The following is a 51,784-nucleotide window of genomic DNA, read 5'->3' as shown; positions in this document are numbered from 1 at the left end:
CCCCCATTACGGACTTTCACCGATTAGTACGTGCCCATGCTGGGCACACAACAAATAGAGACAAGCATTTATGCAGATACTTATCTCTATGCTATATGATTATTATTTTATAATGGTTAAAATTTAGTTAAAGTTTTTATATTCAAATCAATGTATTTTATCTAATAACCTTCATTGATTCATCAATTATCATGTCTATAAGTTTTTCAAATGATATATTAAGTCCTGCTGCACTCTTAGGAATTAAACTGTTAGGAGTCATTCCTGGTAGAGTATTAACTTCTAAAATATATGGAACTTTATCTTCAGTTACTATCATATCAACTCTTGAATAAACTTCACATTTTAATGCTTTGTATGTTGCTAAAGCCATTTTTTCTACTTCTTCATGTAATTCTTTTGGAAGTTCTGTTACAAATTCATCTGATCCTCCATCTGCATATTTTGCAGTGAAATCAAAAAATTCAGCTTTTGGCTTTATTGCTACAACTGGTAACATCTTATCAACGAATACAGGACAAGTTATTTCATCACCTTTTATAAATTTTTCTATAATAACTTCGCTGTCCCATTTAAACCCTTCTGTCACAGCATCTTTTATATCTTTTTCTTCTTTTATTATAAATGTAGCAACACTTGATCCTCCATGAGTTGGTTTTACTACTACTGGATATCCCATTTTTTCTATTTCTTCATAATTTATTTTATCATTTCTTCTTAGATTTATCCAAGGTGCTGTTCTTATATTAGCAGCTTTTAATATACATTTACTTATGTCCTTATCCATGCACATAGAGCTACTTAATGGACCACAGCCTGAGTATGGTATTCCAAGTGTTTGAAGAACTGATTGAACCGTTCCATCTTCTCCAAATTGACCATGTAATGCTAAAAGTGCAAAATCAATTCCTTTAACTTTATTTATTATATCTTCTTTTTCATCAATAACTATAGAAACCACTTCATATTTATCTTTATTTATACTATGAACTATTGATTTACCACTTTTTAAAGATATTTCCCTTTCTGATGAAATACCACCCATTATTACTCCAACTTTCATAAGTTACCTCCAATATTTTAGTTCAATATTATTTTGTATATTAATAATAGTCTATTAATTTTAATATATCTTATAATTATATATTAATAAATTTTTTGCAAAAATTAAAGAACCACTAATAATAACCTTTAAATTACTAGTGGTTCTAACTATCTGCTATTTAATGGCTCTGTTTTAAATATGTGTTGATATATGCAATAGATAAAATGGTATTCAATATATCAACACTTTACTGAAACTAAGACTATTTTTTATCGTCATATTTACATATGTTATTTAATGGACATTCCTTACATTTAGGATTTCTAGAAATGCAACATCTTCTTCCATGAAATATTAGCAAATGATGAGTTAACGACCACTCACTTTTAGGTAACTCTTTTTGTAACTGCATTTCAACTTCTAATACATTTTCAGAATTTGCAAGATCTAATCTATTTGACACTCTAAAAACATGAGTATCTACAGCTATTGATGGCACTCCAAAAGCGTTTGATAAAACTACATTTGCTGTCTTTCTGCCTGCTCCTGCAAGCGAAGTTATTCCTTCCATGGTTCCTGGAACTTCCCCATTAAATTTTTCTTTTAATTGTCTAAACATAAGTATTAAATTTTTAGACTTGTTACGATATAACCCTATTTGTTTTATTCTTTGCTCTAATTCTTCATTTGTTATAATTAAAAAGGAATCTAAGTCAGGGTAATCTTTAAATAAAGTTTGCGTAACTTCATTAACCTTTTTATCAGTAGTCTGTGCTGATAAAATCGTAGCCACTAACAGTTGAAAAGGTGTTTCATAATTTAATTCACATTTAGCATCTGGGTAAGTTTCTTTTAGAATATCTAAAATCTTTTGTGTCCTTACTTTCATATTATTTACAATCTCCTCTTATTTATAAACTCCCCTGTATTCTTCAGGTAATAAGTTCGCTATACTCTTCATTAATATATGGAGACATCTATCATCATATTCATGTTTATCTTCATTTTCATTTTTCTTTGGAAGTTCTATTTTTTGTCCTACATTTATGCTAACATCAGCATTTTGCCATTTTTCTCCTCCCATATCTCCACTTTTACTTATAGGAAGAAGCTTTTCTGTTCCACACATTCCAATAGGAATTATTTCTGCTTTTGACATTCTAGCCATTAATAATATTCCTTTTTTACCTTCAATCATAGCGCCAGTCCTACTTCTAGTTCCTTCTGGGAAAATTAAAATATCATTTCCAGCTCTGAGAGTCTTAACAATTCTTGTTATAGCATCTTTATCTGGTGAATTAGGCTTTATAGGAATGTTTTTTATAACTTTTGTTCCTAATCTTGTTATAAGATCATCACTTAACTTAGCACCTGCAATAAAATATGGATCACTTTTTTCTCTTAATATTCGATCTAACACTAATCCATCTGCGTTACTTAAATGATTACATATAAAAATTCTAGGTTTTTTAGCTTTATCTATATTTTCAATTCCTTTTAAGGTTATATTTGCATATTTTTTTATATAATTCGCAATTTTCATTTTACCAAAATTCACAAGAAAACTTTCTGGTAACATTTCTAATATTTTTACTATAGTTGGTGATAGCATATTTCTCACTCCTGCTCTAATCTCTATATCTCTTTATATATAATAATTATATTCTAGTTTTTTGGAAAAGTCTATTTATATACTCATTTAAATATGGTGATTCAAACTTTTGATTTTGGTCTAAATTATTGCTTTTTAAATACATTTTACTTCTAATCAAAGCATTTCTTTTCAAGATATTTTTCCCTCTCCATCCACAAGATGTATTCTTAAAACTTTCCTTAAATTGTCCATTTCCCATATTAATAATAAATTCTTCATTATTATTAATCATAAAATCAAAAGGCAGAAATTCTGGTATTTTAGATAATTCTTTATCTATATTATAAGGGCATACCAATTGACATGTATCACATCCAAACATTCTTCCCTGCAATTTTTCTATTTCCCAATTCTCTAAATCTTTTTTTTGAGTAATATAAGATAAACATATATTGCAATTTTTTTTATTAGAATTAATAGCTTTAGTTGGACATGCTACGTAGCATTCTTTGCATTCACCACATTCCTTAAATAAATTCATATCTTCAAATGTACCTTTATCTTCATCATAAATCTCTAAATCAGTTATTATCTCACCTAAGAAAATATATGAACCATATTTCTTATTTATAAGTAAATTATTTTTTCCAATAAATCCAACTCCACCTAAATAAGCTATATATCTTTCAGGTAACGAATTGCTATCAACAAAACTTTTGGCTTTTCCACCATGAGATTCTATTATTTCGCAAATAATTTTTAAGTATTTATTTACTACATAGTGATAATCCATACCCTTTGTGTATACAGAAAAACCATTATTATTATTTGATTCAGAAGTCAAATAAGGGAAAGCTATAGAAATTATAGTTTTCCCCTCTTTTAAATATTGAATTGGATTTATTCTTTTCTCTATATCATCCTCTTCAAATTCATTTTGCAAATTTAAATCTTTTCTATCTTTATAAAAGTTCTTTAGTTCATCAAACCTTCTACACTTTATAAAACCTATTGAGTCTATTCCTAAAGAAGAACAGGTTTTAATTATTTGATCTTTTACTCCCATCATCATATATTCCTCTAAATTATCATTTCATTATAAATTTTTTTCTTTATTCCTTTTAAATCTTCTATTTCAATTATAGAAGCCTTAGTTCTAACAATGTTTCTAGCAGAAACCCCTACTGTTGTTGCCCCTTGTGGAACATCATGCAATACAACTGCATTAGAACCTATTTTAGCATTGTCTCCAATATTAATTGGACCTAAAACTTTTGCACCTGCCCCTATAAGAACATTATTTCCTACTGTTGGATGTCTCTTACCTTTATCTTTACCAGTACCACCAAGAGTTACTCCATGATATAAAATAACATCATTACCAATTTCAGCAGTTTCTCCAATAACAACTCCCATCCCATGATCTATAAATAGCCCTCTTCCTATGGTTGCACCTGGATGAATTTCTATTCCTGTAAGAAAACGTGATAATTGAGAAATAAATCTAGCTAAAAAGAAAAACTTGTGCTTATATAAAAAATGTGAAATTCTATAAGCTATAAGAGCATGAATACATGGATATAAAAGTAATACTTCCACCTTACTTTTAGCAGCCGGATCATTTATTAAAACCCTTTCTAAATCATAATTTAAATTTTTAAACACAATTCCATTCTCCTTCTTCAATAAAATTCAATAGAATTTAATTTTAGTTTATATTTTAATATAATTTTGATATATACAATAGGTAAAGTGGTATTGTAACTTAACTATAGTCATTTTAGCATTCATAAGTTTAATTACTCAGTACACCTTTACTTATGCATATATCAAAACATCACCTAACTTTATTAATCATATATTCCCATTGATATATATTTTTCTCCTCCATCTGGTGCAATTGCTAATACTTTTTTTCCTTTTCCTAATTTTTTTGCTATTTCAATAGCTCCATATATGGAAGCTCCAGCTGATATTCCTACTAAAACACCTTCTGTTTGTGCAACATCCTTAGTAATTTTTAATGCATCTTCGTCTTTTACCTTTAAAATTTCATCTATATATTTTTCTTCATATATTCCTGGTATAAATCCCGCTCCTATACCCTGTATTTTGTGAGCCCCTGGTTTTCCTCCACTTAATACTGGTGATGAAAATGGCTCTACTGCCACTGCTTTTATTTCAGCATTTTTATTCTTTAAATTTTTTGATATTCCAACTAATGTTCCACCAGTTCCAACCCCAGCAACAATAGCATCTAAATCCGGTATATCTTTATAAATTTCTTCTGCAGTTGTTTCATAGTGTTTTTCTGGATTAGCTATATTCTCAAATTGTTGAGGAATAAAGTATTCATCTCCAACACCAATTTCTAATGCTTTTTCAATAGCACCTTTCATGCCTTTACTTCCATCTGTTAATATTAATTCTGCCCCATACGCCTTAATTAAATCTCTTCTTTCTTTACTCATTGTTTCAGGCATAACTATTATAACTTTATATCCTTTTAATTTGCCTATTAAAGCAAGTGCTATACCTGTATTTCCACTTGTAGGTTCAACTATGATTGATCCTTTTTTTAATAGACCTTCTTTTTCTGCTTTTTCTATCATACCAAGTGCTGCTCTATCTTTTACACTTCCACCTGGATTAAATTTCTCTAATTTAACATAAACCTCTGCCATATTATCACCATTAACTAAATTATTTAATTTTAAAATTGGTGTTTTTCCTATTAATTCTAATATTCCATTATAAATCATTTTTTCTCCCCCTTAGCATTCATTTTTAGTAATTTACATATTGTCTAATTTTTTTGATATAAGATTTCTAATTATTTTATACCCAGAAATCTTATTATTTTTTTCATTTTATATAAAATAAAAAACTCCATCTCTTATAAAAATATAGAGACGAAGTTATATCCGCGGTTCCACTCTAATTGAATTAAATAAATTTAATTCCTCTTGAAATTTAGCACAAATTTATGCATCATCACTATAACGGGTGATTCCGAAAAATCTTAATATAAACATTTAAAATGCTTAATTCAGATTTCAACTCCAAAGTGCACTTCACATAAATTCTTGATGAAAAAATTCCAGCTTTCTTTTTTCTCTCTGTAAACTTTCCTTTATGCTACTTTACTTTTTCACAGTTTTTAATTCTGAGTAAATTGATATGCTTTTATAGTTTCATTATATGTTATTTCAAAAAAAAGTCAATATAATTTCAAAAAATAATTTAATTTTTCTTTTTCCAAAAAGGGAATAAAAATTCATCTATTAAATCATGGATTATCACTATTCCAACTAGTCTATCTTCATCATCAACTACTGGTACTGTAACCAAATCATATTTAGCCGCTGCTTCTATTGCTTCATTTATTTCATCATCATGTTTTACACGTGAAACAGTTTCATCCATTATATCTTTTATTTTTTTAGTACTATCATTTATTATTAAATCTCTTAATGAAATCATACCTTCAATTTTGTCTTCTTCATTTGTTATATATATATAATACATGACTTCTTCATCAGGTTGCATTTCTTTAAGTATATCTAGTGCATCAGAAATTGTTATATCTAAATTTAATGATATAAACTCTTTACTCATGATACTACCAACAGTTTCATCTTCATATTCTAATAATTCTTTAACTTCTTTTGCATCTTCTTTTTCTAGATTTATTAATATTTTTTCTCTTTCCTCTTCATCTAAATCATCTAAAAGGTCAGCTATTTCATCATTAGCCATATTTTCTAATACTTCAGCTGCTTTAGTTTCTGATAAATCCTTAATTATACTACCTTTATATTCTGGATCTATTTCTTCTAATGTATCTGCAGCTAGATCCTCATCTAATGATTCAAATATTTGCTTTCTAGATCTTGCATCTAAATCTTCTAATATATCTGCAAGATCAGCTGGATGTAATGTTGATAATTTTTGATATGGTACTACTAACTTTAAATTATTATCAACCATTTCTAATGATTCAACATCTTCCCACATTAAAACTTTGTCTTCATAATCTTTGCCTAAAATTTTATATAAACATTTAGCAATTCCTGCAACATTCAATCTTCTGTATCTTGCAAGTGGCCCTGTTTCAACTGCCACAACTCTATATTCCCCTGCTATTTCAGCAATTCTTAAATCATTAACACGTACTACTTGTTTGCCATTTATATCTACTATTTTTTTGTCTAATAAATTTTTTGAAAGAAGATAAGTATAAGTCATTGGAAGTATTTCTTTGCTTCCTCTTGTTCTTATCTTTACATCTCCATTATCATCTAAAAATTCTATATATCTAAACTCATAATGAAATGTAATTCCATCCTTCCTAAGTTTGTAGCCTATAACTCTTGGATATCCCTCTTCTGTTGTTACATAAACATCTCTTAATTCTCCTAGAGCATCCCCAAATTCATCGTAAATATTTTTAAATAAAATACTTGTATATAAAAATACTGATAATTTCTTCATGAAAGATTCCTCCTCTATGTTTTCAGAAAGAACTTTCATTGCATTTAAATAGATGAACAGCTCTTCCTAAATATATTAAGTTGTAATTTTAAATTATTAATAATCTGAGGTCCAGCCTCCATCTTTTACACCACCTTATAATCTACAGTATAATTTGAGTTATCCTTAGCTTCTTTAATAATATAATTTTCTAAAGAATAAAAAATTCAAATTACGTCATCATCTTGTTTATTTCTACTAATTATTATATTACATAGATGCAAAAAGGCAACAAATTTTTTTCTGCCAAAGCCCCTTATATTACAATGTTACCGTTGTTCTGAAATGTATGATTATTATTTATTTAAAACTTGCGACTATTTTACTAAAATAATAATTATTGTTATTTGTAAAGTAATCTTGCGTATGTTAATATAAACTGAGTTATTATTCATAGGTTAAATGTGTCTTAACCCTTGATAAATGCTTGTTAAATACTATTAATGAAATTAACATATACTTGAAAATAGTATATGTTTTATAAATTGAGTATGTTTTTATCATATGTTGATATATACAATAGTAAATTGGCATTGTAATTGTAATATTCCTAAGTTCAATTATCTGTTCAGCTTTACTTATACATTTATCAATATATTACCAAAATATACACTTAAGTTATTTATACACCTTAGTAATATGAATTTAAATTAATATATGAATTGGAGTTAATTAATATATGAAACTTTGTAAAGAATTTTTACCTATATGTAAAGAAGATTTAGTAAAAAGAAGTATTGAACAATTAGATTTTATAATTGTAACCGGAGATGCCTATGTTGATCATCCATCTTTTGGTACTGCTATAATTGGAAGAACTCTTGAATCTGAGGGTTTTACAGTTGGAATTATTGCACAACCTGATTGGAATGATTGTGAGGACTTTAAAAAATTAGGACGACCTAAGTATGGATTTTTAGTTAATTCAGGCAATATAGATTCTATGGTTAACCATTATACTGCTGCAAAAAAACGTAGAAGCGAAGATTTATATTCTCCAGGTGGTAAATCAGGACATAGGCCTGACAGAGCTGTAATTGTTTATTGTAATAGAATAAGAGAAGCTTTTAAAGATGTAGCAATTGCAATTGGTGGCATAGAAGCAAGTCTTAGAAGATTTGCTCATTATGATTATTGGGATAATAAAGTAAGAAGAGGTATTCTTCTAGATTCTAAAGCAGATTTATTGATGTATGGTATGGGAGAAAAAACAGTAGTTCAAATTGCTGATTTATTAAGATATGGCGCCAATATAAAAAATATCACTAATGTTCGAGGTACATGTTACTTAACTAATGATATATCGCATATTGAAAACCCAGTTATTGTTCCATCATATGAAGAAGTAGTAAGTGATAAAAATGCTTATTCAGAAGCTTATAAATTAGAATATTATGAACAAGATTCAATTATTGGTAAAACAGTAATACAAAAATACGGTGATCGATATCTAGTTCAAAATCCACCTCAAGAAAACTTAACACAAGAGGAAATGGATATTACATATAATTTACCTTATACAAGAACTTACCATCCAATGTATGAAGCTGATGGTGGAATACCTGCAATCCAAGAAGTTAGATTTTCAATAACAAGTCATAGAGGATGTTTTGGTTCATGCTCATTTTGTGCATTAACATTCCATCAAGGAAGAGTAATTCAAAATAGAAGCCAAAATTCTATAGTTGATGAAGCAAAATTATTAACTACTTTTCCTGATTTTAAAGGATATATTCATGATATTGGTGGTCCAACTGCTGATTTTAGACATAGAGCCTGTAAAAAACAAGAAGTACACGGAACGTGTAAAACTAAACAATGTATGTTTCCAGCGCCTTGTAAAAATTTAAAGATTGATCATACTGAATATCTTTCTTTATTAAAAAAAGTTAGACAATTACCTGGTATAAAAAAAGTATTTATTCGTTCAGGTATTAGATATGATTACTTAATTCACGATAAAAACGATTCTTTCTTTAAAGAATTGTGTGAACATCATATAAGTGGTCAATTAAAAGTAGCTCCAGAACATGTTGTTCCAAAAGTGTTAAATCAAATGGGAAAACCAACAAGAGAAGTATATGATAGATTTGTTGATAAATATTTTAATATAAACAAAAAATTAAATAAGAAACAATTCCTTGTACCTTATTTAATGTCTTCTCACCCTGGTTCTGATTTAAATGCAGCAATAGAGCTTGCACAATACGTTAAAGAAATGGGATATACACCAGAACAAGTACAAGATTTTTATCCTACTCCTGGAAGCTTATCAACTACTATGTACTATACTGGATTTAATCCTCTTACTGGAGAAGAAGTTTATGTTCCAAAAACTCAAGAAGAAAAAGAAATGCAAAGAGCTTTAATTCAATTTTCTATACCTAAAAATCATAAAAAAGTAAAAAAGGCCTTAATTACAGCACATAGAGAAGATTTAATTGGTAATGGTAAAGAGTGTTTAATTGGTTTTACACCAGCTAAACTTGGATATCAAGGCAAAAATAATAGAAATAAATCATCTAATAACAATACAGACAATAATTCAAATAAGAATAATAATGGAGCTTCTAATAGAACTAGTAACAAAAAGTCCACTTCTAAATCTAGTTCAAACGGTAAAAATATAGAAAGCGCCAATAATTCTTTAAATAAAAAATCTAAAAGTAATTTTAAACCTAAAACTTCTAATAGAAGAAAATAGATTAAATTTATTAATAAGAAAAACAGTCACAATAATTATTTATTGAGGCTGTTTTTAATACTACGCTTAACTATTAAATTTATCATAAACTACTATTCCTTTTTCAATAATAATATTATACCGACATTATCTTATACCATTCCTATTTTTTGTAATATTATTCCAATATATTGTATTAAATTATCATCTGCATCTATTTTCTTCAAAATACAATAAAAATCCTCAAACTCATTTATTATAGGTTGCTCATACATTGAGTAAATACATATCCTTCATAATTTTTTAGGATTTCATTTATTAATTAATCATAACTCATATTTATATCTTGAAAAGATCTTGTCCTTTTTTAATGTCAAGTAATGAGCTAGTAGATGCACCTTCTAACTCTAAATAATATATTCCATTAATATTAGTTGTTATTAAAATTGACAAAAATAAAAAACACCTAAGATGATTAAATCCTAAGTGTTTCTAAAATATATTAATGACTTTTTTTCATCCTAAGAGCATCTACTTCTTTTTCTGTTAATCCAGTTTTTTCTGATATTGTTTTATTATCTAGAATATCTAGTAAATTTTTTGCTATTTCTAATTTTCCTTGCTTAATTCCTTCTTCTCTACCTTCTTCTTTTCCTTTTTGTGTATAATGTAATTTTCTTATTTCATCAACAGTCATTTTCAATACCCCTCCTTTTTTCTTTTTATAATTGTTATATTTCTTTTCTATTTCTGAACTTTGAATTAAAAATAAATACTCTAAAAAATCTACCAATGCTTTTATTTGCTCATTGTTCTTTACTTTATCATAGTTTACTAATTCTTCTGCTAATTTTATTTTTGCTTCATAAATATCTTCGTCTTTTTGTTTTTTATTAATAACTATCCAATTCCTATATTGCATACTTCACTATATATTGTTCTAGTTAAAAGGCCACAAACATTAATGTTGAAATTCTCAACTATAATTTCAAATATAATTATTATTTTAGAGTTTCTTTAATCTCCTGTAATTCTACTACAAAAATTTAAAGATTCATATATTCAATAATGATATACTATTTTTATATTCTTACTTTCTCAAATAACAATATTTTAACTTTTCTTCTATTTCTTTAGGTAGTTGAATTATTGATGTTATATATTTTATTAAATTTTCAAATTCAAACAATAACAAAATATAATTATAGAATACTATTACCGCATTAGAAAATGTACGTCCGCTTACAATGTTAATTTTTTCATTATTTACTCCACAATAATTAATATCATAAAAACCATTAACACTTTCAAGGATAATAGCCCCTCTTTTTAAGTTACCTAAACTGAAAAATTTTTTATTAAATTCTTTTTCTAAAATCTGTATAATTATATCTGAATTATCTTCATTACATTTACTAAGTTCACGCCTAATTAATGTGTTTCCCTTAGGATGTTCAAATATTTTTTTACTTAAAATATATACTCCACAAATTGCTGTATTATAATTTTCAAATTCACAAATTTCAAAACCCTCTCCTCGTTGCACCTCATACAAAGTCCAAGTATTAATATGATTTTTTATTTTAATATAAGTTTCTTGATTCACTCCATAATTAGTTAAATGATAAACTTCTATTCCTAGTTGTTCTTCTTTTACCACATATTCTTTGCCTAATATACTCTTTAATTTCTCTATCATTTTATCAAACCTTCCTTAACTAAATCAGTTACATCTTCAATTAAACCTTTATCTATTAATTCATCTATTGTATAAAGTTTTCCATTTTGATGATATTTAATATACTGTTTTGCTCCCCCTGAACTTCCAAACCATGGTGCTGCCTTACCAGATGTAACCTCAAAATCTTTTATCGTTCTATAATAATAATGGTTTGCAGTTTCACTATGAGGTGCTAATGCTCTTATTTTATAAGCATCTGTTGCTGGTGCAAAAAAATTACCAGTAGATTCACCATATCGGTCTAATAATATACTTGAATCCAATGTTTCATATCCTGTAAATTCTTCAATAAACCCATTATTTTTTGGCCAATTAATATTTCCTGTAGCTTGATTATAATATAAATCATTATTATAGACATCCTTATACTTTAAATATAGCTCATCCTTTGGTGGCCATCCCCATTTAGATAACTTTAATCTCTCATAATTACTAATATTAATGCTAAGAAAGAAAAACTCCAACCGATACCTCATTAGCATCCATTAGAGTTTTTCTATTAGCTTGAATTAGCCATCAAAAGAAGTTTTTGCTGAATCCGCTATGTTTCCTATAGCAACTAACATTAGAACCCTCTTTTGATAACTATTTGCAGTTTTTAGAGTATGTTTTTCCTGTGGTAGTCTCCAAACTTACTACAGAATTATTATTATTCAGTTAATTTTCTTTCATTAATTATTACTTTTACTATATTTATAACTATTTAATTTTTATGAAGTTAATTAATACAAACTTCTGTATACACTTTTAACTTACTTTTTCTTTCTCAATTCATCTAAACTTTTTTTCCTCATTGGTTGAAATTCTATCCTATTATACTCTTCTTTTTCTGCTTTAAATTGTATTCCATTATCATCTTTATATGCCTTAGTATGAATGAAAAAATTGCGTTTAATTTCTTTTGGTATACCATCAGGAAAAGCTAAACAACAATCCCCTTTACTATGAATACAAAAGAAACATTGAGACACATTTTCTTGCTTAACCCCTTTATCTAAAGCCCATCTTTCTATTACTGATGCTGGTTTATCACTCATTATTTACTTACCTCCATTATTACGTATTTATATCCATCTTCTTTCTATGCTTTTACAATTTTATATGTCAAACCTCTTTCTAAAAGAATTTCACTTTCATCTATTCCAGAACTTATAGCATTTATATTAGCCCTATTCGTATTAGATACTTTTACATACGCAAATATGCCTTCATCATCATGTAACATTGCAAAATTATCTGCAGTTGATGGTTTTAAACTTGTAGATCCATACCCACCATCTATATAATTCAATTTCATTGTTTATTTTTCCTTTTAATATAGCATTATCTAGATTTTTTATTGTTTCTCTTTAATATAGTATTTACTCCTAATCCTCATAAAACCATGTCTCTTTTATTTCACTTTCATCTTCTACTAAATGAAAATTTTCAACCCATTTATTTTTCCTAGAAATATGACCTATTAGCAATCCACTAAATCCTGTCTCCAAAAATATATCTTGTACTATAGTATTATTTATACATACACACAACTGCAATGCCTCACAAATTACTTTGTCCTGTTTTATTACAACATTAATTCCTCCTAATTTCTTTATGTAATAATCATACACTGGATAGTCAAAAACAAAATCATTAATACTGCCTCTACATATCTTTTCATCTAAATCTACTAAATATTCTATTTTGTCAACAATTGTAACTTCAATTTTTGAATCACCATCAACACTTTTTAATTTTATATACCCTTTTTCCATTTCTATAAATATATAAGTAGAATCCATTACAAATTCTTCAATATCTTCACTATCATCAATAACTCCATATCTCCACAAATGCCTTATTGTACCCCTAAACAAAGATTTAAATTCATTTAATATATTCATACATGTCCTCCTAATAAAATATTTAATCCACTATACATAATATTTTAAATTAAGTATTACTTATTTATCATAAATGTATCAATCGTTTTTGCTAAACCAGTGTCGCTATCTTCTAACAAAGTAACCCATTCACCATCAGTTTTTGTAGCAACAACAAGTCCTTCTCCTTTATATATATTCCAAACAGGTCTATTTTGAATACCAGTACTTTGACCTACATATTTAAATGTTCCATTATTGATAAGTTCAGATATATCATTCAAAAATTCTGGCCCATTTGCTTTTAATTTTGAATACTTTTTTCCTGTGATATTTTCTAATAATTTTCTATATCTTTGAAAATGATTTTTAAAATTAGGCCCTGCTGTTACTTTAGGATTACTTATCCCCTGGTATGATAAGCTCATACAGATTAAATAATAGTCATTTCAAAAACTCTAATTATTATTCTTAATGATCTCTTGAGTAATTTATTCTATTTTTATTGTTTAATCCCTCTAATTTTGAGACCATATTCCCGTATAGATAGAGGTTTACTTACGTCCCCTTGAGGCATCTTTTAACCTCGTCACTAAGACTGTTACCTTATCTCTGCGAGATATTGCGTATAAGCTGGATATTGATTATATTATTATAATTCATCGTATATCTAACCAGGATGTAACTTGCATTGCACTGAGGATTCTATATAAATATTTAAAGGAGATGTTTTTAATGTATATTGTTGGTATTGATATTGGTAAAAACAATCATGAGGCTACTATAATTAATGAAACTAGCATTATCATCGGTAAGTCTATTAAATTTACTAATTCTCATAGCGGAGCTAATAAACTTATTAAACAAATTAATAAATTAATGTTTTGTCGCTTTCTTTAACTTTGAATATTTTCTTATTTTTAAATTTCTATTATTTTATACTTTTTTCATAATCCTCTAAATGCATTTTGAACTTCTGTACTAGTTCATTTATCATTCTTATTTACTCCTTTCAATATTTTAGACATAGAAAAAAGGCTAACGCCTTTTGTATCAGCATTAACCTTCATTAATTTTTACTTTTTACATCTTACTTCATTATGATAATTATGCAGTATGTCTTTTATATCTGATTTAGTAAATTATATTGAAATACTACTTTTTATAAAACTTCATGCATGTTCACAAATTTTGTAGTTACTTTAAGCAATATTATGCACTTAGAATATTTTTATTCTTGTAATTTTCTAATAAAATCCTCAAATATTTTTCGTGTAGCTATACCGCATTTGGGAAGTATTTTTTCAACTCGTTGCATGATTGTTTTATCCCTTGATATTATCCCTATATTATTTGAATTAGCGATACATCTTAAAGAATCAATGCATGTTTCAAATAACTCATCATTATCTATACTAGAAAGTAAAATCAAACTTTTTATTATGACTGCATCATTAATATCACTATCAGCACAATAAGCAAATCTAATTTGCCATTCCATAGATTTTGAAAGAATGTTATCTAATAACTTTTCACAATCATATTCATTAAATCCCGCTAAAATCTCTCTAGCAATTCCAAAGCCCTCATCATACCAGTAATCATCTGTAAAGTAACCTGATAAATATTCGTCTAATTCTTCATACATATTAATTTCCCCTAAATAATAATAAATTTTCTTTTAATAGATACCTTCTATGAATAAGTATTCCTCTAATTTTTCAAGTGTTATTGAAATGCTGCTAGAAGTCCAGATGCTTCTCTACCTGTCGGTTAACCACTAGTTACAATATTTCCTTCTAAATAATCTTCTACAAGCTTTATCTTAACTTGTGGTAATATATTAGATTTTCTTCTCATAATAAAATGCTCCCTCTATAGTTACAGTTTTATTATTTTAACTGTCTACTATAAATGGAGCATATCATTTCAACATCTATTGGATTTATCAGTGATTTAAATTTTTCTTTTTCTACACGCTAGCTACAGAATTATTATTTTACATTTAATATTACTCTATACTTATTGTTTATTATTAATACTTTTATTTAATTTATAAGTTATATAATTCTTATATTTTATTTTGTAGTTAGTTTAAATAGTATTTTGCAGTTAATTTATATTTCCACTACTCATCATCTTTACTATTCAAGTATCTATCTATTATTTCTTTATGATTTTCATTAGTAGGTTCAATACCTAGAACTTCATACTCCCATATTATTTGTCTTTCTCCTGATAAAAATGGAGATTTTAATATATCATCATAATTAAATTTAATATTAAATTTTCCACTGCTATCTAATAAAAAAGTAAGATTAGTCCATTGCTTATCATTATTTTCTTTATATTCTACATGCAAACCAACAACTAACTTCACTAATTCTCTTAATAATTGACGATATATTTTTTTATCAACATTGTAAGTCTTAGGAATATCATGTCCATACACTATATGGCTGCTAGTCATAGAATCAAAATAGAAATATACTTCTCTAGAATCCTCCAAAACTTCTCCATATAAATATATTTTACTCCATTCATCTGGTATTAGTTCATTTAATTTGTTAGCAATTTCTCCATAAATAATTCCCATCTTCTTTGTTTCCATTATACTAACCTCCTACTTGATTTAATATTTCTATAAATTTAGTCTTCATTCCTTCTATTCTATATTCTACATCAAAACTTACTGGTCTTGAATTTCCTGGCTCATATATTGATTCAATTTTAACATAGACACTTTTAGGTGGATTTTCTTTTAATGCATTAGCCCACTCCGTCTCCATATTGTACCATTTCCCACCTGCTCTATTAATTTGAGAATTCATAGGTACTAGATTATCTATCTTTCCTGAGCCTAAAAATTGTGAACCAATTAAATGACCACCATCATCGTCTGGAAGTCTGTAATCACCACCTACAGTTCTTTGTGCATACAAACTTCTTTTACCATCTCCAAGCTTTAATGTTCCTTCTACTTCTTCTATGGCTCCCGAACTATTAGTTTTATATTTATATCCTTCCTTTGTAGTATATTCAACATCAGGTTTTAGTACTTTTTTACCATTCACTCTAGTATATTGATTTCCATGTTTTACTTCTTCAACAGTTTTACCTGCCGCCTTAGTTTCATTCCCTTGAACTTTATTTTCTATATCTTTACCTTTATTATTTGAACTACTTTCTTTCTCATAATCTTTCTTATTAGCAGCATTATTATTTTTATCTGTTTCTTTAATACTTCCATTATTTGAACCTTTTGAAAAATTATAAACTCCAAGCCCTAGTTCTGCTCCACCAATCCCAGTTCTTACTGCTACACCTATATCAGCTATTTTAACAGAGGTAGATGTAGATATAGCTAATGTACCTTTTGTACTAAAGAACTAAAATATAATTCATTGATTTTTTTCTTATCTAAATCCAATATCAATATAACATCTTGCTTTTGTTTATCAGAAATAACAAATTAATATCTACATTTTTTATCCGCTTATTTCATATACCTATTTATATTTTTTGTTTTCAAATTCTATCTAGGTCATAAGTTTATCACATTTAGGTCATATTAAACCGTTGATACTACCGGTTTTGGTCGCAAGTGCATACTTTCAATCTAATTTTATTTTACTATTTATTGTTGAATATTTTTTCTATAACTGAATTGCACTCAAACTTAGACCTATACACCCAACCCATTGATTTTACTAAGTTTTCTGTGTCCAAATCACACCCAATCTGCATCCATATTGTGTCCATGTTAACTATTAGAAAAAAAACTCCAACCGATACCTCATTAGCATCCATTAGAGTTTTTCTATTAGCTTGAATTAGCCATCAAAAGAAGTTTTTGCTGAATAATGCTATGTTTCCTATGGCAACCAGCATTAAAACCCCCTTTTGATAGCTATTTGCAGTTTTTAGAGTATGTTTTTCATGTTGTAGTCTGTAAACTTACTACAGAATTATCATTATGCAGTTAGATTAATATCAAAAATGCATAATATTTAATTTATTAACCATTAAAATTATAGAATTTTTATTCCATAGTTTTTAATATTTATTTTATTTTCAATCTGCATAGCTTCCCATAGTCCTTCTTTTAAGGACTCACCTTCATATTCCTTAAGTACTTTCAAGTCATCTTTATATATATCAAGTGCTTTTTTTAACTCTTTATTTATTTTATCTTTATTTATTTTAAATGATGATTTATTACTTAACTCCATTCTTAATTGATAACTCAGAACTGAAAATACAGCATATACTCCAATACCTGATTTCCACGTTAACCAATCTAGTAATGTATTCTCTAATTTTAAATCCACCCTTTTTTCAGGTTCATCAATATAGTAACTATATATAGCTGACATTGCAGGTGATAAATTTAACATAGTATTGCCAGGAGCGTAGGGATTATATCCTAATCTATACATCCCACTTCCGCTTAAAAATTCATCAATCTCATTTCTTTTTATTGCAATTAATAACCCTTCCCTATTTAATTTCTCATTCATCTACTTATAGTCTCCTCTACTTTAAAACTATCTCTTTACATTATTAATAATTGTATTATATAATTTTGGATAATTGTCCCTTGTAATTTGCTTAATTATGCCTTCCGTAGTTCCACCTATTGTTTTTCCTCCTGGAATCCATTGATAATTACAGCCATCTTCAATTCCATTTACAATGTGTAAATTAATATCACTATCTAAAGGCACTTCAACCCTTACTACACCATTAGCAAAAACATCTTCAGGCAATCCTAATTCCTTAGCAAGTTGTACTTTGAATTCAGATGTAGAATTTGAAATAGAACCTAAATCAGCTAATTTACCTTCAATAGAATCACCAATTTTTTGTGGGAGTACAAATTGCCTACCATTCTCCCCTGGTCTGCCTATTGTTCCATATTCTAAAACAAAATTTTCATAAGCATCTTTAGGCATATAACTTAGTACAACTTTACTGTCATTCCCATAAAATGTTTCATTCCAATTTTCAATCAATTTAGTATTTTCTAATGATTTTAAGTATTCTTCTGGATTTCTAGTAGCTTTATCTTGATTTAATATTTTATAGTAATCTTGAGCGTTATACCCATTCTCAACACACTCACTCAATCTAATATCAGATAATTTTAGTAATTCATTAGCATTATCTTCTATATATTTCATAGAATCAGAATCTGCCATAATATTAGATTTAAATTTATCTATCATTGACATTTTTTCGTCCCATGAAATATTATTTAAATCAATTTTTTCTTTTTTAGAATATTTGCTTAATTTACTCCATGCGGTATCATCAATTACACCATCTTTTAATTTTTCATAATATTTTAATCTTTCAGCTTCACCTATCCTCTGGTATGATAAGCTCATACAGATTAAACAATAATCACACCAAAAGCTTTAATTATTATTCTTAATAATCTCTTAAGTTATTTATTCTATTACTATTGTTTAATCCCTCTTATTTTGAGACAATATTCTCGTATAGATAGAGGTTTGCCTACGCCCCCTTGAGGCATCTTTTGACCTCGTCACTAAGACTGTTACCTCATCTCTGCGAGATATTGCGTATAAGCTGGATGTAGATTATATTATTATAATTCTTCGTATATCTAACCAGGATGTAACTTGCATTGCATAGAGGATTCTATCTAAAAAAACAAAGGAGATGTTTAAATGTTTATTGTTGGTATTGATATTGGTAAAAATAATCATGAAGCTACTATTATTGATGAAACCGGCGCTATCATCGGTAAATCAATTAAATTCATCAATTTACATAGTGGCGCTAATAAATTAATTGAGCAAATTAATAAAAATATTGGTGATTCACAAGTTATTTTTGGACTTGAAGCTACTGGGCATTATTGGCTTTCTTTATATTCATTTCTTTTAGAAAAAGGTTATGTAATTAATGTTATAAATCCTATTCAATCTGATAGCTTTAGAAATCTTTACATACGCCAAACTAAGAATGATACAAAGGATTCCTTTATCATTGCTGAAGTTATTAGATTTGGAAGGTTTACAAATACACAATTAGCTGATGAAAAAATTCTTTCTTTAAGGCAATTATGTAGATATAGACTTTCTTTGGTTGATAGTGTTTCTGAACTAAGATGCAGGATCATCACTGTGCTTGATCAAGTTTTTCCTGAATATGAAAAGTTATTTTCTGATACTTGGGGAATAAGTTCTAAAAAGCTATTGGAAAAATATCAAACTCCTGAAGAAATTCTTGAAATTGATACAGATAAATTAGCCGAATTTTTAAGAGAACATAGTCGAGGACAGCTTGGCCTTGCCAAAGCTGAAAAAATACAAGACGCTGCTAAGAATACTTTTGGAATAAAATTTGCTCAAGATGCTTTCAAATTTCAACTTAAGCAACTAATAAAACAAGTGCTTTTTATAGAAGAGCAAATTAAAGACTTAGATGTAGAAATTGAATTTTATTATACTAAATTTGGTTCACATCTTGAATCTATTCCCGGAATAGGTAAAGTTACTGCTGCTATTATTCTTAGCGAAATTGGTGATATTAAAAGATTTAAAAGTGCTAAAGGCCTAGTAGCTTATGCTGGTATTGATCCAACAGTTAAACAATATGGTCAATTTTTAGCTAACAATAATAGAATGTCAAAGCGGGGTTCTCCTTACCTTAGAAGAGCTTTATTCCTATGCTCTTCAACTTGTACCTTACACGAAAGTCCTCTTAATGATTATTATTTAAAGAAACGTAGTGAAAGTAAACACCATCTCACTGCCGTGGGAGTGGTAACTCATAAACTTACCCACATTATTTATGCTATTTTAAGAGACAATAAGGACTATGAACCTATGTCATAATCCTTATTAAAATTTACATATTATATTTAGCTATTAAAAAATTTTATATTTCTGATGGCTTATTTATTATGCTTCAATTTATACAATTCTTAAATAATCATCTTCACCCTCACCATCTAAATCATAAATTGCTTCATATTCTGCAAACGTACTTTCTTCATATTCTAGTCGTACTTTTGCAGAAATATATTTACGCTCTTCATTCTCAGCAATGTGCCACATATTTATCACATATGAAACACTGTGAAATTCGTATTTCACTTTATCAAAATCCATATCTTTAAATAATTCGTTAAAATCTTCTTCATCATCTTTCTTATATTCACTTAAATAGAATTCTAAATTCTGCATTACCATTTTCTTTATATCATGATCTTTTAACCATTGTTCTAATTCCATTATTAATACCTCCAAATAAATCATATTAATGTAATCTTTATCAAAACACTCAAAAATCATTTTTCTACTGCTATCTTTATACCCATAAATTCTAAAATCCCCATACTCCTTATTTTTAACTTTTATTTCATGTGTATATTTACCTTTATAAGATTTTCCCTTTAATGGCTTTATCAAAATTTTGTCCTTCTGTTCCAACTATTCCTTTATTCATTGCTTTTTCAAAGGCATCAACGCCTTTTTGGCCCCACTTTTTCTTTATAGATTTTATAGCTTTTTCAGAAATTTCGCTTGACTTCACATAGCTGGTCTTATTAACTCCTAATATCTCTTTATTTAATTCATTAAGTATCTTTTCAGCCTTTTTAGAATTAGCTACTTTTTCTGCTGTATTTAATTTTTTAATTTTTGAAAGTTTAAATAGTCAATTTAGAAAAATGGCAAAAACTAAACTAATATTTTCTAATGGTGATAGCTTATTAATATGTTATACCTATCCATTGATTGTGCAGCAAAGGAATGTACCATAAGTTATACATATTGGAATTTAGTTGTTAATTAGCTTAAAATTGTATTTAGTGATATTCTAGATAAAACATCTTAAGAAAAAGAACTTTAAGTTAGGATATTCCTAAAATTAAAGTTCCTTAAAAATTATTTCTAAGAAGAAAATTAGAATACACAAAAATATTTACAGCCTCTCCTTATTTTTCATAAATCAAATTTTATTCTTAATACCTAATTAAATAATTAGTTAATTCTAACTTCTAATTATATTGCATATAAAATTTATTATCATTTTCAAAAATAATATAATATTTAATACTTAATAAAGTCACTAATTTTTTATATTTACTCTATACCATATGCCTCTTCTATTAGTAAAAGTTTTTCTTGCACTATTTCCTTTTTATTCTCATGCTTTTCAATATAAAACTCACATGTAAAATATAAATATAAATACAACTCATCATAATCTATAATATCATAGCAGTCATCACCTGCATAAAATAAGACTTTATTTTCTCCAAAGTACTCATCATCATCTTTCTCATAGTCTTCTGAATAAATTACCCCTAAGATTTGGTTCCTTTCAGTTTCTTTACTTTTAAATTTTTCTAAATGTTGTAAAAATCCACTTCCATTTACATATGAATTTAAGACATCAATAACTGTACCTTTATCTAAATAATTCTTCTTCATTTTCTCATTAAACTCTTTGTATTCATACATAACTATTCCCCCTATTAGCATAAAATATTAAATTTATTTATATCTTCTAAATTATCCTAAATATAATTTTTTATTTTTAGTGCTTTTATATCTATTATCTTTTTCTCTAAGCATTACTTCGTAGTAAAAGAAATCTGTATCATGTAAGTCAATTCCTAAAGTTAATACCTTATGATATTTTTCTAAATCTTTACTTGCCTTATAATTAACTTCATTATTTAAAGCATAAAATTTTAAACTAGGCTTTCCAAAATAAATTATATTGCTTGTCTATGCATATTATTGCTATGAATTCCATTAACTTTTAAGTGTAATTATTGAGCCTAGGTCTTCCTAGCTTATCAAGTTATACATCTCTTTTATCCTTGTTTTACTGAATCTTAAATGTATTAGTATTGATTAACTATGATTTCCTTTATCAATTAAATGTATTACTTTAGCTATTAGAAAATATTTTATCCCTTACACTTTCTATAAAAAAATATCGACACTATTGAAGTATCGACATTTCAGTTAAAACTATATTTTCTTTTAATTTAGATGAAAAGGGGTTAAGGTAGTAGAATTTTTAAAAAGTATTTTTTATCTCATCAACTAAAATTACTTTTTAAAATTGTCTACCACTCTTCCCCCTTTACCCACTACTCACTGCTTTATTTAGATTATGCAGTAATCTAATCTTTATATTTTATTAACATCACTATACTATGTTAATTTAAATTATTATAAATTGAGTTAATATCTAATTTTGCATTTAGTTATTCAATAATTTAATGTAAATTTAACTTTATTTTTTGCTCCTCTGCTAGTTTTCTATAAGGCTCCAATAAACCTATAATTTTTTCAATAAATTCACAATCCTCTATTAATCCATTGTTTTCATTTATCTCTTTAAATATTATATAAAAGTTTTGAATTTCATGTATAGATGAACTAGAACTTATATCATCTTCATCACTTAGTCTACTAATTAATTCATATAAGCTTATTCTTTTTTCTCTATATAACATATAGTAATATCCAGCTACAACATCCTCTTGTAAAAATTCATTATTTTGATAATACGATTCTTCCATTCTTTTTTCATATATAGCTTCGTATAACTCATCTGTATCTTTAGCTAATGAAACATTATATACCCATTCTTCAACATCATCATTATTTAGTATTTCTTCATCAGCCCATTTTTGCCAATCTGATTTTGAATAATAACCGCTTATTACTGCTATATATATATAATTTGCTATTGTCATTTACTCACCTCTCTTATGGTGTATCAGGATGTAATCCTGGAACCCCGTCACCATGTTGTGCTGGATTGTTATAAGGATTTGAATGATGATGAGGATTTGTATGGGATGGAATATCAGGTCTACCATGATCAGTATAATCATTATTACCTATTCTTCTTCCATATTTATCAAATATAGTTTCTCTTATATACGTTTCTCCAGTCTTACTATTAATCTTTACATCTTTAATACTTCTTTCTCCTGGTACTGTATATAATCGTTGCCTTGTATTAATGTTTTTTCCATTCATCACTTTATATACAAATTCTCCATTTTCTTTTACTTTGTCAATTGAACCCGCACCTTGTTTCCAATATGCTTCATATCTAGCTGCTTCTGCTGGCTCCATCATATCAACAAAAGTTTTTCCAGGGTTACTTACCCCCTTAGTATTCTTTAATCTATTTAATTCCTCTATTGTATTTACTGTATTTTTAGTTTTATTGGCAATTTTATCACCAAATTTTAATATATTTTGTGCTTTACCTGAAAATTTGGCTAGTGATATTCCAGATCTAGCAATGTTTATTAGCCCATATCCTGCTATTACAGTATCAATCAAAATTAAGCTAACGCTAGTAACTTTGCTTACATTATCAAATACATCTTTGTTAGGTGCTTTTTCTCTTAATTTATCATAGTCTTCAGCATCTCTTCTATCATCTTCTGCATACATATCCCTTAATTTTCTGTTAGATTTAGAATCAACTGCACATTGATCATAGTTTAATCCTAAGACTTTTTCTCCAAACTCTAAACCAGCATCTCTTGCGAATGTACTGAATTTTGATATTCCCCCACCTAGTGCATAAAAAGCACTTTTTAACGTTGATTTACTCTCATTTCCAGAACTTCCCGACTTATCTATTGTAGAATTATTATTTTTATCTGTTTCTTTGCTACTTCCGTTATTTGAACCTTTTGAAAAATTATAAACTCCAAAACCTAATTCTGCTCCACCAATCCCTTTTCTTACTACTACATCTATATCATCTATTTCAACAGAGGTAGATGTAGCTAATGTACCTTTTGTACTAAAGAACTAAAATATAATTCATTCATTTTTTTCTTATCTAAATCCAATATCAATATAACCTCTTGCTTTTGTTTATCAGGAATAACAAATTAATATCTACATTTTTTATCCGCTTATTTCATATACCTATTTATATTTTTTGTTTTCAAATTCTATCTAGGTCATAAGTTTATCACATTTAGGTCATATTAAACCGTTGATACTACCGGTTTTGGTCGCAAGTGCATACTTTCAATCTAATTTTATTTTACTATTTATTGTTGAATATTTTTTCTATAGCTGAATTGCACTCAAACTTAGACCAATACACCCAACCCATTGATTTTACTAAGTTTTCTATGTCCAAATCGCACCCAATCTACATTCATATTGTGTCTATATTAAATCTTAGAAAGAAAAACTCCAACCGATACCTCATTAGCATCCATTAGAGTTTTTCTATTAGCTTGAATTAGCCCTCAAAAGAAGTTTTTGCTGAATTCGCTATGTTTTCTATTGCAACTAGCATTAGAACCCTCTTTTGATAACTATTTGCAGTTTTTAGCGTATGTTTTTCCTGTGGTAGTCTCTAAACTTACTACAGAATTATTATGCAGTAACATCATAATTCACTCATTTTCTTAATATATTTATTTAAAATTATTTTTTACATTTAGTGAATAAATTTAAATTTTTTCATTGAAAAAAGAATAAGTTTTGCAGTCAGCTTTCTATTCTATACGCTCTATTATTAACTTCATCCCTTCTTTTTCCATTTTATTTCCTAATGCTTTCATTTCAATTGCTGTTCCCTCAAATGTTATTAATTCCTCTTTCTTCAGTTCCTTTATTTTTTCCATTGAATATAAATATTTTTGCATTAAAAACTTTAAACATTTTATTTTATCATAACATTTTAGTTGCCATAAACCACTTTCCTGTATTATCTCATTTCTAAATTTTTCTGGAGTTATAGTGCTATCCTCGTCTCTAGAAAAACCACATTCACAATTATACTGCATAAAGAATAAAACTTCTCCTCTAGATATTGTCTGATTATAATTTACTTTAATAATTTTCTTACACATTGGGCATTCACATTTTAAAAAAGGCATTTTATCACTCCCACCATTTTTTAGTCTCTTTTGCTAGTTCTAATATTTTATTATACGTTTCCTCTGTAGGATTATTTTTCCACATTTCTACAAATTCAAGAAATTTTTCTTTTTCCACAACAACTCCTCTTGGAGGATGATGTTGAAGTACTGATTGGTATTCTCCTCCATAAACTCCGTCCATTTTCAATCTATTATGTAATTCCTCATGTAAGATTGTATCAATTAAATCATTTCTATTTGAAAATTGCATTTTACCAATCTGAGAAATTGGTCCCTCATCTGTAATCTGAGATATACCTGATGTTAAAAATGGATTATATTGTGGAGTAACACTTAAATTAATATCTTTCAAATCTTCCTTCATTATTGCTGTAATTGCTTTATTTCTTGCATTTGTACCTTTACCTATTACATGAGATAAATCAGATGCTACTGAGTAAGGCGGCTCATGAAGAACGATATCTTTTGGATAACCTATATGTCCTATTGGTGCTCCAATTCTAGCCATTTCTTCACTACTAGCATAACTTACCCCCTTATTAACTCCAAATATCTCTTTATTTAATTCATTAAGTATCTTTTCAGCCTTTTTAGAATTAGCTACTTTTTCTGCTGTATTTAATTTTTTAATTTTTGAAAGTTTTCCACAATAGCTTGCTGCTCCAATACCACTATCTAATAATGTTAACGCTTCTAATCCTATTTGAGTGGCATCAAATGTTTCTTTGTGGGGCGATTCATTTTTTAAATGTTCATGCAATAAATCAGATGGTTTTCCTTTTTGTTCTTTTATCCAGTCAAAATAATTAACAATTTTATTATTTGTAGATTCATCAAAAATTCCTCTTGTCATTACATATTTGTATGCATCAAATGCTGAATCTGATGCTGAATCTAATGATGTATTGACAAAATCTAAAGCACCATATCCCATACTTTTTATTGCATCCTTTGATGAATTATGCTCTTTATAATTACTCTTATCATATGCTTTAAATGCACTTACTCCTCCAGCACATGGTGCTGACTTGCCTGCTTCTCCTAAAATATATTCACCATCTAATGATTTAAGTTTTACCATTGTTCCTTCTTTATATTTCTTAGTTGCATCAAAAGTTGCTATATCCATTCTTTTTTCTAGCTCTGATCCTGACATTGGAATTCCCTTATAAGTTTCAGGCATTTTATTAATTTTATCATTCTGCATAACAACATTTAGCATTACATTACTACCAAGAATACTTAGCGATAATAATTCATTTTTGTATTCAAGTTCTGCTAGTGCTTCAGCTACTCCATTTTGTGGATCATCATCTGTAAATGGTTCATATGTTTCTCTACAGCTTCCATTTTCATATACTGCATTACTTTGATTATAGCATTCTCCTTCAAGAGAAATATAGCTTGATTTACTCTTTTGAACTACTACTTTATTACTTCCACTAATTGATACATTTCCACCACTTAAGCTTATTCCTCCTGAAGCTCCTAAACTTAAATCACCTGAACTGCTTATATTAATTCCATTTTCATCATTTAAGTTTACATTCATTCCACCTCTATAGAAATTAATAGCTCCTGGTAATATATCTAAATTATTTCCACTTTCAGTTGAAAAGTGTCTATTGTTTGTATTTGAAATTTTAGTGCAACTACTTCCATTTTTTCTTACGCATCCAGTTACAATAGGTTCATCATATCTATTAGGAAAATAGAGCATTACATTTTCTCCAATGTTTGGCATTGCATACATTATGTTTCCTGTTGGTGGGGCATACTTAAACCATGATGCTTTGCTTATATCTTGACTTTCATCTATATTTAAATGAAGTTTTACTTTTTCTCCATCTACTGCAAGAACTTTTCCTTCTATGGATATACCATTTAGTTTTTCATTGTATATATTTTCTTGCCAAATTCCATTTTTTCTACAAAGCCTATATTTATATATTAATTCTCTATTATGCATTTGTCCATAATATTGATTTACATAGAAATCTCTTTCTTTAAAGTTTATTAAATCTCCAATATTCATTTTTTCTCTAAGCATTACTTCATAGTAAAAGAAATCTGTATCATGTAAATCAATTCCTAAAGTTAAGACTTTATGATATTTTTCTAAATCCTTACTTGCCTTATAATTAACTTCATTATTTAAAGCATAAAATTTTAAACTAGGCTTTCCAAAATAAATTATATTATTTAAATTTACTACATCACAGATTAGTTCTAAACCTAGATAGCTTCCTATTCTTTTTAAAAATTCATAATCGGTTTCTTTATATTGAAATAATGACTTTTCAATACTCATAGGTTGGCTCATACATTGAGTAAACCCATATCCTTCATAATTTTTTAGGATTTCATTTATTAATTCATCGTAACTCATATTTATATCTTGAAAAGATCTTGTCCTTTTTTCAAGATCAAGTAATGAACTAGTAGATGAACCTTCTAATTCTAAATAATATATTCCATTAATATTAGTTGTCTTAACATTTTCTATTATTCCATTAAATATTATTGTTATTTTTTCTTCATTTGTTGTATTTTCATTATTATTTAAGTCTGTGTTTTCTTCTATTTCTTCATAAACACATATTTTATCATTGGTGGAAGCTTCTATAGAATACTTAAAATTTACGCTATCATCTATTAAGCATTTTAAATATACTTTTCCATGTTCATTAGGTTTACAGGAAATTTTAATATCTTCTATTTTAAGTATTTTGTATGGGCATTCTACTTTTAGTTTTTTTATTGCTTCCATAATAAATTAAATCCACCCCCTTACTATTAGTCGTTTTGTCCACTAGTTACAAAAGTTATATTACCACCACGGCAACAATATATTACCGAATCCGTCGTAAGTGCTGGTTCACCCTCCACTATAGTATCACCTTTAGTTTTTATCCAATCATGAACTATTTGTGGTACACACTTTATGCCAGTTTTTAAATTTCCATTATCGTCTATTACTGTTATTTCAGTTTTTTCTACAAAACATCCTCTTTCTTCACATACTCCAAAATAACTTATATTTTGTTCTGTATTATCCTTTTTATTTAATATTGGTTTATCATTTGCATAACTTCCATGGCTTACAGGAAGGTTTATCTTTCTTTCATTACTTCCTTTATTACATTTCATTTTTGATCCTCTTACGACATAGTAAACTGCCATACTCTCCCCTCCCTTAATTATTTATTTTTTACTTCTAATCTTTCTAATAAAATCCCCTTAAAATCACGTCTTAATAAACTTTCTGCTACATCTAATCTAACAACAATTAATGTTTTGTCACTTTCTTTAACTTTAAATATTTTCTTATTTTTAATTTTATTTTCATCTATCACTATTTTTTTAACTACTGTTTTATTTAAATTGAATTCTGATTCTTCACTTAAAGCTTGTACTTCTTCAAATATAGGCAAATAATAAATATGTTGCTCTAAATTTTTATAATCAGTTAATGCAATCATTTTAAAAATTATATTAGAATTATATTTTGATAATATCTTTTGCAAATCTTCTGAAACTAAAAATATTGGAGTATCAATAATGTCTACGTACTCAATTCCTTGTGCTGATCTAACATAAAGAAGATTATTATCTTCAATATTATCTGCTCTTACTAAATTCAAATCCTTAGTATTAAATTTCTTAAATAAGTTTAAAATTTGCGGAGCATTAGAGTATCTTTTATCTTGTTTTAATAAAAAATAATCCATATATATTTCCTTTCTTATTCTTTTTTTGATGGTGAATCTTCATATATAAGTTTAACTTCATCTCTATATTCACCAACAAATATCATTATTTCTTCACTCTTTTTCATCTCTTTATATGATTCACAATTCAAAAAATCATATACGATACTTTCTAAAATATCAATGACTACATCATTATATTTATTTCCTTCACTAATTTTTATCTTTTCAATATCTATTTCTGTTATAGTTCGTCCATACTCTTTTCTTTTTTCTAGCAGTTCATTGCTATGATTAAAAAGTGGCTCATATATAAAAGATAAATTAAGATTTCCACTACATTCTTCTTTGTCTAAAAACCATTTATCATCATACATATCAATTCTATAAATCCCACTATTTTGCATTAGATTTGTTCTTAGATATGATATATAGATATATTGTATTTTTCCTTTTAAATTTTTATTTTGTAGATTATTTGCAATTTTACAAACATGATCAAAATTATTAATCAGTTCTTTTTTTATTAATTCTTTCTTACTATTAAATTTTTCATATATCTTTGAACGTTCTTCACTAAATCTTTCTTTAACATATTTTCCATTAAACTCTTGTAATATTTTTTCTTTATCTACTGGAATTATCATTAATCCTTCTCTCCAATGCAATAAGATTTTATTGTGTATTAATCTTACCTCCGCTCATAACTATGTCATCTTTTATTTTTAGTTTTGCTCCGTTTTGAGATATTGTAACACCACCGCCACCAGAAATAGATACATAGCCACCACTTATGTTTACACTTGATCCAGACATTGATATAGAGTTGTTACTATTTATAGATATTCCACCATTATCACTTAAGCACATTGAATTTTTTCCTGAAATAACATCTATAGCTCCCGGTCTCATTATTATTTCTTTTCCATATTTAGTTCCAATACTTTTTACAGATGGATCACTACGCTTAGATGAATTACTTGATTGTAGATTAACTGAACTTATAGCATAGGCATTACTTTCAACGTTATCTGGGAAGTATAACCTTATTGCATCTCCAATTTCAGGCATACAGTACCATCCTGTTCCATCTGGTGATGAAAATACTGTTGAATATGGCAACCAAATTGTTGTCTCTTTTGTATTTGAATAAGCATCAATTTTAAGTGAAACTTTAACTAAATCCTTAGTAACATCAAGTATATAGCCTTCTAATGATACCCCTGATATATTTTCATTAAATACTTTTTTAACCTTTGCTCCATCTTTATCTTTTAATATATATTTATTGAATAGTAATCCCTTAACTAAGGTAAATTCACTTTTACATATCAATAACTTTCTTCCTTTAAAAGCAACTGAAGTAAGTGAATTTAAAATTCTATTAGTAACTACTTCATAGCTAACAAAATTCATATCATTTAGTTCATAGCTACCTTCCCTGGATTTAAGCTTATACTCTTTTATTCCTTTATTTACAGAATAATTAAATTCATCTAATTCATATACTGTGCCTGGTCCATCATCTCCTATATAATATTTAGTTCCATCTAATCTGCACTCTGGTATTAACACAGTATTAAAATGAGATGCTAACCTCTTTAAAAACTCCCAATCTGTTTCATTGTATTGAACAACCATATTATCAATGGTTTTACTATTTGTTACATAATCTATCATTTGAGCATTATGAATTTTGTTTATATCATTAAAAATTTCTGAATATGTTAAACATTCACCTTGGAAACTTCTGCTTTTCTTTTCTAAATCCATTAGAAATGTTTGGCTTTGTGCTTCTATTTCTAAAATTCTTACATTATTAAAAGTATCTATTGATATATTTGTAACTATCCCTTTAAAAATTTCTGTTATATTTTCTTTATCATCCTTTAATGATACCTTTATTATGTTATAACTTCCCGTTTTCTCTACATATTCATCTGATATTTCCTCTGATATAATTCCCTTTACATAAAACTTTCCATGCTCATTTATTTCTTTAACTACTTTCAACTCTAGAATTTTTAAAAATTCATAGGGCTCTATTAATATATCTCCCTGTGTGTATACATATTCCATACTCATTTATTCTCACTTCCCTTTAATTATTTTCTGAGCATACTTCTTTATTTATCTTTATTGTTTTAAGTATTTGAAATACAATATCATCCTTCCAATGTTCATGTTCACTATAGCCGCAACTAAATGTACCCATTAAGGTTTTTCCTTGAACTTCTAGAAAAAACATAATATTATATAGGAAATCATCTATAGCAGAACTTTTGTAATCAAAATATCCAATCTTCTTTTTATCTACATCTATAATGTCTTCATCAAAATATATGTTTGCTGGGTTTAATCTTTGGGTTATTAATTTCATTATGCCCCTTAGTTCCTCTATATGATCATCATCTAAAGGACTATCTATAAACTTTAATGTTATTGCAATACTTCCATCTTCATTGCATTTTATTATTTCTGGTCTGCTTTCTGATGGATATTTAAGTTTTCTTGCTTCAATGGGCATATCTTCAAATGTATTTGGTATGTACATTTTTAAAGCTCCATCCAAAAATTCTGTTTCCTTAAACTCATAAAATTTGTTGTTTATCTTAACTAATCCATTTGTAATGTCTTTTCTAAGTTCTTTTTCTTCTGCTGCATTGATAAAATCTAATATCTTTTCATCCACTCTTTGATACATATTTCTCATCCCCAATCTATTCTGTATAATTAAAAAGAATTCTTTTTAATTTTCGTATTTTTATTCCATAACTTTATTTTTATGTAATATTATATAATTTTATGAAAAAAAAGATGGACTATGTATTTAACATAAACCATCTTTTAATCTTTAGGCTCTGTTTTAAATATGTGTTGATATATGCAATAGGTAAAGTGGCATTGTAATTGGACTTTGGGAATTCTTAATGAGTATTGTCACATTTACTGCTTGTCTCAATTTTATATTGGGAGCAAGCTAAAATGGGACTATACTCATTTTAGCATTCCTAAGTTCAATTACTCAGCCTACTTTGCTTATGCATATATCAACACTCTGCTAAAACATAGCCAATCTTTAATTAAATTTTTTATTATATTTCTCCCCTAATTTTTTTAAAACCATTGAGTACTAAACTCATAATTATAAGAAATATAAAATCTCCTATAACTGGGTAAGGAAAGATTTTTATTCCACCTAAAATGATAACATCCTCAATCATTACAATTGAAATGGATAAAATTATAAACCATATGCCTTTCTTATTTACAAAAGGCTTATCTAATATAATTACATTAAAAATAAGTAGTATTCCTAATAATATTAATGAAAATAAAAACATTAATGTTTCTTTATCTATCTTTAAAATAAAACCATATAAAGTATTTACTTGCACTGTTGCTTTAGAAAAATATATTATTAAACCATAAACAACTGATATTATTGCGGCAATAATATAATTAGTTCTAAATTTTAAGTTTTCAGATCTAAGATACACATATGTTATAGCTAAAATCATTAGGGGCACTGCTATATGATTTAAGAAAATTATCGATTTAAAATAGTATACAATTGTACTATTTTTAAGTATGCATAAAATAAATAATGCTATATGTCTTAATAAAAATAATGTAATTACAATAGTTACATATATTTTTATTTTCTTAGGTGAAACTTGTATATTCTTTTTTAAAAGTATAAGACATAAAAAAATTATAAGTAACAAAAATAAATAATATGCAAAATTCACAAATTACACTCCTATCTACCATTCCTGTTACTTATATTTATTATATAATTACATATTTTATACCTATAACTACTTAATAATTGCTTAACTAATCAATTCCTAAAACTTTAATTCCACTTTTAATACATTTAATATTCAATGGAAAATCCGGTCCTCGTTCTCCATCAATATCTGTAACTATTTCTTCATTACATTCAATATATAAATCATCTGTTTTAAAGTATACTACTTTATTAGAATCTAAATGTTCACCTTTTAATACTTTAATAAATAATGGTATTAATTCAATAATTGGAATCGCTTTAAATACAATTACATCAAGCTTACCATCTGTCACATCTGCTTCTGTAGCTAATCTAAAGTTTCCAGCACTTTCTCCATTGAATACTAATAAGAGATACATTTCACCATGATAATTACACTCTTTAGATTTTATATTTACTTTTAATCTTCTAAAATTAGGTAACTCTTCTATACCTTTTAAATAATATGCTAATTTACCTATAGTGTTCTTTAAGTTTACGTCGGTCTTCTGAGAAACATCTGTAAAAAGGCCTGTACTTGCTACATTTATAAAATATTTATTATTTATTTTACCAAGATCAACTCCAACAGGTTTTGAATTTAATATTCTGTTGCATGCATCTATAATGTTATTTGGTATGTTGATAAATTTTCCAAAGTCATTTGCAGTTCCTACTGGTAATATTCCTATTGGTAAATCTATTTTTCTTTGTTTCATAGCATTCACAACTGAATCAACAGTGCCATCACCACCAGCTATTAATATATATTCATAAGTATTATCTACATCCTCTAAAGCTTCCTCCAAAGATTTCCCTCTTTGAATTCTATACGGAATAATTTGTAATTTAGCTTCTTCATGTAGTTTTATAACATTATCTAGTTCATTAACTATAATACTTTCTCCTGAGTACGGGTTATATATGAATTTAACCTTTTTCATAAATATAAATTCCCTCCAACCAAATTTGTTATACAGATGATTATATCATTTTGTACTTTTAATGTCGATAATATATTATCTTTTTTGTATTTTTTTGGTATAACTTTCTTATTTTATAAATTAAGAAAATATTAATATTATTATACCTTATATTTTAAGCATATGTATGCTATAATAATATTTCGTAAATGATTTTTAATAAATTCAGGAGTGATTTTATGAAAAAAAGTTGTATTCCTAATATATTCACATTTATAAATCTATCTTGTGGAGTTCTTTCAATACTATCAGTTATGTATGATAGAATAGATTCTGCAAGTATTTTTATATTAATTGCCGGCTTAGTTGATAGATATGATGGTAGAGTCGCACGTTTTTTAAACGTATCTAGTGATTTAGGAAAAGAATTAGATTCTTTAGCTGATTTAGTTTCTTTTGGTGTAGCACCATCTATACTAATATATATATTATTTGAATTTACAAATTTAGGACCAAAAGGATCTATTGGAATAATATTATTATTATTATTCCCAATATGTGGTGCATTTAGACTTGCCAGATATAATACTTCTGACTTCGACGGAGTTTTTACTGGTATACCAATTACAATTGCAGGGTGCCTTTTAGCACTTTTCGCTTTATTTAATTTAAAAGCTCAATCATCTATTTATATTGCAATTATACTTATGCTTACATTTTCATATTTAATGGTAAGCAATTTTAAATTAAAGAAACTTTAAAATTTAAGGGAATATTAAAAACTATCTATCAAGTAGTTCTTAATATTCCCTATTTTTTATATTTATTCGTATTCATCTTCATCTCTCTTCGTACTCTCTTGAAAGTCTAATTCCTTATCTATTTCTGTAAGTATAATATTTTTGTCTGATTTTACTGAAATATAATCACTTTTAATTTTACAATATTTTATATATCCACTTTCGCACTTATCTAACGATACTATTAGCTTATCAATCAATTCTCCCAATTCACTAACTCTGTCTAGTGCTTTTTTTACTTCACTTTTTTTGGCAAGATTTACATTATATAATTCGGATGCTCCACCTATAAGTAGTCTATAAGAATCAACATAAGTTTTAAGTAATTGACTTAAAACAGTTATATCCTGGCTCTGTTCATTTATCAAATTTCTATATTTCATAAACTATTAACCTCACAACTTATAATTTAATATTAAATCATTTTATAAATAATACCTCCATTGTTTAATGAAAAACTATTTACATATTGTTATAGAAAAGTGTCTATGCCACGTTTTCTTAGTGGAAAGATGAGAGTTGAAAGTTTTGATTGAAAATCTTATGGACTTTTCAAAAATATTTATTTAGAAATTCTACTATGGAATTTGTTCCTTTACTCTCAATTTTCAACTTTCAATTCTGAACTAATATTTCCTTTCCTCCCTAGATTTCATAAGCTTTTTAAACTTAAAAAACCTATAACATTCTTTTATTTCATCAATTGACTCTCTGAATATTCTTCATCTATTTCTTCCCATATCTTTTTGTTTTTAATATCTTTTAATCCTTCTTCAATAGAAATTTCTTCTTTTCTCTCTACTTCTTCTAAGATTTCTTTTTGCGTGATTTTACATTCCTCTGAAAAATCACATTTATTAGATAATAAATCACTAAATTCCTTATCATTTATTACTTCATCAATACCTTGTAATCCACGTTTATTTAAAAGTACTTCTTCTTTTTCTTCTTTAATTTCAGTTTCTTTTTCTTCAGTTATTTCTTCTTCAATATTTTCATCTTTATCTGTCCTTAAATTTTCTGTATTTAAATCATCTATTAAATCACTTACTGATTTAACAGGGATTAAAAAATCATTTGGAAATTTAAAATACATAATTTATTATCCTCCTATTTTTCCGCATCTTTTTTACAGATTTTTTCAAAGTATGCTCTAGGATATTTACATAATGGACATACATTTGGAGCTTCATTTCCTTCATAAATATATCCACAATTTAAACATTTCCAATAACACTTTTCTTCACATTTAAATAATATACCCAATTTAACCTTTTCAGCTAATTCTAAATATCTTTTTTCATGTGATTCTTCAACTTCTCTAAGTTCTTTATAAAAGTCAGCTATTTCTAAAAATCCTTCTTCTCTAGCAACATCTTCAAATTCCTTATAAATATTTTTAGTTTCATTTGCCTCTCCAATTGCAGCTGACACTAAATTTTCTTCAGTTGTTTTTACATTGCCTAAATATCTCTTAAAAGCTTCCCTTGAATGACCATATTCATTTTCAGCTGTTTCATCAAATACTTTAGCAACCCATCTGAAGCCCTCTAGTCTTGCTTTTTCTGCATATAAATTATAAGTACTTCTAGCTCTACATTCCCCTGCAAAAGTCTTATATAAATTTTTTTCTGTTTTACTACCCTTTAAATTCATATTTATCTCCTAAATATTATTTAGACATTTATTGTATCTATAATGTCACACCTTATATTACGATATTCATTTTATTTCTTTTTGTTACAATCTAGTTATGTAAACAAAATCAATAATATTTATTTTAAAGAGCCATAATTTTTTTGCACAGATAAAAGGATATAAGAAAAAACTCATATCCTTTTTGGGAATAATTCAACTAATTGTAATTTCTTTATCCATATTGCAAGTTATAACAACATCTTTCTTATCAGAGTCTTTAGTAATTAACTTTACTTTTTTACCCCACAATTCTTGAATATATTTTAAAGTTTTTTTTGCATAATTTAATTCTAATTCTCTTCCATCAAATACATGCTCCAACGTTAATGTATAATCCTTAGTATTAAGATCAATAACTCTAATATAAGGAATTCCACCTATACCACAAGTATAGCTTAAATTATCCCTAATTGCTTTCCAGCCATCTTCATCAGAAACTTCTTCAACAACAATATCAAATGTTCTTTTATTATACTCGAATAGATTAAGTTCTTCACATAATTCCCTAGTCAAATATCTTCTCAAGAATGAACTATCTCTTTCAATTTCTCTTACTTCAAATATTTTTTCTTTGCCATATTTTTTATCTAAATCCTCAAATATTTTGAAGCCTACATAATAAGGATTTAATCCCCCTACAATAGGTGCTATAACATCATTATGCCTCTTTAAAAATTCAAAGTGTAGTCCATCTGGTAAGTTTAATTCTTTCAATATATTATAATGAGTGTAGCTTGCCCACCCCTCATTCATTATTTTAGTTTCAATTTGAGGAAGAAAATATTCTGTTTCTCTTTTTACAATTTTCAGAACTGTTCTTTCCCATTCCTGTAAGTCCCCATACTTTATTATAAAATCTACTACATCATCCTCTGGCTCTATTGGGATTTTATCTAAATTCGGAAATTCAATCTTCTCATCTTGATTTAATATTCCTCTATTATCTAATTTACTTTCATAGTCTTTAATCATACTTTGTTTTATTTCCTCATGTGATAACTTCTTAACTCCAATGACTCTTCCAATTTGATACCTTATAGCATGAGCTGCATCTAATATTCTTTCAACTTTTTTATATCCAATACTCGGGTTATTAATATATCTTCTTATAATATCAGCATCTAATTTAAACATTTCAATGGTATATTTTGCATTAGTGCCTTCTTTAAATAACCTGTTATTCTTGAAAAAATCATTATGTCCATATACATGAGCCATAGTTAGTATTTGAAGTAATAATGTATTTTCTTTCATTAGATATGCTAAACAAGGATCAGAATTAATTACCATTTCATAAGGAAGTCCTGTAAGATTCAACGAATACAACATCTTATTCTTTTCATACGCTTTACCATAGCTCCAATGAGGATATCTTGATGGCATTCCTACATATGATTCATATCCTAACATCTCGTTAAAGTCTATAAACTCAAATTCTTGACTATAAAAATCTAAGCCATACTCTATAACCTTTTTCTCTATTTTATCATTCCATTCTTCAATCTCCCTTAAAGTGTAGCTCATTTTACTAATCCTCCTTTAATTCCTGTTTAAGCATAGTCTTTAAAGCTTCCCATAAATCCTTTTTCTCTTTAATAACTACAGAAATAAAATTCTTTTCATTAATGTCTTTATTGAATTTATAGTACATAGTTTGAGTATAAGTTGATGGTAAAAACTCTGCATATCCAAACATATTACTAATCTTACAAATTTCCTTTACTGATTCTATTGCTTTTATATTATCTTCAGACCAATTATCACCATCACTGGCATAAACAGGATATATATTCCATTCACTTGGAGGATATTTTTCATCTATTAATTTTATAGCCTCTACTATACCACTTGATATATACGTACCTCCTGATTCAGATTTGTGGAAGAATTCATATTCACTTACTCTTTTAGCAACAGTAGTATGGTATATAAATTCAAATGCTATATTGTTATATTTTCTTTTTAAAAATCTAGATAGTACAAAGAAATATGATCTTGCTAAATATTTCTTTGTTGAATCCATAGATCCTGAAGCATCCATAATGAATATCATAACTGCATTACTTGCTTTTTTAGGTTGCAACTTAACTTTGTAATATCTAAGATCTTCTTCTCTAAATGGAAATCTTTCAGTTTTATAATCTCTGCCTTCTTCTATTAGGGCTCTTTTTTTACTTTGCTTTCTAGATATCTTAGCCATAACTGTTCTTTTTTTAGCAAGTCTTGGCCTTATTCCATGTCTTTGATATCCTTTTTTCTTTCCACAACTATCAGTTATTATTTCTGAATACTTCTTCTCATCTAAATTAGGTAAATTCAGCTCGTCAGATATATATTCCATAAGTTCATCAAGAGTAATTTCAGTTTCATAAACTTCATCCCCTTCTTCATTACCTGCACCTTTATTACCTTTTCCAATTGCTTTTTTAGAGCCTGACTCTATTTTATCTCCACGTTTTTCTTCACCAGTTCCAGTAGCTACCCCTTTAGAATTTTTTCCATATACAAATTGATATTCTTTAATACTTTTTATAGGTATTTTAAATTTTTTATTTTTACTTTGACCCACTATACTCTCTTCAGATAAGATATCGCCTAAATTTTCTTTAATTGATTTTTCAACTAATTGTCTATGCCTTCTTTTATCTTCTATTGCTCTATCGTGATCTACTTGCTTATCAGTTCTATCCCTAAAAATTGCCATATGCTAATTTAGTCCTTCCATAAGTTGTTAGCAGCATATTTTAATATTACATCACAACAATGAAGACAATAACCATTTCGTTTCATTTCATCTACCATAGAATTATACTTTTCTGCTTGCTCTTCATTTCTAACTTTTGATTTTGTTATAATCCTAGACAAATCTTTAACTGAAGCTATAAGTTTCTTTTCTATTGCATCTTTAAGTGGCTCATATGAAGTATAATCAATCTTTCCACCATTTCTAACAACATAGAACATATATGAAGTTACATCACTTCTAAATCCTTTAGATGATGCATCATAAACTCCTATTTGTTCTTCAATATTTCTCATAAATTCTTCATCTGGATTAAGTTCTTCCCCAGTAGATACATCCTTAATTTTATTCTTATTTACAAAGGCTTCTGCATTATCTATATAATTATTAAATAGGCTTTCTGCTTGTTCTCTAAATGAAACTATAAACGCCTTGGTAATTTCCTTTTCTAGAACTTTATTATATTCTTTTCTTATAGTATCTTGAATAAATCCTAAATACACTTTCTTTTCATCAGCTGATATATCCATTTCCTTAACTGATCTTATTAAACTTTCCATTATGCTTAAAGGATTTATACAATCATATTCTGAATCAGCAAGAGCATTATCTATGACTTTTATAATAAATCTAGTACTAATTCCTTTCATGCCTTCATACTGTCCAGCTTCTTCTCTTAATTCCAATATATCAATTCTCTTAGTGCTTCCCTTTTCTACAATCTCTTCACCATTATAAATCTTTAATTTAGTTATTGGATCCGCTTTAGCTGATTGAGATAATCTTGATAAAATTGCAAACATAGCAGCTATCTCAATAGTATGAGGTGCTATATGAGCTTTAAAATTACTTCTATTTAAAATCTTCTTATATATTTTTACTTCCTCATCTAATTCTAAACAATAAGGAACCTCTATTTTTACTATTCTATCTAAAATAGCTTCATTGGTATGATCTGATTTAAACTTACTCCATTCTGCTTCATTTGAATGTGCTAATATTACTCCATCAAAATAAAGCATTGAGCCTTTTCCTGGTGAAGGTATTGATTTTTCTTGTGTTGCAGTAATAATAGTATGAAGATATTCAACATCATTTTTGAAAACTTCTATAAACTCTACCATACCTCTATTACCAACATTAAATGCCCCATTCAAAGAGAATATTCTTGGATCATCTTCAGAATACAAATCCATTTTAGATATATCAATAGATCCATTCAAAATAGAAGTATCTTGATTGTTAGGATCTACTGGCGGCACAACACCTATTCCTTTTCTAGATCTTACTGAAAAATCTGTTGTTTCAATTGGAAATTCTTCATATTTTCCTTTAAATTCATTACTTAATCTATATTTACATATGGGACATAAATCTCCTTCAATTTGAACGCCTAACATTTCTTCAAACTTAGGTCTTAAATGCTTAGGTATAAGGTGTAATGGTTCTTCATGCATAGGGCATCCCTCTAATGCATATATAGAATCACAATCTTCAAGTGCATTTTTTATACTTTCAACCAATGAAGATTTACCTGCTCCAACTGGACCTACAAGATATAATACTTGTCTTACTTCTTCACCTTTCATAGCTGCTGATTTAAAATAATTACATATTTTCATTATTACTTTATCAATGCCATAAAATTCATTCTTAAAAAATCCATATCTTCTTATTACATCATTACCATATATTTTTCTTATTCTAGGATTTTCATCTCCTTTTAATTCCTCTACTCCTTGTTTTAAAATCATGTCATAAACTCTCTTATGTGATAATTTAGCAATATCAGGATCTTTCTTTACCAATTCTAAATAATCTAAAAAAGTTCCTGAAAATTTATTTTTACCATTCTTTTCTCTATCTATTTGTATAAACTCTTTAAAGTCCATATACCCGCCTCCTTTTTATTAAAATATATTCAATGAAAAGGTAACAGTATGACAAATTTTTGTAAAATCATTAATATACTTAATAAAAATAAGTGAAGTTTAAACTAATTAACTTAGCTTAAACTTCACTTTCCTTTAAATACATCGTAATATTTAGTTTAAAACAGAGCAATTATTTTTAATATTTCTTCCCCGTAATCATTTATTTTCTTTTCACCAACACCTCTGATATCTAGTAGTTTTTCTACATTATCAGGTTTATTATTGCATATATCAATTAAAGTTGTATCCGAAAAAATTATGTATGGTTTTTTATTTTCTTTAAAGGCTTTTTCTTTTCTCCATTTTTTTAATGCTTCAAATAATTCTCTATTTAAAATACTTTCTTCTTTATTTAAAATCTTAAATATAACTTTTTCTTTATTTTTTAAGACCTTGTATGAACGTTGATTAAGTTTTAACATTGAATATGTTCCTTCTTTTAAATCTACATATCCTTGCTTTAATAAACTATTAATCAAATCCTTAATCAATGAACTTCCATACTCTCTCATTATTCCATAAGTTGTTACTTTATCTAAATTATTTTGTATTATTTTAGGACCTTTAAACCCTTTTAATATATCTATAAGTACTGATATTCCATATTTTTCTCTTGTTCTAAAAACCGTTGATAAAACCATTTGACTTTCCTTTGTAAAGTCTTTTAGCTCATCATCATTTAAGCAATTACCGCAATTATTGCAGTAATTTAATTTTCTATCATTTCCAAAATAATTTAATATATATTTTCTATAACATTCTTTTAAATTGCAATAATCAATCATATATTGTAATTTTCTAAGATGAACTTCTCGTGTTTTAAAAGATGAACTCTTATTTATTATATATTCGACTCTTCTTATATCACTCTCATAGTAGAAAAGATAGCAATGGCATTTTTCTCCATCTCTTCCCCCTCTTCCTATTTCCTGATAATAACATTCTATATTTTGAGGGATAGTAAAATGTACAATGAATCTTATATTTGACTTATCAATGCCCATTCCAAATGCATTAGTTGCAATCATTACATTAAATTTTTCAAATAAAAAACCTTCTTGAAAACTTTCTTTTTCTTCATCTTTAAGCCCGCCATGATATTTTCCGACACTATACCCTAAGTCATTTAAATAGTAATAAAGATTATCTACTTCTTTTTGTGAAGCACAATATACTATTCCTGATTGTTCTTCATGACTTCTTATAATATCTTTTAGTTCTTCTAATTTATCAATTTCTTTTAAAACAGTTAAGTTTAAATTTTCTCTATTAATATCACCTATGTATATATACGGTTTAAATAAACCTAAAAGATTTATTGCATCATCTTTTACCTCTTTTGTAGCTGTTGCTGTAAATGCAGAAATTACTGGTTTATTCTTTAAAAACTTATAAAACTCTGAAATTTGCAAATAGCTTTTTCTAAAATCATGACCCCATTGAGATACACAATGAGCTTCATCAATAGCTATTTGAGAAATATCTAAATCCTTTATCATATTTCTAAATATATTTGATTCCAGTCTTTCAGGCGCAATATATATTATTTTATATTCATTTATGGAAGCTTCTAATAATATGTTTTTAATCTCCTCAATGCTTTGAGTACTGTTTATGTATGCTGCTTTTATACCACTTTCAACAAGATTATCAACTTGATCTTTCATCAGAGATATTAATGGTGAAATTACAAGAGTTATACCATTAAAAATTAAGGCTGGTATTTGATAACAAATTGATTTTCCTGCACCTGTAGGCATAAGACAAAAGGTATCTTTGCAATTAAGAATACTGTTTATTATTTCATATTGTCCTCTTCTTAAAGTACTATATCCATAATACTTCTTTAATACATAAAAAATCTTTTCTTTATTATCCATCAAATCTCCCTCCCCCCTTAATCATTGATTTAAATTTATTCTAATGAAAATATTTATTATTTAAGTTTAATAATAACTTATAAAGTTTCTCTCCTAAAAAAAGCATTATAAAATAGTTTCCTACCCCATGAATTATATCATATGGAATACCCGCAACCCAATAAACTATCCCTGCATTTATACCACCAAATATTGCATATGGTATTGCATAAAAAAATCCAAATAATAAACCAAATGTGCCTGAATATAAAGATAAGATTAAATATCTATTTTTTATAAACTTGCTTAGTAAGCAAGTCACAATGTTAAGTACTGGCCATAATATTATATACCCAAACCACCATGATCCAAATCCATATATAAGTCCCATCATAATTATAAATATAAAGATACTAAAAATTGATTTTTTATCATAAATCAACGAATAAATTATTATAAGTAAACTAACCGCTTCAATATTAGGAATAAAATTTAAAGATACTTGAGCAATTGTTAAAATTGCGCCTAATATTCCAAACAAAATTAATTCTTTTATAGAAATCTTCATAAATTACCATCCAGTCGTTAAGATTAATCTTACTTCATCGCCATTATGTATCATTACATCATCTATTGCAGTTGATGCAGCTTCTCCATTAACGATTAATTGCCACCATTGTTGTTTGCCTTGATCAGCTGTTTTTCCATGTACTACTGTAACAAACCTTCCATACGGTCCTTTTTCAGCTTCTATAAGATCTCTATTATCTAAATCCTTGCCAAGTGATGTTTCTTCTGTCTTAATACGAAATTCGTCATTAAATGTATTTTCTGTATCTGTAACTATAACCTTATACTGTTTCATTCCCTGAACTGCTTTGTTATTTATAGATATTTTATAACCTATTAAGCCAATAGCTGCTATCAAAATAACTATTATAGATACTAATATTTTTTTATTTTTAATTTTCATAATCCGATTTCCTTTCTTATTCTCATTATATAGTATATACCAGAGATAATAATTCTCAAACATAGTTCAACTATTTTTAAACACAAAAAGTACTATTTAGATGTAATTTCATCTAAATAGTACTTTCATCATGTTCCTACATATTCAAATTTAATATTACCACGTTTTAAGCATATGTTAGAAAAGTGGCATTGTAATTGAATTTTGAGAATAGTTAAGTGAGAACCTAAATTTTATATTTATATTTTCGAACTTACTCAGCGAAGTCTAGTTTCCTTTTAATATTCACATTTATTGCTTGTCTCAATTTTATATTTGGAACAAGCTAAAATGGGACTATAGTCATTTTAGTATTCCTAAATTTAATTGCTCAGCTCACTTTTTTTATTCATATATTAACACTCTTCTTTAAAACATACCCTAATTATCTAATCCTCTTGTTCAACAATTTTATAATAAGTTTTAGCTGTCAACATATAAACTAATATATATACAATGGTAAAAACTATTATTGTCCCTAATGTGCATTGTAAAAGTATTTTTGTATTGCTTATTGCAAACAAAGCTAACATTTTCTTCATTTCTTTAAAAGCAAAAGCTATATGAATTACAGCTGTTACTAACGGTAAGAAAAACACCATTAATATTTGTTTACTTATAGTCTTTTTAACTTCTTCTTTGCTCATACCAACCTTTTGCATTATATTAAATCTCTTACTATCATCATAGCCTTCAGAAATTTGTTTATAATAAATTATTAAAACTGTTGCCATTGTAAATAACAATCCTAAAAACACACCTATAAATAAAAATCCACCATTAATTGTATAAAGATCCTCTCTATCAGTATAAATACTAGTAAAGTTTCCATTATGCATTTCATTAACTTTACTACTTATATTACTACAAAAATTCATAATATAATTATTATCACCATTAACATCAAATGAAATGCTATGCTTTGTATTTTTTAGATCTTCACTAGTCATATCTTTATATATAGATTTTAAAATATCCATATCTTTTACAACAACATAGTAGCCCTTTATCAAAACTGTATCTTGTTTATTTATAAATTTCATACTATTAAGTTCATCTTTTATCTTATATTCTTTTTGTCCTAGTTTTATATTTTTTTCACCAAAATTGCCTTCTTGAGAAAATATTAATACCTCATTATTTTCTAAATAAATTTCTTTGTTTTCCATAGCATTATATTCATCTAAAGTTAACAATCCAAGTCCAAATAGTTTATTAAAATTAGACATATCTTTTTGTGCCACTTCAAAATTTTCTTCATTTTTTATTGTTATCATATCAACATAATTAAAAGCTATTTTATTTTCTAAGTTTATATTATTATATTTTATTTCTTCATTTATTACATGATTAATACTATTTATATTTTCAACACTTCCATCATCTAGCGATATGCTTATATCCTGTGGATGTTGATTTTTCAAATTAGTTTCTCCACTAACATATAAACATACTGTTGTAGATACTGTTAATAACACAGCTGTACTAAGAATGCATATATTTGCAAGACCTACTGCATTTTGTTTCATACGATATATCATACTTGAAACTGAAATGAAATTATTGGGTTTATAAAAAAACTTCTTATTCTTTTTTAATAGTTTTAAAACTGCTATACTTCCAGATCTAAAAGTGCTATAAGTTCCGGCCATAACTAAAAGTACAGCTATAAAAAACAATTGAAATGCTTCTATTGGAGATTTTACTGTAATTGCTATTCCATAGCCTAAAATCAACTCAATAGCTCCTGAGACAGCCAATATTTTTGACGTCTTAGGCACTCTTTCTCCTTTTTCTCCACCCTTTAATAATTCTATTGGATTAGAAATTTTTACTTGTATAAAGTTCTTTATTAATATAATGATAAAAATTATCGTAAAAATTTTTATTGTAGAAATAATTGCTTTTACAGATATAGAAAAAGCCAATGTAACTTTAAAATTTATTAAATTAAGCAATATTAAAAATAGTAATTTACCTAGTATAATTCCTCCAATAAGTCCTACTATTAAACTTATTAGCCATACTAATAGTGTTTCAAAAAAAATCACTTTATAAATATGTTTTTTTTCCATTCCAAGAACATTATAAAGACCTAATTCCTTTGTTCTACGTTTTATTAAGAAACTATTAGTATAAAACAAAAATATTACAGAAAATATAGCAATAACATTAGCTGTAAATTCAAGCATCATTTTTAATTGTTCTGCCCCCCTCATTACATCTAAACCTTTATTTAACATCATACATTTCATAGTATAAAATGTCATTACAGCACAAATTCCTGCTATGATATACGGAAAATACATTTTTCCATTTTTCTTTAAATTAGTATTTGCTAACTTAAAATAAAATGAATTACTCAACTTCAGCACCCCCTGTTGTTAAAACAGTAAGACTATCTGAAATCTTTTGATACATCTCATCATTATTCATAGCGCCTCTATAAATTTGATGAAAAAGTTTCCCATCTTTTATAAATAATACACGACTTGCATGACTAGCAGCTTTAGTACTATGAGTAACCATTACTATAGTTTGACCTAATTTATTTATATCTGAAAATAAATTTAAAAGTTCTGTAGATGATTTTGAATCCAATGCACCTGTTGGTTCATCTGCTAATACTAATTTAGGATAAGTGATAAGAGCTCTTGCTATTGCTGCTCTTTGCTTTTGTCCCCCAGAAACTTCATAAGGATATTTTTCTAATATATCTTTAATACCTAATTTGCTTGCAATAGGCTTTAATCTATCATTCATTTCTTTATAATCTTTACCTGATAATACTAAAGGTAAAAATATATTATCTTTTAATGAAAACGTATCAAGTAAATTAAAATCTTGAAATACAAATCCTAAATGATTTCTACGAAAAGCAGAAATTTCTTTTTCTTTTATATTAACAATATTATTTCCTTCTAATAACACTTCACCATTGGTTGGTTTATCTAATGATGCTAATATATTAAGTAATGTAGTTTTTCCTGAACCGGATTCCCCCATAATAGCTACATATTCATTTTCCTCTACTGAAAATGAAATATCAGACAAAGCCTCTACTTTGTTTCCCCCAAATCTTGTAGTATATATCTTCTTTAAATTTTTAACTTCTAATAATGCCATCTTATTTTTCCTCCAAATCTTTAGGCACATTAAATAAAATAATAAACCAAAGATACTCGTTTATTATTTTCGCTATGTTTTAAGTAAATGTTGATATTTTAGTGTAAGGGCGAACTGGCATTGGAATTTGCTTTTTAGAATTCTTAATGAAGATTTGTACAATTAATTGCTTGTCATCAATCTTTAATTTGGAGCATGCATTAATTGGACTAATCTTTATTTTAGAGTTCTTAAAGTAAATTCCTCTGTCCATGAGCTTTATACTACAATATCAACACTGTTCTAAAACATAGCCATTATTTTTGAATGTGCCTTATTACAAATTAAGTATAATAAAAAAAGAAATGCGCTGCCTTAATCTTGACTTACATTTCTCCTCTTAATCTTACATCTGTGTAAGGTTAGTATATTTCAATGTTTTTTCTTGAAAAATCAATAGCCACTTCTGTTCCTTTTCCTACTTTAGAAGTAATAAATATTTTATTAGAAAGATTATTTAAAATCTCCTTACATAAATATAACCCTATCCCCGTAGATTTTTTATTCATTCTACCATTATATCCTGTAAATCCTCTTTCAAATACTCTAAATATATCTTCCTCTTCTATTCCAATACCAGTATCTTTAATTATTAAAGTATCTTCTCGCTTCTTATCCATATAAATAGAAATTTTTCCTTCATTAGTATACTTTAATGCATTAGATAAAATTTGTTCTAATACAAAGGTAAGCCACTTTTCGTCAGTTATCACTTTATAATCTAATTCTTCTAAGTCTAATGAAATTTTCTTATTTATAAATATCACTGCATATTTTTTTACTACTTCATGAAGAATATCATTAAGACAATACTCTTCTAAACGTAAATCTGATGACATACTTTCTAATCTAAGATAATTAAGTACCATTTCAACATATTGCTCTATCTTAAATACTTCTTGATTCATAATTTTTTTATATTCATTAGAATCCATAGATTGCAAAATCATATGTAGTGCAGAAATTGGTGTCTTTATTTGATGTGCCCACATTGTATAATAATTTATCATTTCACTATGATTGCTATTAACTTTATGGTCTAGATTCATGTTACTTTTATGCAGAGCTTCAATAATACTTTGATAATCTTTTTCTATTAAAGTTTTAGTTTTCGGTAAAGTATTTAATTTTTCATCTACTCCATTTAAAATATCCCTTAAATATAAATGCTTATTATAAAATTTATAGAAGTCATATAAACTAAATAAAAAAGCTAATGTACAAGTTAATAACATTGCATATAGAACTGGTTCTAATGGTATATGGTACAAAAAATATACAGTAAAAAATATAAGTATAAATATAAAAAATGCTGCAATTATTTTTAATTTTTCTTTAATATAAGAACGTAACATAAACAAATTAGAATTTTTCTTCATATTAATCACCTATTATATATCCAATTCCTTTTTTAGTCTTAATGAAATCTTTAAGTTCTATATCCTCTAACTTTCTTCTAAGTCTAGTAACATTAACAGTTAATGTATTATCATCAATAAAACTATCACTATTCCAAAGATGTCTCATAATATCATCACGAGATACTGTTTTATTTTTATTTTCTATAAGTATTTGTAATATCTTAAATTCATTTTTGCTTAATTCTAATTTTTTATTGTTGTAAGTTAACGTTGTATCCCCTAAATTAAGAACAGCGCCATTGCTTTCTAAAATATTTGTTTGCCCTTGAAATGAATATGTTCTCCTAATCAAAGCCTGTACCTTTGCAACTACTACATTTAAATCAAAAGGTTTAGCTATAAAATCATCTGCTCCCATATTTATAGCCATAATTAAGTTCATATTATCACTTGCTGATGATGCAAAAATAATTGGCACTTTAGATATCTTTCTAATTTCTGTACACCAGTGAAATCCATTATAAAAAGGTAATGCAATATCTAGAACTACCAGCTGTGGATCATATTCAATAAATGAGCTCACTACATTGTTAAAGTCAGAAATAATTTCCGCCTCATATCCCCATTTGCATAAATGATTTTTCAAAATACTTGCTATAGTTAAGTCATCTTCTACAATCAATATTTTATACATTATGTCTACTCCCTCTATCTAAATTTCTTTTGATTATTATTATCTAGTATTCAATATTTCTTAATTAATACACTATAACAATTCACTAAAAATTTCTAGTGAATATTTAATTAATTATATATTAATTTACAGCTCAAAATATAATTAAAAATCTCTAAGCTACTTTGTATATTCCATTTTTATCCATAAACTATTTCTAAACACAGTGCAGGAATAATGATACAACATATGATTATTTTTTATTATTTAGAGTTCATTTCTTAACCTTTAAATAAAATTATAATCTGGATTATTCACATCTTCTTTAAGAATATAATTTCCTAAATATAAAAAAAAGAAGAACTAACAACCTTAAAATTCACTTTAACAGCTGCTAGTTCTTATATAAATTATCTATTTTCTTTTCTTCTTAAATATTTTTCCTAAAGTTTCAAAACAATTTATAAAATTAATACATTCTTTAGCATCTTTTATAGACTGTCTAAATTCTTCATCTCTATAGTTACATTTTTCACATTTATAAACATCTTTTCCATCAATGGAAACAGTAAAATTATATATATTATTCTTTCCATCTATTTTTATTACTTCACCTTTTCTAAGTTGAATAATCACATTAAATGTATTTACTTTTTTATTATCTTCTGTAATTTCCTTTTGTTCAGATTTTAATATTGTTCCAATCTTAGCTCTAGCTACATAGTGATCTATGTCCTTAATTATTTGTGAATTATATTTATTAAAGTCCATTGTAGATCCCTCCAATCATATATTCTGTAAATTATCACCTTTTTACAAATATATTCTGTTAAGCTTATTTGTATTACGGATATATGTTATTAAAATATATACTCTCATCTTGTCACATTTTCTTTTTACATTTAATGTGTATTAAAATATTTTTTTAAGTCCAATTTATTTATATAGTATTACTTCTTAACTCTATATAGTTATTTCAAAAATAATAGTAATAATATTATCTAAATAAAGAACACTACTAAAGAAAGGATGTGGAAAACATAAATGAAAAAACTAAAAAAATTAATTATTTTTATCTTTATTATCTTATCTACAATTACAAATACACAACTAAAAACGAATGCCCATATAAGCGAACCAGTTCCTACAGCAAAAATTTATACCGAGGGCATATATCATTTTGATAAAAGTATTGGAGAAAAAGTAACATTAAAATTAGTCACACCCGACAAGCCAATAACTCTAATAATAATAGAAGATTCAACTGATAAATTAAAATACTATTTTAATTTAAATAATAATACCAATTCAACTGATGTATTTTTAGACATTCCACTAGATAAACATACTGTAATATTAAAAGGTGATGGTCAGCTTTCTTTTACATTTGAAGATTAATTCATAAAAAGCTGTTATGAATAATGATACTAAAATCATTCCATAACAGCTTATTTTATTTATACTTTTTTATTAAAAACTCTACCGTAACTTAAAAACAGAATTTTCTATGCTACATCTCTATAATTATTTACATACTTTTCAAAATCCCATTCTTTTAAGAAATTTGCAGTACTATCATATCCAGATTGATATAATGCCAAACTTTTTTCTCTTGATATATTAAAGTCTGTTGTACTTACTCCAAGGGTTGGTATATCTATTGTTCTAACTAAATCTTTATCTCTAATATAATTTTCTTCACTATTATGACTAAAGATACAAGTACTCATTACATCATATGAGTAATATAAGAAGTTAGTCTTGCCTTGAGCAGTATAGCTTAGCTCATTCTCATCAAGATTAAAACCAAAAGTTGGATATTCCGGTTTACCTTCTGTATCAAATATCCATATAGGATAATTAGATAAGATTCCACCATCTACAATAAAATTAGTACCTCTATCATTATTTAATTCTACTGGCTTAAAGAAAAATGGAATACTCATACTCATTCTTACGGCTTTTGAGATTTCAAATTCCATAGGATCTATTCCATACTTTTTAAGATCATCAGGTAAAATTAGCATGGTACTGTTAGTTATATCAGCAGCAATTATTTTAAGCTTTGATTTTCCGTTCACGCATACATCTTTAAACTTTGTTTTTGATTTTGCTTTAAGAAGATTGTCTATCCATTTTTCAAAATAATCTCCACTATAAAAACCTTTGTCTGTAAATAAATTGTACATATGAGATGCTTTTTCTAATATATTTCCTGAACTAAGTATAGATATATTTTTATCTAAGAAATTGTTGTAATCTGTATTAAGCATTATTTCCTTCACTTCATTAGAAGTATATCCTACAGCTAAAAGTGCTGATATTATAGCTCCAGCTGATGTTCCTGCACATCTTTCTATTGAATATCCTTCTTCTTCAAGCTTAGATATAGCTCCCACAAAAGCTACACCTTTTACTCCTCCACCTTCAAATACTGCATCAAATTTTTTATTATCATTATTCATATTTATCATCCCTTCTTATAAATCAAGTTATTTTTAGAAGATTTTTTCAATCGATTGTGTTGTCTTCTATATACTAAAAGACTTCTTCAATGCAAAATGTAAACTTAGTTTATAAAAAAATTTAAACGCAGATAATATTAAGAGACCTTTAAAGAAAAAATAAAAGGGGCCGTTGCAAATTAATCCTATAAGTTAGTTTTGCAACCGCCCCAAAATTAAAAATGATTTTTATTTAAAAATTTAAAATGAAAAATTAATAATTTTAGTTCTGGAAATGAA

54 protein-coding genes and 1 other annotated feature are annotated in these 51,784 nt (G+C 26.9%); of the genes, 5 read left to right on the top strand and 49 right to left on the bottom strand.

Annotation, left to right across the window (positions count from 1 at the left end; all coding sequences use genetic code 11):
• Positions 1–157: 157 nt before the first annotated feature.
• The 7 genes from RYM86_RS13260 to RYM86_RS13230 form a co-directional block, all read right to left on the bottom strand.
• Positions 158–1,063, bottom strand: coding sequence for a D-alanine--D-alanine ligase (locus RYM86_RS13260; RefSeq protein WP_315081049.1), 906 nt, complete (start codon positions 1,061–1,063; stop codon positions 158–160).
• Positions 1,064–1,307: 244 nt separating this feature from the next.
• Positions 1,308–1,934: an endonuclease III gene (nth, locus tag RYM86_RS13255; protein WP_315081048.1), complete on the bottom strand. Its 627-nt coding sequence runs from the start codon at positions 1,932–1,934 to the stop codon at positions 1,308–1,310.
• 18 nt (positions 1,935–1,952) lie between these two features.
• The gene (locus RYM86_RS13250) at positions 1,953–2,657 is read right to left on the bottom strand and encodes a lysophospholipid acyltransferase family protein (RefSeq protein ID WP_315081046.1); all 705 of its coding nucleotides are present in this window, start codon (positions 2,655–2,657) and stop codon (positions 1,953–1,955) included.
• A gap of 46 nt (positions 2,658–2,703) precedes the next feature.
• Complete coding sequence (gene queG, locus RYM86_RS13245; RefSeq protein WP_315081050.1) at positions 2,704–3,705, bottom strand: tRNA epoxyqueuosine(34) reductase QueG; 1,002 nt, start codon at positions 3,703–3,705, stop codon at positions 2,704–2,706.
• A gap of 14 nt (positions 3,706–3,719) precedes the next feature.
• Entirely contained in the window at positions 3,720–4,304 is a 585-nt protein-coding gene (epsC, locus tag RYM86_RS13240) for a serine O-acetyltransferase EpsC (RefSeq protein WP_315081045.1), read from the bottom strand.
• Between the two features lie 185 nt (positions 4,305–4,489).
• The gene (gene cysK / locus RYM86_RS13235; protein WP_315081044.1) at positions 4,490–5,401 is read right to left on the bottom strand and encodes a cysteine synthase A; all 912 of its coding nucleotides are present in this window, start codon (positions 5,399–5,401) and stop codon (positions 4,490–4,492) included.
• A gap of 143 nt (positions 5,402–5,544) precedes the next feature.
• Positions 5,545–5,803: a binding site (T-box leader), on the bottom strand.
• Positions 5,804–5,882: 79 nt separating this feature from the next.
• On the bottom strand, positions 5,883–7,133 hold the full coding sequence (locus RYM86_RS13230) for a magnesium transporter MgtE N-terminal domain-containing protein (RefSeq protein WP_315081043.1): 1,251 nt from the start codon (positions 7,131–7,133) through the stop codon (positions 5,883–5,885).
• A 718-nt stretch (positions 7,134–7,851) separates the two neighbouring features.
• Between RYM86_RS13230 and RYM86_RS13225 the strand changes: the two genes are divergently transcribed.
• The gene (locus RYM86_RS13225; RefSeq protein ID WP_315081042.1) at positions 7,852–9,876 is read left to right on the top strand and encodes a YgiQ family radical SAM protein; all 2,025 of its coding nucleotides are present in this window, start codon (positions 7,852–7,854) and stop codon (positions 9,874–9,876) included.
• A gap of 131 nt (positions 9,877–10,007) precedes the next feature.
• Here RYM86_RS13225 and RYM86_RS13220 read toward each other — a convergent pair whose 3' ends face one another.
• The 8 genes from RYM86_RS13220 to RYM86_RS13185 all read right to left on the bottom strand — a co-directional run bounded on the left by RYM86_RS13220 (position 10,008) and on the right by RYM86_RS13185 (position 13,889).
• Positions 10,008–10,130 carry a hypothetical protein gene (locus tag RYM86_RS13220; protein WP_315081041.1) on the bottom strand — a complete coding sequence of 41 codons (123 nt, stop codon included), beginning with the start codon at positions 10,128–10,130 and terminating at the stop codon, positions 10,008–10,010.
• Between the two features lie 227 nt (positions 10,131–10,357).
• Positions 10,358–10,777 (bottom strand): hypothetical protein, encoded by a 420-nt coding sequence (locus tag RYM86_RS13215; protein ID WP_315081040.1) that lies wholly within the window; start codon positions 10,775–10,777, stop codon positions 10,358–10,360.
• 168 nt (positions 10,778–10,945) lie between these two features.
• The gene (locus tag RYM86_RS13210) at positions 10,946–11,554 is read right to left on the bottom strand and encodes a hypothetical protein (protein ID WP_315081039.1); all 609 of its coding nucleotides are present in this window, start codon (positions 11,552–11,554) and stop codon (positions 10,946–10,948) included.
• Positions 11,551–12,060 carry a TNT domain-containing protein gene (locus RYM86_RS13205; protein ID WP_315081037.1) on the bottom strand — a complete coding sequence of 170 codons (510 nt, stop codon included), beginning with the start codon at positions 12,058–12,060 and terminating at the stop codon, positions 11,551–11,553. Before RYM86_RS13205 ends, RYM86_RS13210 begins: the two co-directional genes overlap by 4 nt.
• Positions 12,061–12,348: 288 nt before the next feature.
• A complete protein-coding gene (locus tag RYM86_RS13200) occupies positions 12,349–12,633 on the bottom strand; it encodes a hypothetical protein (protein WP_315081035.1) in 285 nt (94 codons plus the stop codon).
• A 44-nt stretch (positions 12,634–12,677) separates the two neighbouring features.
• Positions 12,678–12,893: an ADP-ribosyltransferase gene (locus RYM86_RS13195; protein WP_315081034.1), complete on the bottom strand. Its 216-nt coding sequence runs from the start codon at positions 12,891–12,893 to the stop codon at positions 12,678–12,680.
• 70 nt (positions 12,894–12,963) lie between these two features.
• Entirely contained in the window at positions 12,964–13,482 is a 519-nt protein-coding gene (locus RYM86_RS13190; protein WP_315081033.1) for a hypothetical protein, read from the bottom strand.
• A gap of 56 nt (positions 13,483–13,538) precedes the next feature.
• Positions 13,539–13,889, bottom strand: a complete 351-nt coding sequence (locus RYM86_RS13185) for a hypothetical protein (protein WP_315081032.1) — start codon at positions 13,887–13,889, stop codon at positions 13,539–13,541.
• Between the two features lie 307 nt (positions 13,890–14,196).
• On the opposite strand from RYM86_RS13185, the gene RYM86_RS13180 reads away from it, so the two are divergent.
• On the top strand, positions 14,197–14,361 hold the full coding sequence (locus RYM86_RS13180) for a transposase (protein WP_315081031.1): 165 nt from the start codon (positions 14,197–14,199) through the stop codon (positions 14,359–14,361).
• Between the two features lie 331 nt (positions 14,362–14,692).
• On the opposite strand, the gene RYM86_RS13175 is transcribed toward RYM86_RS13180, so the two are convergent.
• From RYM86_RS13175 to RYM86_RS13155, 5 genes are all read right to left on the bottom strand, one after another.
• On the bottom strand, positions 14,693–15,109 hold the full coding sequence (locus tag RYM86_RS13175) for a hypothetical protein (protein ID WP_315081030.1): 417 nt from the start codon (positions 15,107–15,109) through the stop codon (positions 14,693–14,695).
• 480 nt (positions 15,110–15,589) lie between these two features.
• On the bottom strand, positions 15,590–16,072 hold the full coding sequence (locus tag RYM86_RS13170) for an antitoxin YezG family protein (RefSeq protein ID WP_315081028.1): 483 nt from the start codon (positions 16,070–16,072) through the stop codon (positions 15,590–15,592).
• A 4-nt stretch (positions 16,073–16,076) separates the two neighbouring features.
• Entirely contained in the window at positions 16,077–16,535 is a 459-nt protein-coding gene (locus tag RYM86_RS13165) for a DNA/RNA non-specific endonuclease (protein WP_315081026.1), read from the bottom strand.
• 957 nt (positions 16,536–17,492) lie between these two features.
• A complete protein-coding gene (locus RYM86_RS13160) occupies positions 17,493–17,981 on the bottom strand; it encodes a hypothetical protein (RefSeq protein ID WP_315081025.1) in 489 nt (162 codons plus the stop codon).
• Positions 17,982–18,008: 27 nt separating this feature from the next.
• Positions 18,009–18,851 carry a hypothetical protein gene (locus RYM86_RS13155; RefSeq protein ID WP_315081023.1) on the bottom strand — a complete coding sequence of 281 codons (843 nt, stop codon included), beginning with the start codon at positions 18,849–18,851 and terminating at the stop codon, positions 18,009–18,011.
• A 306-nt stretch (positions 18,852–19,157) separates the two neighbouring features.
• On the opposite strand from RYM86_RS13155, the gene RYM86_RS13150 reads away from it, so the two are divergent.
• A complete protein-coding gene (locus RYM86_RS13150) occupies positions 19,158–20,330 on the top strand; it encodes an IS110 family transposase (RefSeq protein ID WP_315081021.1) in 1,173 nt (390 codons plus the stop codon).
• A 78-nt stretch (positions 20,331–20,408) separates the two neighbouring features.
• Here RYM86_RS13150 and RYM86_RS13145 read toward each other — a convergent pair whose 3' ends face one another.
• From RYM86_RS13145 to RYM86_RS13080, 14 genes are all read right to left on the bottom strand, one after another.
• Positions 20,409–20,906: a hypothetical protein gene (locus tag RYM86_RS13145; RefSeq protein ID WP_315081019.1), complete on the bottom strand. Its 498-nt coding sequence runs from the start codon at positions 20,904–20,906 to the stop codon at positions 20,409–20,411.
• Positions 20,875–21,030 (bottom strand): hypothetical protein, encoded by a 156-nt coding sequence (locus RYM86_RS13140; protein ID WP_315081018.1) that lies wholly within the window; start codon positions 21,028–21,030, stop codon positions 20,875–20,877. The genes RYM86_RS13145 and RYM86_RS13140 overlap by 32 nt, the downstream gene beginning before the upstream one ends.
• A gap of 551 nt (positions 21,031–21,581) precedes the next feature.
• Positions 21,582–21,962, bottom strand: coding sequence for a ribonuclease toxin immunity protein CdiI (gene cdiI, locus RYM86_RS13135; RefSeq protein ID WP_315081017.1), 381 nt, complete (start codon positions 21,960–21,962; stop codon positions 21,582–21,584).
• A 770-nt stretch (positions 21,963–22,732) separates the two neighbouring features.
• Positions 22,733–23,215: a hypothetical protein gene (locus RYM86_RS13130; protein ID WP_315081016.1), complete on the bottom strand. Its 483-nt coding sequence runs from the start codon at positions 23,213–23,215 to the stop codon at positions 22,733–22,735.
• Between the two features lie 13 nt (positions 23,216–23,228).
• On the bottom strand, positions 23,229–23,930 hold the full coding sequence (locus RYM86_RS13125; protein ID WP_315081015.1) for a hypothetical protein: 702 nt from the start codon (positions 23,928–23,930) through the stop codon (positions 23,229–23,231).
• A 1,070-nt stretch (positions 23,931–25,000) separates the two neighbouring features.
• The gene (locus RYM86_RS13120; RefSeq protein ID WP_315081014.1) at positions 25,001–25,384 is read right to left on the bottom strand and encodes a hypothetical protein; all 384 of its coding nucleotides are present in this window, start codon (positions 25,382–25,384) and stop codon (positions 25,001–25,003) included.
• Between the two features lie 4 nt (positions 25,385–25,388).
• Complete coding sequence (locus RYM86_RS13115; protein WP_315081012.1) at positions 25,389–28,157, bottom strand: hypothetical protein; 2,769 nt, start codon at positions 28,155–28,157, stop codon at positions 25,389–25,391.
• Between the two features lie 26 nt (positions 28,158–28,183).
• Positions 28,184–28,570, bottom strand: a complete 387-nt coding sequence (locus tag RYM86_RS13110; protein ID WP_315081010.1) for a DUF4280 domain-containing protein — start codon at positions 28,568–28,570, stop codon at positions 28,184–28,186.
• A 17-nt stretch (positions 28,571–28,587) separates the two neighbouring features.
• Positions 28,588–29,118, bottom strand: coding sequence for an imm11 family protein (locus RYM86_RS13105; protein WP_315081008.1), 531 nt, complete (start codon positions 29,116–29,118; stop codon positions 28,588–28,590).
• A 14-nt stretch (positions 29,119–29,132) separates the two neighbouring features.
• A complete protein-coding gene (locus RYM86_RS13100; RefSeq protein WP_315081006.1) occupies positions 29,133–29,744 on the bottom strand; it encodes a hypothetical protein in 612 nt (203 codons plus the stop codon).
• A 28-nt stretch (positions 29,745–29,772) separates the two neighbouring features.
• A complete protein-coding gene (locus RYM86_RS13095) occupies positions 29,773–31,182 on the bottom strand; it encodes a contractile injection system protein, VgrG/Pvc8 family (RefSeq protein WP_315081004.1) in 1,410 nt (469 codons plus the stop codon).
• 16 nt (positions 31,183–31,198) lie between these two features.
• A complete protein-coding gene (locus tag RYM86_RS13090) occupies positions 31,199–31,801 on the bottom strand; it encodes a hypothetical protein (RefSeq protein WP_315081003.1) in 603 nt (200 codons plus the stop codon).
• A gap of 391 nt (positions 31,802–32,192) precedes the next feature.
• Entirely contained in the window at positions 32,193–32,849 is a 657-nt protein-coding gene (locus tag RYM86_RS13085) for a hypothetical protein (RefSeq protein ID WP_315081001.1), read from the bottom strand.
• Positions 32,850–32,937: 88 nt separating this feature from the next.
• Positions 32,938–33,816: a YegS/Rv2252/BmrU family lipid kinase gene (locus tag RYM86_RS13080; RefSeq protein ID WP_315080999.1), complete on the bottom strand. Its 879-nt coding sequence runs from the start codon at positions 33,814–33,816 to the stop codon at positions 32,938–32,940.
• 218 nt (positions 33,817–34,034) lie between these two features.
• Between RYM86_RS13080 and pssA the strand changes: the two genes are divergently transcribed.
• Positions 34,035–34,556 carry a CDP-diacylglycerol--serine O-phosphatidyltransferase gene (gene pssA, locus RYM86_RS13075; protein WP_315080998.1) on the top strand — a complete coding sequence of 174 codons (522 nt, stop codon included), beginning with the start codon at positions 34,035–34,037 and terminating at the stop codon, positions 34,554–34,556.
• A 62-nt stretch (positions 34,557–34,618) separates the two neighbouring features.
• Here pssA and RYM86_RS13070 read toward each other — a convergent pair whose 3' ends face one another.
• The 14 genes from RYM86_RS13070 to RYM86_RS13005 form a co-directional block, all read right to left on the bottom strand.
• Positions 34,619–34,978 (bottom strand): hypothetical protein, encoded by a 360-nt coding sequence (locus RYM86_RS13070; RefSeq protein WP_315080996.1) that lies wholly within the window; start codon positions 34,976–34,978, stop codon positions 34,619–34,621.
• Positions 34,979–35,286: 308 nt separating this feature from the next.
• On the bottom strand, positions 35,287–35,691 hold the full coding sequence (locus RYM86_RS13065) for a hypothetical protein (RefSeq protein WP_315080995.1): 405 nt from the start codon (positions 35,689–35,691) through the stop codon (positions 35,287–35,289).
• Positions 35,692–35,705: 14 nt separating this feature from the next.
• Entirely contained in the window at positions 35,706–36,251 is a 546-nt protein-coding gene (locus tag RYM86_RS13060) for a rubrerythrin family protein (RefSeq protein ID WP_315080994.1), read from the bottom strand.
• 195 nt (positions 36,252–36,446) lie between these two features.
• The gene (locus RYM86_RS13055) at positions 36,447–37,817 is read right to left on the bottom strand and encodes a SpoVR family protein (protein WP_315080992.1); all 1,371 of its coding nucleotides are present in this window, start codon (positions 37,815–37,817) and stop codon (positions 36,447–36,449) included.
• Between the two features lie 4 nt (positions 37,818–37,821).
• Entirely contained in the window at positions 37,822–38,997 is a 1,176-nt protein-coding gene (locus RYM86_RS13050) for a YeaH/YhbH family protein (protein WP_315080990.1), read from the bottom strand.
• An 8-nt stretch (positions 38,998–39,005) separates the two neighbouring features.
• Positions 39,006–40,928: a PrkA family serine protein kinase gene (locus RYM86_RS13045; RefSeq protein WP_315080989.1), complete on the bottom strand. Its 1,923-nt coding sequence runs from the start codon at positions 40,926–40,928 to the stop codon at positions 39,006–39,008.
• A 158-nt stretch (positions 40,929–41,086) separates the two neighbouring features.
• On the bottom strand, positions 41,087–42,850 hold the full coding sequence (gene recQ, locus RYM86_RS13040; RefSeq protein ID WP_315080988.1) for a DNA helicase RecQ: 1,764 nt from the start codon (positions 42,848–42,850) through the stop codon (positions 41,087–41,089).
• Positions 42,851–42,890: 40 nt separating this feature from the next.
• Positions 42,891–43,397, bottom strand: a complete 507-nt coding sequence (locus RYM86_RS13035) for a hypothetical protein (RefSeq protein WP_315080987.1) — start codon at positions 43,395–43,397, stop codon at positions 42,891–42,893.
• A gap of 3 nt (positions 43,398–43,400) precedes the next feature.
• Positions 43,401–43,802, bottom strand: coding sequence for a DUF4430 domain-containing protein (locus tag RYM86_RS13030; protein WP_315080985.1), 402 nt, complete (start codon positions 43,800–43,802; stop codon positions 43,401–43,403).
• A gap of 428 nt (positions 43,803–44,230) precedes the next feature.
• On the bottom strand, positions 44,231–46,216 hold the full coding sequence (locus tag RYM86_RS13025; protein WP_315080984.1) for an ABC transporter permease: 1,986 nt from the start codon (positions 46,214–46,216) through the stop codon (positions 44,231–44,233).
• A complete protein-coding gene (locus tag RYM86_RS13020) occupies positions 46,200–46,967 on the bottom strand; it encodes an ABC transporter ATP-binding protein (RefSeq protein WP_315080983.1) in 768 nt (255 codons plus the stop codon). Before RYM86_RS13020 ends, RYM86_RS13025 begins: the two co-directional genes overlap by 17 nt.
• A 401-nt stretch (positions 46,968–47,368) precedes the next feature.
• Positions 47,369–48,385, bottom strand: a complete 1,017-nt coding sequence (locus RYM86_RS13015) for a sensor histidine kinase (RefSeq protein WP_315080982.1) — start codon at positions 48,383–48,385, stop codon at positions 47,369–47,371.
• Between the two features lies 1 nt (position 48,386).
• The gene (locus RYM86_RS13010) at positions 48,387–49,061 is read right to left on the bottom strand and encodes a response regulator transcription factor (RefSeq protein ID WP_315080980.1); all 675 of its coding nucleotides are present in this window, start codon (positions 49,059–49,061) and stop codon (positions 48,387–48,389) included.
• A 393-nt stretch (positions 49,062–49,454) separates the two neighbouring features.
• Positions 49,455–49,811, bottom strand: a complete 357-nt coding sequence (locus RYM86_RS13005) for a hypothetical protein (protein ID WP_315080979.1) — start codon at positions 49,809–49,811, stop codon at positions 49,455–49,457.
• A 273-nt stretch (positions 49,812–50,084) separates the two neighbouring features.
• Between RYM86_RS13005 and RYM86_RS13000 the strand changes: the two genes are divergently transcribed.
• The gene (locus RYM86_RS13000) at positions 50,085–50,438 is read left to right on the top strand and encodes a hypothetical protein (protein ID WP_315080978.1); all 354 of its coding nucleotides are present in this window, start codon (positions 50,085–50,087) and stop codon (positions 50,436–50,438) included.
• 107 nt (positions 50,439–50,545) lie between these two features.
• Here the strand turns inward: RYM86_RS13000 and RYM86_RS12995 are convergent, their stop codons facing one another.
• Entirely contained in the window at positions 50,546–51,505 is a 960-nt protein-coding gene (locus RYM86_RS12995) for a patatin-like phospholipase family protein (RefSeq protein ID WP_315080977.1), read from the bottom strand.
• Between the last annotated feature and the right edge of the window lie 279 nt (positions 51,506–51,784).

Origin of the sequence: uncultured Clostridium sp. (assembly GCF_963527835.1) — a bacterium.
Lineage (GTDB): Bacteria > Bacillota > Clostridia > Clostridiales > Clostridiaceae > Clostridium.
This window is presented reverse-complemented; position numbering and strand designations above follow the sequence as displayed.

Bases quoted from the DNA above. Each gene is read 5' to 3' on its own strand.
- RYM86_RS13210 (WP_315081039.1), bottom strand. From the start codon at position 11,554: ATGATAGAGAAATTAAAGAGTATATTAGGCAAAGAATATGTGGTAAAA.
- RYM86_RS13150 (WP_315081021.1), top strand. From the start codon at position 19,158: ATGTTTATTGTTGGTATTGATATTGGTAAAAATAATCATGAAGCTACT.
- RYM86_RS13020 (WP_315080983.1), bottom strand. From the start codon at position 46,967: ATGGCATTATTAGAAGTTAAAAATTTAAAGAAGATATATACTACAAGA.
- RYM86_RS13030 (WP_315080985.1), bottom strand. From the start codon at position 43,802: ATGAAAATTAAAAATAAAAAAATATTAGTATCTATAATAGTTATTTTG.
- RYM86_RS13190 (WP_315081033.1), bottom strand. From the start codon at position 13,482: ATGAATATATTAAATGAATTTAAATCTTTGTTTAGGGGTACAATAAGG.
- RYM86_RS13010 (WP_315080980.1), bottom strand. From the start codon at position 49,061: ATGTATAAAATATTGATTGTAGAAGATGACTTAACTATAGCAAGTATT.
- RYM86_RS13095 (WP_315081004.1), bottom strand. From the start codon at position 31,182: ATGAGTATGGAATATGTATACACACAGGGAGATATATTAATAGAGCCC.
- RYM86_RS13200 (WP_315081035.1), bottom strand. From the start codon at position 12,633: ATGAGTGATAAACCAGCATCAGTAATAGAAAGATGGGCTTTAGATAAA.
- RYM86_RS13120 (WP_315081014.1), bottom strand. From the start codon at position 25,384: ATGCCTTTTTTAAAATGTGAATGCCCAATGTGTAAGAAAATTATTAAA.
- RYM86_RS13195 (WP_315081034.1), bottom strand. From the start codon at position 12,893: ATGAAATTGAATTATATAGATGGTGGGTATGGATCTACAAGTTTAAAA.
- RYM86_RS13035 (WP_315080987.1), bottom strand. From the start codon at position 43,397: ATGAAGATTTCTATAAAAGAATTAATTTTGTTTGGAATATTAGGCGCA.
- RYM86_RS13045 (WP_315080989.1), bottom strand. From the start codon at position 40,928: ATGGACTTTAAAGAGTTTATACAAATAGATAGAGAAAAGAATGGTAAA.
- RYM86_RS13115 (WP_315081012.1), bottom strand. From the start codon at position 28,157: ATGGAAGCAATAAAAAAACTAAAAGTAGAATGCCCATACAAAATACTT.
- recQ (WP_315080988.1), bottom strand. From the start codon at position 42,850: ATGGATAATAAAGAAAAGATTTTTTATGTATTAAAGAAGTATTATGGA.
- RYM86_RS13005 (WP_315080979.1), bottom strand. From the start codon at position 49,811: ATGGACTTTAATAAATATAATTCACAAATAATTAAGGACATAGATCAC.
- RYM86_RS13220 (WP_315081041.1), bottom strand. From the start codon at position 10,130: ATGTATGAGCAACCTATAATAAATGAGTTTGAGGATTTTTATTGTATT.
- RYM86_RS13250 (WP_315081046.1), bottom strand. From the start codon at position 2,657: ATGCTATCACCAACTATAGTAAAAATATTAGAAATGTTACCAGAAAGT.
- RYM86_RS13225 (WP_315081042.1), top strand. From the start codon at position 7,852: ATGAAACTTTGTAAAGAATTTTTACCTATATGTAAAGAAGATTTAGTA.
- RYM86_RS13050 (WP_315080990.1), bottom strand. From the start codon at position 38,997: ATGGCAATTTTTAGGGATAGAACTGATAAGCAAGTAGATCACGATAGA.
- RYM86_RS13230 (WP_315081043.1), bottom strand. From the start codon at position 7,133: ATGAAGAAATTATCAGTATTTTTATATACAAGTATTTTATTTAAAAAT.
- RYM86_RS13105 (WP_315081008.1), bottom strand. From the start codon at position 29,118: ATGGATTATTTTTTATTAAAACAAGATAAAAGATACTCTAATGCTCCG.
- RYM86_RS13185 (WP_315081032.1), bottom strand. From the start codon at position 13,889: ATGAGCTTATCATACCAGGGGATAAGTAATCCTAAAGTAACAGCAGGG.
- RYM86_RS13155 (WP_315081023.1), bottom strand. From the start codon at position 18,851: ATGAGCTTATCATACCAGAGGATAGGTGAAGCTGAAAGATTAAAATAT.
- cysK (WP_315081044.1), bottom strand. From the start codon at position 5,401: ATGATTTATAATGGAATATTAGAATTAATAGGAAAAACACCAATTTTA.
- RYM86_RS13060 (WP_315080994.1), bottom strand. From the start codon at position 36,251: ATGAATTTAAAGGGTAGTAAAACAGAAAAAAATTTATATAAGACTTTT.
- cdiI (WP_315081017.1), bottom strand. From the start codon at position 21,962: ATGTATGAATACAAAGAGTTTAATGAGAAAATGAAGAAGAATTATTTA.
- RYM86_RS13110 (WP_315081010.1), bottom strand. From the start codon at position 28,570: ATGGCAGTTTACTATGTCGTAAGAGGATCAAAAATGAAATGTAATAAA.
- pssA (WP_315080998.1), top strand. From the start codon at position 34,035: ATGAAAAAAAGTTGTATTCCTAATATATTCACATTTATAAATCTATCT.
- RYM86_RS13065 (WP_315080995.1), bottom strand. From the start codon at position 35,691: ATGTATTTTAAATTTCCAAATGATTTTTTAATCCCTGTTAAATCAGTA.
- nth (WP_315081048.1), bottom strand. From the start codon at position 1,934: ATGAAAGTAAGGACACAAAAGATTTTAGATATTCTAAAAGAAACTTAC.
- RYM86_RS13215 (WP_315081040.1), bottom strand. From the start codon at position 10,777: ATGCAATATAGGAATTGGATAGTTATTAATAAAAAACAAAAAGACGAA.
- RYM86_RS13260 (WP_315081049.1), bottom strand. From the start codon at position 1,063: ATGAAAGTTGGAGTAATAATGGGTGGTATTTCATCAGAAAGGGAAATA.
- RYM86_RS13170 (WP_315081028.1), bottom strand. From the start codon at position 16,072: ATGGAAACAAAGAAGATGGGAATTATTTATGGAGAAATTGCTAACAAA.
- RYM86_RS13180 (WP_315081031.1), top strand. From the start codon at position 14,197: ATGTATATTGTTGGTATTGATATTGGTAAAAACAATCATGAGGCTACT.
- RYM86_RS12995 (WP_315080977.1), bottom strand. From the start codon at position 51,505: ATGAATAATGATAATAAAAAATTTGATGCAGTATTTGAAGGTGGAGGA.
- RYM86_RS13055 (WP_315080992.1), bottom strand. From the start codon at position 37,817: ATGAGCTACACTTTAAGGGAGATTGAAGAATGGAATGATAAAATAGAG.
- RYM86_RS13130 (WP_315081016.1), bottom strand. From the start codon at position 23,215: ATGACAATAGCAAATTATATATATATAGCAGTAATAAGCGGTTATTAT.
- RYM86_RS13070 (WP_315080996.1), bottom strand. From the start codon at position 34,978: ATGAAATATAGAAATTTGATAAATGAACAGAGCCAGGATATAACTGTT.
- RYM86_RS13175 (WP_315081030.1), bottom strand. From the start codon at position 15,109: ATGTATGAAGAATTAGACGAATATTTATCAGGTTACTTTACAGATGAT.
- RYM86_RS13090 (WP_315081003.1), bottom strand. From the start codon at position 31,801: ATGTATCAAAGAGTGGATGAAAAGATATTAGATTTTATCAATGCAGCA.
- RYM86_RS13000 (WP_315080978.1), top strand. From the start codon at position 50,085: ATGAAAAAACTAAAAAAATTAATTATTTTTATCTTTATTATCTTATCT.
- queG (WP_315081050.1), bottom strand. From the start codon at position 3,705: ATGGGAGTAAAAGATCAAATAATTAAAACCTGTTCTTCTTTAGGAATA.
- RYM86_RS13100 (WP_315081006.1), bottom strand. From the start codon at position 29,744: ATGATAATTCCAGTAGATAAAGAAAAAATATTACAAGAGTTTAATGGA.
- RYM86_RS13080 (WP_315080999.1), bottom strand. From the start codon at position 33,816: ATGAAAAAGGTTAAATTCATATATAACCCGTACTCAGGAGAAAGTATT.
- RYM86_RS13160 (WP_315081025.1), bottom strand. From the start codon at position 17,981: ATGAATGAGAAATTAAATAGGGAAGGGTTATTAATTGCAATAAAAAGA.
- RYM86_RS13125 (WP_315081015.1), bottom strand. From the start codon at position 23,930: ATGTATGCAGAAGATGATAGAAGAGATGCTGAAGACTATGATAAATTA.
- RYM86_RS13015 (WP_315080982.1), bottom strand. From the start codon at position 48,385: ATGAAGAAAAATTCTAATTTGTTTATGTTACGTTCTTATATTAAAGAA.